This is a genomic window from Pseudomonas sp. FSL L8-0168, assembly GCF_037976155.1.
Taxonomy (GTDB): Bacteria; Pseudomonadota; Gammaproteobacteria; order Pseudomonadales; family Pseudomonadaceae; genus Aquipseudomonas; species Aquipseudomonas paracarnis.
Genome location: NZ_CP150262.1, coordinates 4,091,378 through 4,149,048 on the forward strand (window position 1 = coordinate 4,091,378; position 57,671 = coordinate 4,149,048).

At 60.5% G+C, this 57,671-nt stretch carries 47 protein-coding genes, 2 tRNA genes and 2 pseudogenes (2 of these 51 running past the window's edge); 23 read left to right on the forward strand and 28 right to left on the reverse strand.

Annotated elements, in window-relative coordinates; genetic code table 11:
* Positions 1-877 carry the start of a phosphogluconate dehydratase gene (gene edd / locus MHH62_RS18720; RefSeq protein ID WP_014719752.1) on the reverse strand. It extends 950 nt beyond the left edge of the window, so the window shows 877 of its 1,827 coding nt (coding positions 1-877); the start codon lies at positions 875-877; its stop codon lies off the left edge, out of view.
* Positions 878-1,098: 221 nt separating this feature from the next.
* Here edd and gap point away from each other — a divergent pair, with 221 nt between their 5' ends.
* From gap to MHH62_RS18755, 7 genes are all read left to right on the forward strand, one after another.
* Entirely contained in the window at positions 1,099-2,100 is a 1,002-nt protein-coding gene (gap, locus tag MHH62_RS18725) for a type I glyceraldehyde-3-phosphate dehydrogenase (RefSeq protein WP_003193921.1), read from the forward strand.
* Between the two features lie 221 nt (positions 2,101-2,321).
* Entirely contained in the window at positions 2,322-2,840 is a 519-nt protein-coding gene (locus tag MHH62_RS18730; RefSeq protein WP_003193922.1) for a sigma-70 family RNA polymerase sigma factor, read from the forward strand.
* A gap of 74 nt (positions 2,841-2,914) precedes the next feature.
* Positions 2,915-3,883: a FecR domain-containing protein gene (locus MHH62_RS18735; RefSeq protein WP_014719754.1), complete on the forward strand. Its 969-nt coding sequence runs from the start codon at positions 2,915-2,917 to the stop codon at positions 3,881-3,883.
* Between the two features lie 115 nt (positions 3,884-3,998).
* Positions 3,999-6,563, forward strand: a complete 2,565-nt coding sequence (locus tag MHH62_RS18740; RefSeq protein ID WP_339231621.1) for a TonB-dependent receptor — start codon at positions 3,999-4,001, stop codon at positions 6,561-6,563.
* 137 nt (positions 6,564-6,700) lie between these two features.
* Positions 6,701-7,309: a biliverdin-producing heme oxygenase gene (locus MHH62_RS18745; RefSeq protein ID WP_133634358.1), complete on the forward strand. Its 609-nt coding sequence runs from the start codon at positions 6,701-6,703 to the stop codon at positions 7,307-7,309.
* Between the two features lie 169 nt (positions 7,310-7,478).
* Positions 7,479-7,880, forward strand: a complete 402-nt coding sequence (locus MHH62_RS18750) for a YbaN family protein (RefSeq protein ID WP_014719757.1) — start codon at positions 7,479-7,481, stop codon at positions 7,878-7,880.
* A gap of 138 nt (positions 7,881-8,018) precedes the next feature.
* Entirely contained in the window at positions 8,019-10,157 is a 2,139-nt protein-coding gene (locus MHH62_RS18755) for a methyl-accepting chemotaxis protein (RefSeq protein WP_058409966.1), read from the forward strand.
* 135 nt (positions 10,158-10,292) lie between these two features.
* On the opposite strand, the gene MHH62_RS18760 is transcribed toward MHH62_RS18755, so the two are convergent.
* On the reverse strand, positions 10,293-10,856 hold the full coding sequence (locus MHH62_RS18760; RefSeq protein ID WP_003193928.1) for an NAD(P)H nitroreductase: 564 nt from the start codon (positions 10,854-10,856) through the stop codon (positions 10,293-10,295).
* 140 nt (positions 10,857-10,996) lie between these two features.
* Between MHH62_RS18760 and MHH62_RS18765 the strand changes: the two genes are divergently transcribed.
* Genes MHH62_RS18765 through MHH62_RS18775 form a run of 3 tightly spaced genes read left to right on the forward strand, consistent with a single transcriptional unit; the run spans position 10,997 to position 14,632 of the window.
* The gene (locus MHH62_RS18765; RefSeq protein ID WP_020301347.1) at positions 10,997-12,436 is read left to right on the forward strand and encodes a di-heme oxidoredictase family protein; all 1,440 of its coding nucleotides are present in this window, start codon (positions 10,997-10,999) and stop codon (positions 12,434-12,436) included.
* A gap of 31 nt (positions 12,437-12,467) precedes the next feature.
* On the forward strand, positions 12,468-13,532 hold the full coding sequence (locus tag MHH62_RS18770; RefSeq protein ID WP_054918348.1) for an imelysin family protein: 1,065 nt from the start codon (positions 12,468-12,470) through the stop codon (positions 13,530-13,532).
* Between the two features lie 2 nt (positions 13,533-13,534).
* Entirely contained in the window at positions 13,535-14,632 is a 1,098-nt protein-coding gene (locus MHH62_RS18775; protein WP_034128709.1) for a DUF1513 domain-containing protein, read from the forward strand.
* 211 nt (positions 14,633-14,843) lie between these two features.
* On the opposite strand, the gene MHH62_RS18780 is transcribed toward MHH62_RS18775, so the two are convergent.
* The 5 genes from MHH62_RS18780 to colR form a co-directional block, all read right to left on the reverse strand.
* Entirely contained in the window at positions 14,844-15,071 is a 228-nt protein-coding gene (locus tag MHH62_RS18780; protein WP_003193932.1) for a hypothetical protein, read from the reverse strand.
* Positions 15,068-15,787, reverse strand: coding sequence for a lipopolysaccharide kinase InaA family protein (locus tag MHH62_RS18785; protein ID WP_019817333.1), 720 nt, complete (start codon positions 15,785-15,787; stop codon positions 15,068-15,070). Before MHH62_RS18785 ends, MHH62_RS18780 begins: the two co-directional genes overlap by 4 nt.
* A gap of 4 nt (positions 15,788-15,791) precedes the next feature.
* Positions 15,792-16,472, reverse strand: a complete 681-nt coding sequence (locus MHH62_RS18790; RefSeq protein WP_019817332.1) for a class I SAM-dependent methyltransferase — start codon at positions 16,470-16,472, stop codon at positions 15,792-15,794.
* A 188-nt stretch (positions 16,473-16,660) separates the two neighbouring features.
* Positions 16,661-17,941 carry a HAMP domain-containing sensor histidine kinase gene (locus MHH62_RS18795; RefSeq protein ID WP_019817331.1) on the reverse strand — a complete coding sequence of 427 codons (1,281 nt, stop codon included), beginning with the start codon at positions 17,939-17,941 and terminating at the stop codon, positions 16,661-16,663.
* Positions 17,931-18,614, reverse strand: a complete 684-nt coding sequence (gene colR / locus MHH62_RS18800) for a two-component system response regulator ColR (protein WP_003193936.1) — start codon at positions 18,612-18,614, stop codon at positions 17,931-17,933. The genes MHH62_RS18795 and colR overlap by 11 nt, the downstream gene beginning before the upstream one ends.
* Before the next feature lie 201 nt (positions 18,615-18,815).
* On the opposite strand from colR, the gene MHH62_RS18805 reads away from it, so the two are divergent.
* Positions 18,816-20,765: an LTA synthase family protein gene (locus MHH62_RS18805; protein ID WP_339231624.1), complete on the forward strand. Its 1,950-nt coding sequence runs from the start codon at positions 18,816-18,818 to the stop codon at positions 20,763-20,765.
* Positions 20,766-20,815: 50 nt separating this feature from the next.
* A complete protein-coding gene (locus MHH62_RS18810) occupies positions 20,816-21,541 on the forward strand; it encodes a phosphatase PAP2 family protein (protein WP_339231625.1) in 726 nt (241 codons plus the stop codon).
* Between the two features lie 381 nt (positions 21,542-21,922).
* On the opposite strand, the gene groL is transcribed toward MHH62_RS18810, so the two are convergent.
* The 5 genes from groL to MHH62_RS18835 all read right to left on the reverse strand — a co-directional run bounded on the left by groL (position 21,923) and on the right by MHH62_RS18835 (position 26,545).
* Positions 21,923-23,569, reverse strand: coding sequence for a chaperonin GroEL (gene groL / locus MHH62_RS18815; protein ID WP_014719767.1), 1,647 nt, complete (start codon positions 23,567-23,569; stop codon positions 21,923-21,925).
* Between the two features lie 50 nt (positions 23,570-23,619).
* The gene (locus MHH62_RS18820; RefSeq protein WP_003193940.1) at positions 23,620-23,913 is read right to left on the reverse strand and encodes a co-chaperone GroES; all 294 of its coding nucleotides are present in this window, start codon (positions 23,911-23,913) and stop codon (positions 23,620-23,622) included.
* A 247-nt stretch (positions 23,914-24,160) separates the two neighbouring features.
* Positions 24,161-24,637 carry an FxsA family protein gene (locus MHH62_RS18825; RefSeq protein ID WP_003193941.1) on the reverse strand — a complete coding sequence of 159 codons (477 nt, stop codon included), beginning with the start codon at positions 24,635-24,637 and terminating at the stop codon, positions 24,161-24,163.
* Positions 24,638-24,703: 66 nt separating this feature from the next.
* Positions 24,704-25,435, reverse strand: coding sequence for a HugZ family protein (locus tag MHH62_RS18830; RefSeq protein ID WP_339231627.1), 732 nt, complete (start codon positions 25,433-25,435; stop codon positions 24,704-24,706).
* Between the two features lie 102 nt (positions 25,436-25,537).
* Complete coding sequence (locus tag MHH62_RS18835; RefSeq protein WP_014719769.1) at positions 25,538-26,545, reverse strand: DUF481 domain-containing protein; 1,008 nt, start codon at positions 26,543-26,545, stop codon at positions 25,538-25,540.
* 154 nt (positions 26,546-26,699) lie between these two features.
* On the opposite strand from MHH62_RS18835, the gene MHH62_RS18840 reads away from it, so the two are divergent.
* The 4 genes and pseudogenes from MHH62_RS18840 (at position 26,700) to MHH62_RS18855 (ending at position 31,511) form a co-directional block, all read left to right on the forward strand.
* Positions 26,700-27,053, forward strand: a complete 354-nt coding sequence (locus tag MHH62_RS18840; RefSeq protein WP_014719770.1) for an MGMT family protein — start codon at positions 26,700-26,702, stop codon at positions 27,051-27,053.
* A 43-nt stretch (positions 27,054-27,096) separates the two neighbouring features.
* Positions 27,097-28,629: an AmpG family muropeptide MFS transporter gene (locus MHH62_RS18845; RefSeq protein ID WP_014719771.1), complete on the forward strand. Its 1,533-nt coding sequence runs from the start codon at positions 27,097-27,099 to the stop codon at positions 28,627-28,629.
* Between the two features lie 197 nt (positions 28,630-28,826).
* A pseudogene (locus MHH62_RS18850) lies at positions 28,827-30,538 on the forward strand (proline--tRNA ligase).
* 20 nt (positions 30,539-30,558) lie between these two features.
* A pseudogene (locus MHH62_RS18855) lies at positions 30,559-31,511 on the forward strand (hypothetical protein).
* Between the two features lie 129 nt (positions 31,512-31,640).
* Here the strand turns inward: MHH62_RS18855 and dinB are convergent.
* A complete protein-coding gene (gene dinB / locus MHH62_RS18860) occupies positions 31,641-32,699 on the reverse strand; it encodes a DNA polymerase IV (RefSeq protein WP_003193948.1) in 1,059 nt (352 codons plus the stop codon).
* A 278-nt stretch (positions 32,700-32,977) separates the two neighbouring features.
* Between dinB and MHH62_RS18865 the strand changes: the two genes are divergently transcribed.
* The 4 genes from MHH62_RS18865 (at position 32,978) to MHH62_RS18880 (ending at position 37,500) form a co-directional block, all read left to right on the forward strand.
* Positions 32,978-33,054, forward strand: a tRNA-Met gene (locus tag MHH62_RS18865).
* Between the two features lie 166 nt (positions 33,055-33,220).
* Positions 33,221-33,297: transfer RNA gene (locus MHH62_RS18870), tRNA-Met, on the forward strand.
* A 280-nt stretch (positions 33,298-33,577) separates the two neighbouring features.
* A complete protein-coding gene (mprF, locus tag MHH62_RS18875; protein ID WP_014719775.1) occupies positions 33,578-36,220 on the forward strand; it encodes a bifunctional lysylphosphatidylglycerol flippase/synthetase MprF in 2,643 nt (880 codons plus the stop codon).
* The gene (locus MHH62_RS18880) at positions 36,220-37,500 is read left to right on the forward strand and encodes an AcvB/VirJ family lysyl-phosphatidylglycerol hydrolase (RefSeq protein ID WP_339231630.1); all 1,281 of its coding nucleotides are present in this window, start codon (positions 36,220-36,222) and stop codon (positions 37,498-37,500) included. Before mprF ends, MHH62_RS18880 begins: the two co-directional genes overlap by 1 nt.
* A gap of 135 nt (positions 37,501-37,635) precedes the next feature.
* On the opposite strand, the gene recJ is transcribed toward MHH62_RS18880, so the two are convergent.
* Both recJ and MHH62_RS18890 read right to left on the reverse strand, forming a co-directional pair.
* A complete protein-coding gene (gene recJ, locus MHH62_RS18885) occupies positions 37,636-39,345 on the reverse strand; it encodes a single-stranded-DNA-specific exonuclease RecJ (protein ID WP_014719777.1) in 1,710 nt (569 codons plus the stop codon).
* A gap of 157 nt (positions 39,346-39,502) precedes the next feature.
* The gene (locus MHH62_RS18890; protein WP_003193952.1) at positions 39,503-40,045 is read right to left on the reverse strand and encodes a YaeQ family protein; all 543 of its coding nucleotides are present in this window, start codon (positions 40,043-40,045) and stop codon (positions 39,503-39,505) included.
* A 137-nt stretch (positions 40,046-40,182) separates the two neighbouring features.
* On the opposite strand from MHH62_RS18890, the gene MHH62_RS18895 reads away from it, so the two are divergent.
* Positions 40,183-41,382, forward strand: a complete 1,200-nt coding sequence (locus MHH62_RS18895) for a CaiB/BaiF CoA-transferase family protein (RefSeq protein ID WP_019817243.1) — start codon at positions 40,183-40,185, stop codon at positions 41,380-41,382.
* A 172-nt stretch (positions 41,383-41,554) separates the two neighbouring features.
* Here MHH62_RS18895 and MHH62_RS18900 read toward each other — a convergent pair whose 3' ends face one another.
* Positions 41,555-41,839: a DUF3509 domain-containing protein gene (locus MHH62_RS18900; protein WP_020301357.1), complete on the reverse strand. Its 285-nt coding sequence runs from the start codon at positions 41,837-41,839 to the stop codon at positions 41,555-41,557.
* 207 nt (positions 41,840-42,046) lie between these two features.
* On the opposite strand from MHH62_RS18900, the gene MHH62_RS18905 reads away from it, so the two are divergent.
* Positions 42,047-42,709 carry a response regulator transcription factor gene (locus MHH62_RS18905; protein ID WP_003193955.1) on the forward strand — a complete coding sequence of 221 codons (663 nt, stop codon included), beginning with the start codon at positions 42,047-42,049 and terminating at the stop codon, positions 42,707-42,709.
* On the opposite strand, the gene MHH62_RS18910 is transcribed toward MHH62_RS18905, so the two are convergent.
* From MHH62_RS18910 to xerD, 6 genes are all read right to left on the reverse strand, one after another.
* Positions 42,678-43,922: an EAL domain-containing response regulator gene (locus tag MHH62_RS18910; RefSeq protein ID WP_014719780.1), complete on the reverse strand. Its 1,245-nt coding sequence runs from the start codon at positions 43,920-43,922 to the stop codon at positions 42,678-42,680. The genes MHH62_RS18905 and MHH62_RS18910 overlap by 32 nt on opposite strands.
* A gap of 273 nt (positions 43,923-44,195) precedes the next feature.
* Positions 44,196-47,768, reverse strand: a complete 3,573-nt coding sequence (locus tag MHH62_RS18915) for a transporter substrate-binding domain-containing protein (protein WP_339233038.1) — start codon at positions 47,766-47,768, stop codon at positions 44,196-44,198.
* Positions 47,769-48,032: 264 nt separating this feature from the next.
* A complete protein-coding gene (gene thrC, locus MHH62_RS18920; RefSeq protein WP_032902709.1) occupies positions 48,033-49,442 on the reverse strand; it encodes a threonine synthase in 1,410 nt (469 codons plus the stop codon).
* Between the two features lie 67 nt (positions 49,443-49,509).
* Complete coding sequence (locus MHH62_RS18925; protein ID WP_003193959.1) at positions 49,510-50,814, reverse strand: homoserine dehydrogenase; 1,305 nt, start codon at positions 50,812-50,814, stop codon at positions 49,510-49,512.
* A 128-nt stretch (positions 50,815-50,942) separates the two neighbouring features.
* A complete protein-coding gene (locus MHH62_RS18930; RefSeq protein WP_005791088.1) occupies positions 50,943-51,674 on the reverse strand; it encodes a thioredoxin fold domain-containing protein in 732 nt (243 codons plus the stop codon).
* A gap of 148 nt (positions 51,675-51,822) precedes the next feature.
* Positions 51,823-52,719 carry a site-specific tyrosine recombinase XerD gene (gene xerD, locus MHH62_RS18935; protein WP_020301360.1) on the reverse strand — a complete coding sequence of 299 codons (897 nt, stop codon included), beginning with the start codon at positions 52,717-52,719 and terminating at the stop codon, positions 51,823-51,825.
* A 107-nt stretch (positions 52,720-52,826) separates the two neighbouring features.
* Between xerD and MHH62_RS18940 the strand changes: the two genes are divergently transcribed.
* The gene (locus tag MHH62_RS18940; RefSeq protein ID WP_020301361.1) at positions 52,827-54,635 is read left to right on the forward strand and encodes a sodium:proton antiporter; all 1,809 of its coding nucleotides are present in this window, start codon (positions 52,827-52,829) and stop codon (positions 54,633-54,635) included.
* Here MHH62_RS18940 and MHH62_RS18945 read toward each other — a convergent pair whose 3' ends face one another.
* From MHH62_RS18945 to ffh, 6 genes are all read right to left on the reverse strand, one after another.
* Positions 54,636-55,049, reverse strand: a complete 414-nt coding sequence (locus MHH62_RS18945) for an acyl-CoA thioesterase (RefSeq protein ID WP_003193963.1) — start codon at positions 55,047-55,049, stop codon at positions 54,636-54,638. It lies immediately after the preceding gene.
* An 82-nt stretch (positions 55,050-55,131) separates the two neighbouring features.
* Entirely contained in the window at positions 55,132-55,482 is a 351-nt protein-coding gene (gene rplS / locus MHH62_RS18950) for a 50S ribosomal protein L19 (protein WP_003175895.1), read from the reverse strand.
* 45 nt (positions 55,483-55,527) lie between these two features.
* Positions 55,528-56,301: a tRNA (guanosine(37)-N1)-methyltransferase TrmD gene (gene trmD / locus MHH62_RS18955; protein ID WP_153475158.1), complete on the reverse strand. Its 774-nt coding sequence runs from the start codon at positions 56,299-56,301 to the stop codon at positions 55,528-55,530.
* Entirely contained in the window at positions 56,283-56,819 is a 537-nt protein-coding gene (rimM, locus tag MHH62_RS18960) for a ribosome maturation factor RimM (protein WP_003175898.1), read from the reverse strand. The genes trmD and rimM overlap by 19 nt, the downstream gene beginning before the upstream one ends.
* A 5-nt stretch (positions 56,820-56,824) precedes the next feature.
* On the reverse strand, positions 56,825-57,076 hold the full coding sequence (gene rpsP, locus MHH62_RS18965; RefSeq protein WP_003175899.1) for a 30S ribosomal protein S16: 252 nt from the start codon (positions 57,074-57,076) through the stop codon (positions 56,825-56,827).
* A gap of 251 nt (positions 57,077-57,327) precedes the next feature.
* Positions 57,328-57,671 carry the final stretch of a signal recognition particle protein gene (gene ffh, locus MHH62_RS18970; RefSeq protein WP_003193965.1) on the reverse strand. It continues 1,033 nt past the right edge of the window, so the window shows 344 of its 1,377 coding nt (coding positions 1,034-1,377); its start codon lies beyond the right edge, outside the window; it ends in the stop codon at positions 57,328-57,330.

Consider the following 57,671-nt stretch of genomic DNA (forward strand, 5'->3'; position numbering starts at 1 on the left):
CAACGATGGAGTTGACGATGGACTTCTCGTCGACAATCTCGCCAATCGGCGTGAAGTTGCCATTGGCCTTGGTCAAACGCGTGACCTGGTGCGCAGCTTCACGGGTCAACGCATCCCGCAGGGGCGTGTACGGGTTGACGAACGAAGCGCCAGGCAAGTGCAGGCCCATGACTTCCATCAGCAACTGGTTGGTGTTGGCGGTGCCGTAGAAAGTGCAGGTGCCGGGGCTGTGGTAGGACTTCATCTCCGATTCCAGCAGTTCTTCGCGGCTGGCCTTGCCTTCGGCATAGCGCTGGCGCACATCGGCCTTCTGCTTGTTGGAGATACCCGAGGGCATCGGCCCGCCTGGCACGAAAATCATCGGCAGGTGGCCGTAGCGCAGCGCGCCCATCATCAGGCCAGGAACAATCTTGTCGCAGATGCCCAGCATCAGCGCGGCGTCGAACATGTTGTGGGACAGCGCTACCGCCGTGGACATGGCAATGACTTCACGGCTGAGCAGGCTCAGTTCCATGCCCGGCTCGCCCTGGGTCACGCCGTCGCACATGGCGGGGGTGCCGCCGGCGAACTGACCGACCGAGCCGACTTCGCGCAGCGCCTTTTTGATCTGTTCGGGGAAATGCTCGTAGGGCTGATGCGCCGAGAGCATGTCGTTATAAGAAGAAACAATTGCAACGTTGGCGGCATTCATCATGCGCAGGCTGTTTTTGTCTTCGGTGCCGCAACCGGCCACGCCGTGGGCGAAGTTGGCGCATTGCAGCTTGCCGCGCATCGGACCGTCGCTGGCTGCGCCGCGAATGAGCGCAAGGTAAGCCTCGCGGGTGGCGCGGCTGCGGGCGATAAGCCGTTCGGTGACCTCAAGAACGCGGGGATGCATGTATAGAACTCCAGGCTAACGGATGTGGCGACCTGAGAGTCTATGCTGATCAAACGCCCACGGCTCATGGGATGGCAGGGGGTCGTTTGGATCATCGGACCAGTTGATTCAGGTCACTCGTTGTAGATTGAACAAAATATTGCCACTAAAAAGGCTTGTTTTCTATTTTTATGCGAATAATCTTGTAATTCTTACAACAAATCGACGACAGGCACTTTCCGATGACTCTTCGAATCGCAATCAATGGTTTTGGCCGTATCGGCCGTAATGTCCTGCGCGCACTGTATACCCAAGGCTATCGCCAGGATCTGCAGATCGTCGCCATCAACGATTTGGGCGACAGTTCGATCAATGCCCATCTGCTCAAGTACGACACCGTACACGGCACTTTCGACGCAGAGGTTGCCCACGATCAGGAAAGCCTGACCGTCAATGGTGACCGGATTGCCGTGAGTGCCATTCGCAACCCCGCCGACCTGCCGTGGGCTGCGCACAAGATTGACGTGGTGTTCGAATGCACCGGCCTGTTCACCGACCGTGACAAAGCTGCCGCGCATATTAGCGCTGGCGCGCGCAAGGTGATCATCTCCGCCCCGGCCAAAGGCGCGGACGCGACTGTGGTCTACGGGGTAAACCATGACATTTTGCGTCAATCCCACCAGATCATTTCCAACGCATCGTGCACCACCAACTGCCTGGCGCCGGTGGCCCAGGTGCTGCATCGCGAGCTGGGCATCGAAAGCGGGCTGATGACCACTATTCACGCCTACACCAACGACCAGAACCTCACCGACGTGTACCACACCGACCCGTACCGCGCGCGTTCGGCCACCCAGAACATGATCCCGAGCAAGACCGGCGCCGCTGAAGCGGTGGGCCTGGTGCTGCCGGAACTGGCAGGCAAGCTGACCGGCATGGCGGTGCGTGTACCGGTGATCAACGTGTCGCTGGTGGACCTCACCGTGCAGTTGAAGAAAGAAGCCACGGCCGATGAAGTCAACGCCCTGCTTAAACACGCCAGCCAGCATTCGAAGATCCTCGGCTACAACACCCTGCCGCTGGTTTCCAGCGACTTCAACCATAACCCGCTGTCGTCGATCTTCGACGCTAATCACACCAAGGTCAGCGGCAAATTGCTCAAAGTGCTCGCGTGGTATGACAACGAGTGGGGCTTCTCCAACCGTATGCTGGATAACTGCCTGGCGTTGTGTAACGCCGAATAAGCCCCGGGCTGGATTGTGTGAACTGGCTTGTGTGGGAGCCGGGCTTGCCCGCGATGCAGGCGACTCGGTCGTTCAGTCAAACCGAGGTGATGCTATCGCAGGCAAGCCAGCTCCCACATAAGCCTGGCTCCCACACAATCTCCAAGGCATCTCAAAGTGCCACTTGCCATTTCAGTTGATGATAAGCATTATCATTCACTGCAAATCGGTCTGGTATCACTGTGAGCCAATCTCGCTTCAACCACGTCTTCCTCACCCAACGGGTGATCCTGCTACGAACTCTGCAACGCATGGTGCATAACCACAGCACTGCCGAGGACCTGTTGCAGGAAACCTACCTGCGCGTGACTCGGGCCCTGAGCGAGCGGCCAATCGACCACCTTGAACCCTTTGTCTACCAGACAGCCCGCAACCTGGCGCTGGATCACTTGCGTTCGCGCAGGATTCAGGCGCGTACCCTGCAGGAGGATGTCCCGCTGGATGTCCTGCAAAGCGTCGCCGCGCCGGCCAGCACGCCGGAGGAAGCTACCCAGGCAGAGCAGCTGCTGGAGCACCTGAGTGTCAGCCTCGGCCAGTTGAGCGCCCGCCAGCAGCGGATTTTCATCCTCAGCCGCCTGCACGGTTGCAGCTACCAAGAGATTGCCGATCAATTGGGCGTGTCCTTGAGCACGGTGCAAAAGGAACTCAAATTGATCATGGCTATCTGTGTGGGTGTGGCCGAACGGCTGGATCAGCCTTAAGCTTCACCCGACAGAGGTATCGATCCAAGCTGTAGGAAAAATGAATAAAACGTGGCGAAGACCCGAGGAACACCGTGACGGACCCGAATAAACTGCGCCCCCATGCGTTGGCTCATGAGGTGTTGCAAGACGCGGCCATGGACCAAGCCCTCGATTGGCTGATCGCCTTGCAGTGCCCGCAACCTGGGCAGCAGGCCGCGTTCGACGCCTGGCTGGCCCAGGACCCGGCGCATGTCCACGCCTTCAGCAAGGCCCAGGCCGCTTGGGGTGGCGCGCCGGTACACAGCGCCGCCGTGGCCCTCGCCGCACCGCGCAAGCCCAGCGGCTGGCGCCGGATCAGACCGCACTGGAAACCCCTGGCCACCGCCGCCGTGCTACTGGTCGGCCTGTTCAGTTTCAGCAACCTGCCGGTGCGTTTGCAGGCCGACCATCTGACGGTGGTGGGCGAGCGCCAGCGCCTGCAACTGGACGATGGCTCCAAGGTGCTGCTGAACACCAATTCGGCGTTTTCCAGCACCATCAAGGACCATCAGCGCATTGCCCGCCTCTACCAGGGCGAAGCGTACTTTGAAATAGCGCCCACCCGTGGCCTGCCGCTGGAGATCGACGCGGGCCCGGTGCGCGCCAGCGTGCGCGACACCGCCTTTGCCGTGCGCTACCTCAATGGCGAAGCCCAGGTTCAAGTGCAGCGCGGCGATGTCGACCTGAGCAACACGTTCGACGATGCCCGCGTGCGCCTGAGCGCCGGTGAAAGCATCCGCATCGGCCCCAAGGGTTTCGGCCAACCGGCCAAGCTCGACCCCAGCAAGGATCTGGCCTGGGTGCAGGGCCGGCTGGTATTCGAAAACTGCCCGCTGAGCGAAGTGCTGGCTGAGCTGCGCCGCTATTACCCCGGCTGGATCGTCAACAACAACGAGCAGTTGGCCAGCGTCGCCGTCACCGGCAACTACCGCCTCGACCAGCCCCTGGACGTGGTGCGCTCTCTGGCTCACATCACCTCGGCCAAGCTGTCGGAGTACCCGGCGCTGGTGATCCTGAACTAAATGAGAATTATTTTTACTCGATATTAACCGGCGATACGTCTCGTTATAGCCAATGCAACTGATTCCTATTTGGTTCGGTTCGCAACTATAAGATTCGTATCCCGGAGCGCTCTCGATGTCCTCTCGTTTCAACCGCCGGTCTGCTTCGCCCGTTTTGTCCTTGCTGACCGCCGCGATCCTGCTGGCTGGTGCGCCCGTCATGAGCGCCACCGCCGCGGAACCTGCCGCTCGCAGCCACGCCAACTACACGTTCAGCATCGAACAGCAGCCACTGGTGTCGGCACTCAACGCCTTCACCGCAGTGACCGGCTGGCAAGTGGGCCTGCCGGCCGAACTGGGCCAGGGCGTGTCGTCCCCTGGCGTGCTCGGCCCGCTGCCAGCGGAAAAAGCCTTGGAGCGGCTGTTGGTGGGGACCAACCTGAGCTATCGCAAACTGGGCACCAACAACATCGTGCTGGAAAAACGTAGCGCCGGCAGCGCCCTCGCCCTGCAACAGGTGACCATCAGCGCCACCCGCAATGAACAGGATGTGAACAGTGTACCGAGCACCGTCAGCGTGCACGACCGCGCAGAACTGGACCGCCAGCACGTCAACAACATCCGTGAACTGGTGCGCTACGAACCCGGCGTCTCCGTCGGCGGCGCCGGTACGCGCTCGGGTAACGCGGGCTACAACATTCGCGGTATCGATGGCGACCGCGTCCTCACCCAGGTGGATGGCGTCGAAGTGCCGGACAATTTCTTCAACGGCCCTTACGCCAAGACCCGCCGCAATTACGTCGACCCGGAAATCGTCAAGCGCGTGGAGATCCTGCGTGGCCCGGCCTCGGCCCTGTACGGCAGCAGCGCCATCGGCGGCGCGGTGAGTTATTTCACCCTCGACCCGGATGACATCATCAAACCAGGCCAGGACGTCGGCGCCCGCCTGAAGACCGGCTACAGCTCCGCCGACGAGAGCTGGCTGACCTCCGGCACCTTCGCCGGGCGTGTGCAAGACCTCGACGGTTTGCTGCACCTGAGCCAGCGCAATGGCCATGAAACCGAGTCCTACGATGGCAACAACGCCACCGGCCTGGCCCGTACCGGCGCCAACCCGGAAGATGCGCGCACCACCAACGTGCTGGCCAAGCTGGGCTGGAACTATGGCGATGACAACCGCCTGGGCCTGACCTATGAGAAGTTCAAGGATGACCGCGACGTCAATCTGAAAAACGCAGTGGGCGGTCCGTTCATCGGTGGTCGGGGCATGAACCTGTACCGCGACCGTCGCGGTAACGACACCATTACCCGCGAGCGCTTCGGCCTGGAAAACACCTTCGCCCTGGAGTCGCCGATTGCCGACCGCATCAAGACCAGCCTCAACTACCAGATCGCCAAGACCGACCAGACCACCGCCGAAATCTACCAGGCCGGCCGTCGCGTCTTGCGTACCCGCGACACCCTTTACGAAGAAAAACAGTGGGTCTTCGACGCGCAACTGGACAAAGCATTCAGCCTCGGCGAAACCGACCACCAGGTGACCTACGGCACCACCCTCAAGCAGCAGAAAGTCACCGGCTCACGCGAAGGCTCGGCCTCGTGCCTGGCCATTGGCGCCGGCTGCACCGCCATCGGCGCGCCCAGCCCATCAGCCAGCGACAGCGTGAAAAAGGCCAGCGACTTCCCCGACCCGACCATCAACACCTACTCGCTGTTCGCCCAGGACCAGATCACCTGGGACAAATGGACCTTCCTGCCCGCCGTGCGTTATGACTACACCCGGCTCAAGCCCAAGCTGACCCAGGAATTCCTCAACACCGTCAACCCGACCGGCGCCTATGCCGTCGATGGCAAAGACAAGACCTGGAACCGCGTCACACCCAAGTTCGGCCTCACCTATGCCCTGACCGACAACTACACCTGGTTCGGCCAATACGCCGAGGGCTTCCGCACGCCGTCTGCCAAAGCACTGTACGGTCGCTTCGAAAACCTCAACCTGGGCTACACCGTCGAACCCAACCCCGACCTCAAGCCGGAAACCAGCAAAGGCATCGAAACCGGGATTCGCGGCAAATTCGACGAAGGCTCTTTCGATATTGCGGTGTACTACAACAAGTACCGCGACTTTATCGACGAAGACAACGCCGTGGTCGGCGGCACCGTGGAGCAGTTCCAGGCGGTCAACATCAAGCGCGCCACCATCAAGGGCGTGGAAGCCAAGGGCCGCCTGAACCTGGATACCTTCGGCGCGCCGAAGGGTCTGTATACCCAAGGCTCGGTTGCCTACACCTACGGTCGCAACGACGACAATGGCGAGCCGTTGAACAGCGTCAACCCGCTCAAGGGCGTGTTTGGCCTGGGCTACGACCAGGACAACTACGGTGGCCTGGTGAGCTGGACCGTGGTGAAAAAACAGAACCGCGTCGACAGCACCACCTTCCACGCGCCCGACGGCGGCACCGACGGCCCGTTCAAGACCCCGGGCTTCGGCATCCTCGACCTGACCGCTTACTACAAGGTGAGCAAAGACGTGACCGTCAACGGCGGTCTCTACAACCTCACCGACAAGAAGTACTGGAACTGGGATGACGTGCGCAGCTACGACAGCGTCGGCGAAGCCGGTGTGACCGGCCCGGCCAACCTCGACCGCCTGACCCAGCCCGGTCGCAACTTTGCGATCAACGTGATCTGGGACATCTGACCCATCCGCCTCACCTCGCCGCCCTTGCAGCCGCGGCGAGGTGAGGATTTTTTACTGTGCCGCGTCTTCTTGTTCGTCTAGTTGATAACAGCTCTCTTCAGGGCGCCCAGGCGCTTCTCTTCTCAAGGACTTTTTCCATGACCGCTTCTTCCACCGCAGAACGCCCAAGCCTGCGCTCCCAACGCCTGAACCAGATCACCAACGAGCCGCACACCAAGCTCGACGCCTTGGTGAAAGCTCACGCGCCGTTCGAAACCCAAGCCAACTTCGCCCGTTTCGTGGTGGCCCAGTACCTGTTCCAATCGGAACTGGTGGCCATGTACAACGATGCCGAGTTGAACCAGATCATCCCTGACCTGGCCGCCCGCTGCCGCGCCGAAGCGGCCAAGCTCGACCTGGCAGACCTGGACACCGAAATCCCGGCCCCGGTTGCCGGTGCGGTGAATAACCCCAGCAAAGCCGAAGCTTTGGGCTGGCTGTTCGTCTCCGAAGGCTCCAAGCTGGGCGCTGCGTTCCTGATCAAGCGCGCCGTGGGCCTGGGCCTGAGCGAAACCTTCGGTGCCCGCCACCTGGGCGAGCCGGCCGGTGGTCGCGCCGAAGGCTGGAAAAGCTTCACCCGCACCCTCGACGGCCTGGCATTCAGTGCCGAAGAAGAAGCTGCCGTGGAAAAAGGCGCGATTGATGCGTTTGTGCGCTTCACCGTGTTGCTGGAACAGGCGTACGCTAGCGCCCCAGAACTGGCGTAAGCGTTCTGGTAATCAGCGGTTCAATGTGGGAGCTGGCTTGCCTGCGATGGCGGTGGGTCAGCTCCAGATATTTAACCTGATACACCGCCATCGCAGGCAAGCCAGCTCCCACACTTGGGTGCATTTCATGGCTGATAATGTGTAAACCTTCCCACCAGAAAACTGCAGCATGACCGGCAAACCCCAATCCTCCTCCAAAATCGCCCAAGTCCTCTTTGGCCTGCTGGCCTACGTGAGCCTGGGGATCGGCTTGGTGGCGATTGTCATACCGGGGTTGCCCACCACCGAATTCATCTTGCTCGCCGCCTGGGCCGCCACCAAAAGCTCGCCGCGCCTCAGCGCCTGGCTGGAAAACCATCGCCTGTTCGGGCCGATCCTGTCCAACTGGCGCAATGGCAAGATCATCGCCCGCCGCGCCAAGGTCAGCGCCACGGTGAGCATGTTGCTGTGCGCCGTGCTGATGCTGGTGATGCTCGATCACGGCTGGCCGGTGTACCTGGCGATTGCCGGGATGAGCCTGGGCAACCTGTGGATCTGGTCCCGCCCCGAGCAGCTCGCACGCCCCGTATAACGGCCGGTGTAGGCATTTTCCTACCGCTCATCGCCTATTTCTCATGAATTGATTTGTGACGCCGATGTTTCAGGTACGGCGCCGAATGGACTTGGCTCTTCTGCGTGCATTCCAACAAGTCCATTCGTGAGTGAACCTATGTTCGACACCCTCTCCATCCGCTTGAAAATCGTGTTGCTGTCCGGCCTGTGCCTGCTGGGTGTGATTGCACTGGTGGTCGGCATCAATATCTACAACACCAACCAGAACGATCGGTTGGTCAGTGATTCAAGCTCACGAATGCTCACCGCCAGCGTTGAGCAGTTGCTGCAATCCAAAGCGGCCGAACAGGCCGGCCACTTGCAGCAGACCTTCGGCGAAAACCTGCTGGTGGTCACCGCCCTGGCCGACCAGATCAAAGACCTGCGTCAGTTGGGCACCCAACGCGCCCTTGAAGCCGGGGCCCTGCGTGAAGAGCTCAACCGCAGCGTCAAAACCGCGTTCGAGCGCAACACCAAAGTGCTGGGCATCTGGTTGTCGTTCGAACCCAACGGGCTGGATGGCAAGGACAGCGAATTCATCGACGACAAGGCACGCGTCTCCAATGAAAAAGGCCGGTTTTCCAGCTACTGGAGTCGTGCTGGCGGCGAAGGCCAGAACACCATCATGGTCGAAGATGACCTGACCAAGACCACCCTCAACCTCAGCGGCACGCCTTACAACATCTGGTACACCTGCCCACGGGACACGCGCAGCACTTGCCTGCTGGACCCGTACGAAGACACGGTGGCCGGTAAACCGGTACTGATGACCACCATTTCCCTGCCGCTGATCGTCGACGGCAAAGTCATCGGCGTCGTCGGCGTGGACATCGCCCTCACCTCCCTGCAAGCGACCACCGATGCTGCGCAGAAAGACCTGTTCAACGGTGCCGCCCACCTGGAGATTCTGTCCAGCACCGGCCTGATCGCCGCCTACAGTGGTGAACCGGCCAAAGTCGGCAAGAACCTGATCGACAGCATCGGCGCCGAAGGCAAGGAGATCGTGCAACTGTTGGCCAATGACCGTCCGGTGATCCGTGAGCAGGACGACACCATTCGTGCCGTGTACCCGCTCAAGCCGATTGCCGGTGCCAAATCCTGGGGCGTGGTGATCAAGCTGCCCAAAGCGGTGATGCTGGCCGACAACGAAAAACTGCAAGCCGTACTCGACGAGGCCCAGGCAACAGGCACGCTAAAAGCCCTGCTGGTGGCCGCCGCCGCTGGCCTGCTGGGCTTGCTGTTGATCTGGCTGACCGCTACTGGCGTGACCCGCCCTATCAATAGCGTGGCCGCCATGCTCAAGGACATCGCCAGCGGTGACGGCGACCTCACCCAGCGCCTGGCCTACGCCAAGAAGGACGAACTGGGCGAGCTGGTGAACTGGTTCAACCGCTTCCTCGACAAACTGCAGCCGACCATTGCGCAGATCAAGCAAAGCATCACCGAAGCTCGTGGGACGGCCGATCAGTCGTCCGCCATTGCGCGCCAGACCAGCGAAGGCATGCAGGTGCAGTTCCGTGAAATCGACCAGGTCGCCACCGCGTCGAACGAAATGAGCGCCACCGCCCACGACGTGGCCAACAGCGCCTCCAATGCCGCCAGCGCGGCACGCGGCGCCGACCAGTCGGCTCGCGAAGGCATGTCGATCATCGAGCAGAGCACCCGCGATATCACCACCCTGGCCGACGAAGTCAGCAAAGCCGTGGGCGAAGTCGAAGCCCTGGCGGTCAACAGCGAGCAAATCGGTTCAGTGCTGGAGGTGATCCGCAGCATTGCCGAACAGACCAACCTGTTGGCGTTGAATGCGGCGATTGAAGCGGCGCGCGCTGGGGAAAGCGGACGTGGCTTTGCGGTGGTGGCCGACGAAGTGCGCAACCTGGCCAAACGCACCCAGGACTCGGTGGAAGAAATCCGCCTGGTGATCGAGCGTATCCAGAGCGGTACTCGTGGCGTAGTGGCGACCATGCACTCCAGCCAGCACCAGGCGCAGAGCAATGCCGGGCAGATCCATCAAGCCGTGCAAGCCCTGGGCAAGATCAGCGACGCGGTCACCGTGATCAGCGACATGAACCTGCAAATCGCCAGCGCGGCCGAACAGCAGAGCGCGGTGGCCGAAGAGGTCAACCGCAACGTCTCGGCGATTCGCACCGTGACCGAAACCCTCACGGGCCAGGCCACCGAGTCGGCGGCGATCAGCAGCCAGCTCAATGCGCTGGCCAGCCAGCAGATGAAGTTGATGGATCAGTTCAGGGTCTGACTCGGTTCTGAAAACACTAAACATCTGGGTGGGAGCCGGGCTCGCCCGCGATGCAGACAACTCGGTGTATCTGTGAAACCGAGTCGATGCCATCGCAGGCAAGCCAGCTCCCACATAGAGCAGAACAGCGGTGAATTACCGACCGGGCCAAGCCTGGACGAACGGCGTCAGGTCTTCCTTCGGCGCCGTACGCGGTGGGTTCTGCGGTGTGCCCAGGTAGAGAAAGCCAATCACTTCTTCATTCGCCGCCAACCCCAGGCCTTTGGCGACATGGGCCGAGTAGGACAATTCGCCAGTACGCCACACCGCGCCAATACCCTGGGCATACGCCGCCAGCAGAATGCCGTGGGCCGCACAGGCGGCGGCCAGCAATTGCTCGGACTTGGGCACTTTGAAATGCTCTTGCAAGCGTGCAATCACCACCACCACCAGCGGCGCACGCAGCGGGCCGTTCTGGGCTTTATCGATGGCGGCTTGCGGTGCGTCGGCGTCTTGCAGGCGGGCGGCTTCAGCCAACAGCGTGCCCATCTGTTCACGGGCTGCGCCTTCGACGGTGAGGAAACGCCACGGGCGCAGTTGACCATGGTCGGGCGCGCGCATGGCGGCGGCGAACAGCAGGTCGCGCTGCTCCTGGGTCGGTGCCGGGTCGAGCAAACGGGGCACGGAAACACGGTTGAGCAAAGCGTCGAGAGCCTGCATTGGCCACCTCCATAAAAAAATGTGCAGCCATTCTAGCGGGAAAGAATCGGGATGCCACCAAACGATAATTGCTCTTATTCAATCTGCCCTGCCCTGTTAGACTTTGCGCCTTAATTTTCTGCCCTCGTCCAGGAATCTCGATGTTCCGTGCGCTTTTGTACCTGCCTGCAGCGTTGATGGCTTTAAGCCTGACTGCTTGCGATGACGCCCCTCGCTTCACGAAAGCAGAGCCGGGTGAATCGCGGGCCGGTGGCGCGGCGACGGTAAACAAGCGCGACCAGAACGCCTTTTCCCTGCCATCGGCCAACCTGGCGCCGACGCGGCGCCTGGACTTCAGCGTCGGCAACAGTTTCTTTCGCAACCCGTGGGTGATTGCGCCGTCCACCACCACGGCGCGCGATGGCCTGGGCCCACTGTTCAATACCAACGCCTGTCAGAACTGCCATATCAAGGATGGCCGTGGCCACCCGCCGCTGCCCGACGCGCCCAATGCCGTGTCGATGCTGGTGCGCCTGTCCATCCATCCCTCTATTACAGAGCAGCCAGCCTACGCCAAGCTCATCGAACAGATCGGCGTGGTACCCGAGCCGGTCTACGGCGGGCAACTCCAGGACATGGCGGTGCCCGGCGTTGCGCCGGAAGGCAAGGTGCGGGTCGACTACACACCGGTCAACGTCAGGTTCAAGGACGGCACGCTCGTTGAATTACGCAAGCCCGACCTGCAGATCACCCAACTCGGCTACGGCCCGATGCACCCTGACACACGCTTCTCGGCGCGTATCGCCCCGCCGATGATCGGCCTGGGCCTGCTCGAAGCGATCAGCGACGCCGATATCCTGCGCAACACCGACCCCAAGACCGCCGACAAAGAGGCTATTGTCGGCCGCGCCAATTGGGTCTGGGATGACGCTCAGGCCAAAACTGTCCTCGGGCGTTTTGGCTGGAAAGCCGGGCAGCCCAACCTCAACCAACAAAACGTTCACGCGTTTTCTGGTGATATGGGCCTCACCACGTCCCTGAGACCCTTCGATGACTGCACCGACGCCCAAGTGGCCTGCAAACAGGCGCCCAACGGCAATGGCCCGCAGGGTGAACCGGAAGTCAGCGATAACATCCTGCGCCTGGTGCTGTTCTACACCCGCAACCTCGCGGTGCCCGCACGTCGGGACGTTGATACGCCGCAAGTGCTGGCCGGCAAGAACCTGTTCTACCAGGCCGGTTGCCAAGGCTGTCACAAGCCCAGCTTCACCACCGCCGCCAATGCCGCCGAACCTGAACTGGCCAACCAGGTGATTCGCCCCTACAGCGACCTGCTGCTGCACGATATGGGCGAAGGCCTGGCCGACAACCGTAGCGAATTCAAAGCCACTGGCCGCGACTGGCGCACCCCGCCGCTGTGGGGTATCGGCCTGACGCAAACCGTGAGTGGTCACACCCAGTTCCTGCATGACGGCCGCGCCCGCAACCTGCTTGAAGCCGTGCTGTGGCATGGCGGTGAAGCCCAAGCGGCGCAGCAACATGTGTTGTCGTTCAATGCCGAGCAGCGTGCCGCGTTGCTGGCGTTCCTGAATTCTTTATAAGCTTTGCCCCACTTACAGAAGGGAGCTCGACATGTTTCGTCCCAAGTTGTTGTTCACCAGCCTCGCCGCCCTGGCCTTGGGCGCCTGCTCGCCCCAAGACCCGCAAGCAGTGACCTCGGCAGCCATCGCCAAGCAAGTGATCCTGCCGACCTACAGCCGTTGGGTTGAGGCCGACCGTCAGTTGGCCGTCAGCGCCCTGGCCTATTGCCAAGGCAAGGAAAGCCTGGACACCGCCCGCGCTGACTTCCTGCACGCACAAAAAGCCTGGGCCGAGCTGCAACCGCTGCTGATCGGCCCGCTGGCCGAAGGCAACCGGGCGTGGCAGGTGCAGTTCTGGCCAGACAAGAAGAACCTGGTCGGCCGCCAGGTCGAGCAACTGGTCAGTGCCCAGCCGCAGATCGACGCCGCGGCCCTGGCGAAATCCAGCGTGGTGGTGCAGGGCCTGTCGGCCTACGAATACATCCTCTACGACGCCAAGCCCGACGTCGCCGACGAAGCCCAGAAAGCCCGCTATTGCCCGTTACTGATGGCCATCGGCGAGCGCCAGAAACTCCTGGCCGAAGAGATCCTGGCCAGCTGGAACAGCACCGACGGCATGCTCGCGCAGATGACCAAGTTTCCGAACCAGCGCTACGCTGATTCCCACGAAGCCATCGCCGACCTGCTGCGCGTGCAAGTGACCGCCCTGGACACCCTGAAGAAAAAACTCGGCACCCCAATGGGCCGCCAGACCAAGGGCATCCCGCAACCGTTCCAGGCCGATGCCTGGCGCAGCCAGTCGTCCCTGCAGAGCCTGGAAGCCAGCCTCGCCGCAGCGCAGACCGTGTGGGTGGGCGTCGATAACAAAGGCCTGCGTGGCCTGCTGCCGGCGGACCAGAAGCCCCTGGCCGAGAAAATCGACGCCGCCTACGCAGCGTCGCTGAAACTGTTCGCCAGCAACCAGCGCACCCTCAACGAACTGTTGAACGACGACGCCGGGCGCCAGCAACTCAACGACATCTACGACAGCCTCAACGTAGTCCACCGCCTGCATGAAGGTGAACTGGCCAAGGCGCTGGGCGTCCAACTGGGCTTTAACGCCAACGACGGTGACTGATGATGCTCAGGCGACAGGCTTTGGCGGTGGGCAGCGTGCTGCTCAGCGCTATCACCTTGGGTGGCTGGACGCTGTTCAAGCACAAAGACAAAGGCCCGCTGCTGCTGTCGGCGCGCGATGATGCCGACGGCAAGCACTACGCTGTCGGCTATCGCCTGGACGGCAAGCCGGTATTTGCTACTCAGGTCAGCCAGCGCTGCCATGACATCATCAACCACCCGACGTTGCCGATTGCGTTGTTCGTCGCCCGTCGCCCAGGCACCGAGAGCTACCTGATCGACCTGCGCGATGGCAGGCTGCTGCAAACCATCACCTCCAACGCCAACCGCCATTTCTATGGGCATGCGGTGATCCACAAGAGCGGTGACTGGCTGTACGCCACCGAGAACGACACTTCCGACCCTGGCCGCGGCCTGTTGGGTGTATATAAGTTCGAAGGTGAGCGGCTGGTGCACAGCGGCGAGATATCCACTCACGGCATCGGCCCGCATCAGGTCTCGTGGATGCCCGACGGCGAGACGCTGATCGTGGCCAACGGTGGCATTCGCACCGAAGCCGAAAGCCGGGTAGAGATGAACCTCAATGCCATGGAGCCGAGCCTGGTGCTGATGCGCCGTGACGGCAGCCTGATCAGCAAGGAAACCCTGGCCCAGCAGATGAACAGCGTGCGGCACATGGGCATCGCCAGCGATGGCACCATCCTCACCGGGCAACAGTTCATGGGCCCGTCCCAGGAGCGTTCCGAGTTGCTGGCGATCAAGCGCCCGGGGCAGCCGTTCGTGGCGTTCCCAGTGGCGGATGAACAGTTGCAGGCGATGGGGCATTACACCGCCAGCGTGGCGGTGCACAGCGAACTGCGCCTGGTGGCGTTGACGGCACCTCGTGGCAATCGCTTTTTTATCTGGGACATGGACACCGCCGAACTGCGCCTGGATGGGCCCTTGCCGGACTGTGCGGGGGTGGGTGCGGTGGCGGATGGGTTTGTCGTGACATCAGGACAGGGGCGGTGCCGCTTCTATGATTGCCGCCAGGAAAAGTTACTGGCAACACCACTGGAGTTACCGGCGGGGTTCTGGGATAACCACCTGCACTTGGTCTAAAGACCGACGACATCAAAATGTGGGAGCGGGCTTGATCGTTCCCACGCTCTGCGTGGGAATGCAACCCGTGACGCTCTGCGTCACTGGCGCTAACGGACGAGACGCAGAGCGTCTCAAGAGGCATTCCCACGCAGAGCGTGGGAATGATCATGCCTGGCGCACCATAAAAAAAGGGCCTCGCATGGCAAGGCCCTTTTCGGGGTCAATCGTTTCAACTTTGCGGCCTCATCGCTTGAGACATGCCGAACATGAATAACAGCAATTCATGGTCGGGCTTGGCCGCCACACTCGTCTTGGCAATGCGTGGCAGCAGGCATTGCCCGCCACCGTCTACCGCACTCAACACTTGTGTACGAGGTTGTTCCCATACCGCCAGGGCCAGGGCTGCAACACCCAATGCCCCGACCAGAAACAAACCTCGTGCGATTTCTAGCTTCATCTGGTTAAACCCTTGATAGCGCTGCCAAACGCCGTCTCGTAAAAGTAGCTGAGTTTTTTCCAGTCGGTATCATTCCACGACGAATGGCGACGCAATTGCAGCATGTCGTGGGACGCGGCCCGATAAGCGGTCAGGCGCTGGCGGCATTTCTCAAAGTCCAGCAGGGCCACTTCCACCGTCGCCGCATCAGGCTCACCGGTCACCCGCACGAAAATGTGCTTGATATACAGGCAACCGTGTTGCCAGCGGCCTTTGTGCATACGGGCCAAGGTGCCGGCCAACTCTTGCAGCAGGCGCTCGTGGACCGCCTCGCCATACTGTTCGCGGCCACCGGCGGCGTACCAGTTTTCAATCTCGTCGAAACCGTCCAGAGACGCGGTGACCAACAGGGCTTTCCACTGGTGCTCTGGGTCGCGACGTGCTTCGCAAAACACCAGTTCCGGCACACGCACATCCAGCAAACGCAGGCCTTTGAGGGCATCACGCTCACGCAGCACGGTCGGACGCCCAAAGGGGTGCAGCCAGCTGCGGTAAATGTGGCCGGTCTGGCGCTTGCAATAGAGCAAACGGCCATTAGGGCTTATGACCCGTTGCACGCCACTTTCACCACCACGTCGGCGGTTGGGTTCTTCCACCCATTCACCCTGTTGACGCCAGAAAAAATCAAATCGTTCTTCGGGAGCTACATGACTGCCTACTACGCACTCAACTGCCATCCTGTTACCTCTTGCGCAATACATACACTCGCCACATGGCGTAGAGCGGTATGAAATCCAGGGATTCCTGAACACGGAAACCGGCCTGCTCGAATTCTGCCTCGACAGTAGCAGCCGGTAACACAAACCGGTTTTGGTAACCTTCCTGCTCACCTTTTTTGCGACGACGCACTTCGCTGCGCTTGCGCTTCCAGGCCTTGAAATTACCGTCTACCCACAGCGAAATAATCACGCTGTCGCGGGTAACACGTTGAAACTCGCGCAATATCGTCAATCTGTGCTCTGGATCACCGATGTGGTGCATCAAGCGCATGCAGAAAATACTGTCGACGGAGTTATCTGGCAAATCGATATCAAAGGCAGACGTCTGCAAAGGGCGTACCCGTTTCACCACCTCTGCCGGTTGGGCAGCGGTGGCGATCTTCAACATCGACGCCGAATTGTCAGCTCCGATAATCACACGGTTGGGTTTTTCGGCCAGCAACGGCCAGAAACGTCCAGCGCCACACGGCAGGTCCAACACCAGGCCCGGCTCACCGGCCATGGCCAAGGCGCCGCGCGCCAACTGCTCGTCGCGTTTGTGGGACAACCGGCGAGCCAGATTGTCCTGATGCTTGAGCAAATATTTCTGCGCGTGTTGATCGTCGTACTTGTCAGAAAATTCCAGCTTGATCGGGGAAGGCATCTTACGTCTCCAGTAACTGATGCCTACGACCTTAAGCAGCGAACTGTGATCAACAGGTCAACTCGTTGTGAAAATCTTGTCCTGTCCAATTGCATACATTTCAAGACTTTACAGAAACATTCAGTAGCACCGGGCCATCTTCGCCGAAAAGCGGGCAGTCTGCATCAGCAAAACGACAGACTGAAGGGTCAGGTTTTGACTGGACTGAGCTCCACGTGAAAACGGCAGCCATTGGGCTCCATAGTGCTCAGGCTTACGCTCCAGCCCTGGCTTTCGCAGATCCGTTGCACCAGTGAGAGCCCAAGGCCAAGGCCCTCGCCACGCTTCTCGCTACCGCGCACGAACGGCTCGAACATCGCTTCGCGCTTCTCTTCGGGGATCCCGACACCGGAGTCCTCCACCGTGAAACCACTGGGCTCCAGGGTCAGGCGGATAAACCCGTGCTCGGTGTAATGCAGTGCGTTGCGCAGCAGGTTGCCCATCACCGCGTGCAAGAAGGTGGTGTTGTAGCGGGTGTCCAGGGGGTTACCCGGCAGGTAGATCAACGCCAGGCCTTTTTTCTCGATGGGCTCGCGCCAGATACCGAGCAGGTCTTCGGCCACCTGGGTGAGGTTGCCTTGGGGTGAACTGGCAGCGTCGTCGTGTTTGGCGCGGGCCAGCATCAGGAAGGTTTGCACCAGCTCGCGCATTTCTTCACAGGCACGGGCTATGCGCTCTACCTGGTTGCGACCACGTTGATCGATGGCCGGGTTTTCGCGCAACAGTTCGCAGGAGCTGGCCAGGACCATCAAGGGCGTGCGCAACTCATGGCTCACATCGCTGGTAAACAATTGCTCACGTGACAGCGCCTGGCGTAAACGCCCCAAGGTGGCGTCGAACGCCACCGCCAGTTCGCCCACTTCATCGGCGGCGTAATCCGGCGCCAGAGGCGGTGCCAGGCCCAACAGTTGGTCACGATGACGGACCTGGCGGGCCAGGCGTACCACCGGCGCCATCACCTTGCGAGCCAGCACCCAGCCGAGGAACGCCGCCAGCGCCAGGCTGAGTACGAACCCCACCAGCACCACCGCAAACAGCACGCGCTCACGTTCTTCGAAATCGCTCTGGTCTTGCAGCAACACATAACGTCGGCCATCGACCACTTCAACCATGGCGTGGTACGACAGCGCCTCGCGAAACACCTCATGGAACCCCGGGTCCAGATGGCGCAGGTCCTTGGGCAGTTCAAAATCGCCACGCCCGCCGCTGAAATAGAACAGCTGGTCCGGCTCCGGCCGATGGTTCCAGTCTTCGACGCTGTCCATCAACAGCAGGCGTTGCAAGTCGCCGCCCAAGCCCGCCGAGATCAACTTCTCTTCCACCAGGTGCACGGTCGCAATGATGCCGATGGCGAAGGCCCCCGCCACCAACGCACTCATCAAGGCGAAGGCGATGATGATCCGTTGGGCAAGGCTTTGCTTAAACTCCATCACGCCCCTCGGCCAAGCGATAACCCACACCATGCACCGTTTGCAGCAATGGCTTGGCGAAGGGTTTGTCGATCACTTGGCGCAATTGGTGAACATGGCTGCGCAGGCTGTCGCTGTCCGGGCAGTCGTCTCCCCACAGAGCTTCTTCGAGAACTTCCCGACGCAGAACGTGCGGGCTTTTCTGCATCAGCACGGCGAGCAGTTTCAGACCCACGGGGTTGAGCTTGAGCAGGCGCCCTTCGCGGGTGACTTCCAGCGTATCGAGGTCGTAGTTCAGGTCACCCACTTGCAGGGCACGACGCCCGCCGCCCTGGGCACGGCGCAACACCGCTTCGATACGGGCGGCCAGTTCCGACAAGGCGAAGGGTTTGAGCAGGTAGTCATCGGCGCCGGACTTGAAGCCCTGCAGCCGGTCGTCCAGTTGATCGCGAGCGGTAAGCATGATTACCGGAGTGTCACGGCGCGCGTCTTCGCGCAGGCGCTTGCACAGGGTGTAGCCATCGATGCCGGGCAACATGATGTCGAGCACGATCAGGTCGTAATGCTCGGTGGCCGCCAGGTGCAGGCCCGACAAACCGTCCTGCGCACAGTCCACTGTGTAGCCTTTGAGCCCCAGGTAATCGGCCAGGTTGGCGAGGATATCGCGGTTGTCTTCAACCAATAGAATTCGCATGGGCAGTGTCTCCGTACGCGGTAACGGCCGTGTTGGCTCGCGCAGCTTAAGGCCAAGCGGGGCTCAGGGATAGAGCGCAGAGCCCCGCTGATAAAGGTTTTCAACTGTTTGCAGAGCCGAACAAGTTTTTCACTATAGCTTCACAAACTGACTACAGCCTCAGGAAGAAGATCGCCCCCCATTGATCTAAGGAACATAGACATGGGTTTTTTCAAAACTGCACCAATGCGCTATTTGTTGTTGATTACCGGTACCTGGTTACTGGTTTTCCTGCTTACGCGCAGTGTGCTGCTCATCACTCACCTAGATGAAGTCGGCGGCAACCTGCTGCCGGTGTTTGGCGTAGGTGTGCTCTACGACCTGGCCTTCCTCGCCTACGCAGCCTTGCCGCTTGGCCTGTATTTGCTGCTCTGCCCGCCAGCCCTGTGGCGCCGCCGTGGCCATCGCTGGTTCCTGCAAGCGGTGCTGACCGTCAGCCTGTTCGCCATGCTGTTCACCTCGGTGGCCGAATGGTTGTTCTGGGATGAGTTTGGCGTGCGCTTCAACTTTATCGCTGTCGATTACTTGGTGTACTCCGATGAGGTACTGAACAACCTGCTGGAGTCTTACCCGATCGGCAAGCTGCTGAGCCTGCTGGCGATGCTTGCACTGATTCTGAGCGTGGCTCTGCGCAAGCCCTTCAATGCCGCGATGGCAGCGCCCGTGCCTGCGCTGCGTGGCCGTTTGGTCAACGCCCTGGGCCTGCTGGTGCTCGCCGGCCTCAGCCTGCAACTGGTCAGCCAGGACAGCCCACGCACCCAAGGCGGTAACGCGTACAACAACGAATTGGCCAGCAACGGGCCTTATCAGTTCTTCGCCGCCTTCCGTAACAACGAACTGGATTACACCCAGTTCTACAAAAGCCTGCCGACCGACGTCGTCGCCAAGCAGTTGCGCGCCGAACTGAGTGAGCCCAACGCCCGCTTTATCGGCCCGGACCCGCTGGATATTCGCCGTGCCATCACCAACCCCGGCACACTGCGCAAGCCCAACATCGTACTGGTGACCATCGAGAGCTTCAGCGCCAAGTACATGGGCAGCAATGGCGATGCGCGCAACCTCACGCCCAATCTGGATGCATTGCGCCAACAGAGCCTGTACTTCAATAACTTCTACGCCACCGGTACGCGCACCGACCGAGGCCTGGAAGCCATTACCCTGGCAGTCCCGCCGACGCCGGGACGTTCGATCGTCAAGCGCATCGGCCGCGAAAGCGGGTTCGCCAGCCTGGGGCAACAGCTCTCGGCCATCGGTTATGACAGCGTATTTGTCTACGGCGGGCGCGGTTACTTCGACAATATGAACGCGTTCTTCAGCGGCAACGGTTATCGGGTCGTGGACCAGAGCAGCGTGCCAGAGTCGGAGATCTCGTTCAAAAACGCCTGGGGCATGGCCGACGAAGACCTGTTCAAACAGACCTTGAAACTGGCCGACGCCGATTACGCCAAGCAGCAGCCGTTCTTGCTGCAACTGATGACCACCTCCAACCATCGCCCTTATACCTACCCGGACGGGCGTATCGATATCAAGTCCGGCAAGGGCCGCGACGGCGCGGTGAAATACACCGACTACGCCATCGGCCAGTTCCTTGAGGCAGCGCGCCAGAAGCCGTGGTTCGATAACACGATCTTCGTGTTCGTCGCCGACCACACCGCCGGCAGCGCAGGCAAGGAAGACCTGCCGATCACCAACTACCAGATTCCGCTGTTTATCTACGCGCCCAAGCTGATCGACGCACGGGAATCCGCTCAACTGTCCAGCCAGATCGACCTGGCGCCGACCTTGCTGGGCCTGCTCAACCTGAGCTACGAATCGACATTCTTTGGCCGCAACCTGCTGCAAGACAACCCATTGCCTCCACGGGTGGTAGTGGGCAATTACCAGCACCTGGGTCTGTTTGATGGCAAGGACCTGGCGATCCTCAGCCCGCGCCAAGGTTTGCGTCGCCACGACCAGGCTCTGGGCGAGAGCCAGGAACTGCGCGTCGGTAGCGATGACCCCTTGATCCAACGGGCGATCACCTACTACCAGGCCGCCAGTTACGACTACAAACAGCAACTGCTGAGCTGGAAAGCGCCCAAGGAAGAGGCTCCAGTCTTAAGCAAACGCTAATCAAAAAGCCCCGTGCAGGTGAGCGCGGGGCTTTTTTACCAAGGTTCGAGATGAAATCCCCCTCCTCTTTACCGGTTTCCAAACCGCTTGATTTCTGGCTGTGCCTGGGCCTGCCTGCCGGCGCTGCAGTAGCCTTGCTGTTGCTTGAACTGACGTCACTGGACATGGACCTGGCCAGGCATTTCTATAGCGCAGAGGCTGGCGGCTTCATTGGCCGCTATAGCTTTTTCCTTGAAGACATCCTGCATGACCGTGCCAAGCAACTGGTGATCCTGTTTTCGGTGCTGGCGATTCTGGGCTTGGTCGGCAGCTTCATCCTGCAGCGACTCAAGCCGTACCGCCGTGAACTGGTGTGCCTGGTGCTGTCGCTGGGAATGGCGACGGCGTTCGTGTCGCCGTTGAAAACCATCACAGCCGTGCAATGCCCCTGGAGCCTCAAGGAGTTCGGCGGCCAGGAAACCTACAGCGAACTGCTCAGCCCGCGCCCGCCTACCGATAAACCAGGCCGTTGCTGGCCCGGCGGACATGCCGCCACCGGGTTTGCCTTGTTCGCCTGGTTCTTCGCCTTGCGGGATCGACGGCCGCGGCTGGCCCGATATGCGTTCATCTTTGCCGTCAGCCTGGGCAGCGTGTTTTCAGTCAGCCGTATGCTGCAAGGGGCGCATTTCTTTTCCCACAATGTGTGGACAGCGATCTTTTGCTGGCTGATCTGCCTGGGGCTGTATTGCTTGTTGCTGTACCGGCCTTCACGGCAAGCCGTGATGCCGGTCAGTTAAGCGAATGCAACGAAGATCAAATGTGGGAGCTGGCTTGCCTGCGATTGGCCATAAGTATCGACACAACTTTGCAGCGGTCGACGGCAACTACAATCTCGATAACCACGCTGGCCGAACGCAGGCTTGAACTCCTGGGTAACCCGGCAGGGCGGCCCCTAGATGGCCGTTGCCTGACTAACGGATATGAACGCGCTCTGATCCAACATTCCTGCAGGCTGGCAGGCCGTCTTCGCAGGCAAGCCAGCTCCCACATTTTGACCGCCGTGCATCAGTTAGATAAGCGTGGCTGTCAGGCCGCCGTCGGGTGGGTACAGCCGTGCATAAAAAAGCCCCGCCTGCATCACTGCAGGCGGGGCTTTTTATAGCGCCGGGTAGGCTGGCTTACATCATGCCGCCCATGCCACCCATGCCGCCCATGTCTGGCATACCGCCGCCAGCCGAGCCTTCTTTCTTCGGTGCTTCAGCGATCGCAGCTTCGGTGGTCAGGATCAGACCGCCGATGGAGGATGCTGCTTGCAGCGCGGAACGAGTCACCTTGGTTGGATCCAGGATGCCCATTTCGATCATGTCGCCGTACACGCCAGTCGCAGCGTTGTAACCGTAGTTACCTTTGCCGTTCTTGACTTCGTTGACCACAACGCTTGGCTCGTCGCCGGAGTTGGCAGCGATCTGGCGCAGCGGTGCTTCAACGGCACGACGCAGTACAGCGATACCTACGTTCTGGTCAGCGTTGTCGCCGGTCAGCTCAGTCAGGGCTTCCAGAGCACGGATCAGCGCAACGCCACCGCCAGGTACCACGCCTTCTTCAACGGCTGCACGGGTTGCGTGCAGGGCGTCTTCAACGCGGGCCTTCTTCTCTTTCATTTCAACTTCGGAGCCAGCGCCAACCTTGATCACTGCAACGCCGCCAGACAGCTTGGCCAGGCGCTCTTGCAGTTTTTCACGGTCGTAGTCCGAGGAAGTCTCGGCAACCTGTGCACGGATCTGAGCGATACGGGACTCGATGTCGCCTTCAACGCCAGCACCGTCAACGATGATGGTGTTTTCCTTGGACAGGGTCACGCGCTTGGCGCTACCCAGGTTTTCCAGGGTGGCGCTTTCCAGGCTCAGGCCGATCTCTTCGGAGATAACGGTACCGCCGGTCAGAACGGCGATGTCCTGCAGCATGGCCTTGCGACGGTCGCCGAAGCCTGGCGCCTTGACGGCTGCAACCTTGACGATGCCACGCATGTTGTTCACAACCAGAGTCGCCAGGGCTTCGCCTTCAACGTCTTCAGCCACGATCAGCAGTGGGCGGCCGGCTTTGGCAACGGCTTCCAGCACTGGCAGCATTTCGCGGATGTTGGAGATCTTTTTGTCGACCAGCAGGATCAGCGGGCTGTCCAGCTCGGCAACCATGGTGTCCGGCTTGTTGACGAAGTACGGGGACAGGTAGCCACGGTCGAACTGCATGCCTTCTACAACCGACAGTTCGTTTTCCAGGCCCGAGCCTTCTTCAACGGTGATCACGCCTTCTTTACCGACTTTTTCCATGGCTTCGGCAATGATGTCGCCGATGGAGCTGTCGGAGTTGGCGGAGATGGTGCCTACCTGAGCGATGGCCTTGGTGTCGGCGCATGGCTTGGACAGGTTCTTCAGCTCTTTGACGATGGCGATGGTCGCCTTGTCGATGCCGCGCTTGAGGTCCATCGGGTTCATGCCGGCAGCAACGGCCTTCAGGCCTTCGTTGACGATCGACTGAGCCAGTACGGTTGCGGTGGTAGTACCGTCACCTGCGTCATCGTTGGCACGGGAGGCAACGTCTTTGACCAGCTGCGCGCCCATGTTTTCGAAACGGTCTTCCAGTTCGATTTCTTTGGCGACGGAAACGCCGTCCTTGGTGATGGTCGGAGCGCCGAAGCTCTTCTCGATGATCACGTTACGGCCTTTCGGGCCCAAGGTCGCTTTTACTGCGTCAGCCAGTACGTTGACGCCAGTGAGCATTTTCTTGCGGGCGGAGTCGCCGAATTTAACTTCTTTAGCAGCCATGATCGATATTCCTTAAATACTTTGTAGTAACGGGAAAATGAGCGAGGAAATCAGTCTTCCAGAACGGCGAGAATTTCGTTCTCAGCCATTACCAGCAGGTCTTCGCCGTCTACTTTCACAGTGTTGCTGCCGGAGTAAGGGCCGAAAACAACCTTGTCACCCACTTTCACGGCCAGTGCGCGTACATCACCGTTCTCCAGGGTTTTGCCTGGGCCAGCAGCGACGATTACACCGTGGTTGGCTTTTTCAGCAGCCGAACCTGGCAGAACGATCCCGCCAGCGGTTTTCTTTTCTTCTTCGCTGCGACGGATTACGACGCGGTCGTGCAGAGGACGAAGCTTCATTGTCGATCTCTCCTAATTGTGTTTTTCATCGGCCGGTATCAATTCCGGCGGGTTAAATTCCGGCGGTGCCGGTCGCGGCTCGCGGGGCGAGACGCGGAAGTCTGTCTGATGTCACCACCAGAAACCTTGCGGTGACCGTTACATAAGGGCGCCCAGGCTTATTACAAGGGGCCGAGGATGAAATTTTTTGTGTCGACTCAAGGGTAAATGCAACACGGCACCCGAAGGTGCCGTGCCAGTGAAGCGGTTACTTAGGGTCGCGGTGTTCGAATTCGCCTTCGATCACATCACCTTCACGCCCCAGGGGTTGGCGTGGAGCCGGACCACCACGGGGTTGCAGGTCGTCGGCGAACGCACGCTGGCGCATCGCGGCCTCTTCAGCACGCTGGCGCATTTTGCCGGCCAGCAGCTTGCGGGTGAACGGCAGCAAGAGCACCAGGCCAAGCACGTCGCTGATAAAACCCGGCAGGATCAGCAGGCCACCGGCCAGGGCCATCATCAAGCCCTCAAGCATGGTCTGGGCCGGCAGTTCGCCGCGGTTCAGGCTTTCACGGGCACGCAGCGCGGTCGCCAGGCCGGCGACACGCAGCACCAGCACGCCGAGCATGGAGCCTACGATGATCAGCAGCAGCGCCGGGAAGAAACCGATCGCACCGCTGACTTTAACGAATACGAACAGCTCCAACACCGGAAACAGCAGAAAGAGCAATAAAAAAGGGCGCATCAAATGGTTCCTCAACGCAAGAATGCCTTGCCAGTTCACCTTAGATGACGTCGCCATTGCGTGAATTCAAGCAGTAGCCACGGTTTTTTTCGGCCAGACCTCGGCGTTCGCCAATGAAACCAGGGCTTCGCGTACTTGTGTCGGCGTATTGCAGGGCTCGGCAAACCCTAGCCAATGTAACGATTGGCCAATGCGCAGGTGCATGCCTTCGCTGTCGATACCGGCCAACTGCGCAGGCTCGGTGGTTGGCAAACCGCCCAACTCAACGTAATGGGCGATGGCCTTGGTGTGATCGCTGTTCATGTGCTCGATCATGCTGCGCTCGGCCTTGCCCGCAAACGGGTTGGCCAAGGTCAACTGGTCGACCCAATGGATCGCGCCAAACCCACCGATATAACGGTGGCGCACCGGCTTGAGCACCCAGAAATCAAAATCGTGGGCCCTGTGGTAGTTGGCCGAATCAGGGAAGTAGCGGTAGTAGCGCTCTGCAGCCGCTTCGATGGCGGCGGGGTCTTCCAGCTTCTCGGCTTCGGCCAGGTAGGTCAGGCGCCCGACGGCTTGCACATCATCGGCCTCGCGCTCACCCACCAGCAGCGAACACTTGGGGTCTTTTTGCAGGTTATGGGTGTGCTGGGCAATGCGGCTGATCAGGATCAGCGGGCGGCCCTGCTCGTCCAGGCAGTAGGGCACCACCGAGCCGAAGGGAAAGCCGGGCATGGCTTTGGACTGTGTGGCGAGCGCCCCACGGTATTCCTTGAGCAACAGCTCTCGGGCGTTCTTGGCAACCTGCGTGCTCAATATAGGATTCCTCGGATGTTCCGCGACCCATGGCATATGGGAATGGATCTCAACACAAGGTAATCAATATCTGCGCAGGTTGCCAGAGGGGCCGACGCCGGTTTACCAGGCCACGCCAAAGCCTGCGGTGTAGCGGGTCTTGCTCAAGCTGCTGTCGGAGTCGCCGCTGATGACGTCACGCTCAGCCTTGAGGTTGAGGGACGCCCACTCGGTGACTTTGTAGCGCAGGCCCATCTCGGCATCCAGGGAGTAATCGGCCGGACCGTCCAGAGGCTTGCCCAATTCGCCGTTGGTGAAGAACTCTACGGTCTTGCCCACCAAGTAGCGGTTGTAGTTCCACTTCATGGCCAGAGAGTAGAAGTTGTCCTTGCCGCCGTCGGCATATTCGTAATCGGTACGGTTGACCAGCGACCCGAGGGAGAACGCGCCCAACTCATCGTCCCAGAACTGGTAGCCCGGGCCGGTACCCACGGTGCGCTGGCGCGCCAGGTCTTCGACCTTGTCGCGCTTGTAGGTCAGGCGCCCCTGCCAGAACCAGTGCTCGGTGATAAAGCGGTCCAGGTCGTATTCCAGGGCCCAGTTGTCGGTGGTGGTGACGTCGTCCTGGAACTCGCGGTTGTACTCGCCCTTGCCCGTATGGCGCCACTGGCCGTGACGGGCCGAGGTCTTGAAGTCGATGTCGTAGTCGTTGGTGTCTTTGTCCGCGCGCTTGTAGTCCAGCGCCAGGTCGACGTTACCCTTCCACACCAGGTCTTCGATCACGGGCTTGGGCTTCATGATCTGTTGGATACTTGCCAGTTCCACCGTCTTGGGCGCCTCGCCATTGGCCAGCACCACCTTGCCGTCATCCGATGCCTGCAAGGACTTGGCCTTTTCACCGCTGTAGGCGTCTTGCTTGACCAGCAGCTCCTGGTCACTTTCCAGGGTTTTGACCTGCTTCCAGTCCACCGGAATGGAGCCTGCGTAGGTGGTTTGGATCAGCAACTTGCCACCGTCGAAGACTTTTATCTTGCCAGTGAGCCGGTCACCGTTTTTCAACCAGACGGTATCGGCGAGCAAGGGCGTGGAAGCACTGAAAACAGCAAGGCACAACAGGGTTCTGGACAACATAAGCAGGTACGGGGCTCAGGATAGGCGAAAAAAGGGGCGTTATAGTGTTACATGGCTAGAACTGACTCAAGGATTTATATTGAGTTCAATACTCATCGTCATGTTTACAGACGTTTCTGACAAAACAACGACGATCTCAACGGATATCTCCACAGTGATCCCACCTGCAGATGCACCACAAAGCCCCGCCGAGATGCGCCGCACCGCCTTGTACCTGACGTTATCGCAGGTGCCCGAAGGCTGCGTGGTGAGTTATGGCGAGCTGGCCCACCTGGCGGGTCTGGGGCGTGCTGCCCGCTGGGTCGGGCGCACCCTGAGCCAGTTGCCGCAAGACACGCGGTTGCCCTGGCATCGGGTGCTGGGTGCCGGTGGTCGGATAAGCCTGCCGGTGGGCAGTGCCTCGGGCGACGAACAACGTGCGCGTTTACGTAGCGAAGGCGTCACTATCCTGAACAATCGTGTTGATATTCAGCGTCATGGCTGGCGCCCGGTAGAGCACAGCGGTTAGAGTGCGCGCTTTGTTTCCGCAAATCTGAGGCAGACTCCAGCCCATGCCCCGTAAAACCTGGCGCGCCGCGCTCGCCGCCTATGCCAGCCCTTCGACGTTAGTGCTGTTGTTGCTCGGTTTCGCCGCCGGCATGCCTTACATGTTGGTGTTTTCGACGCTTTCGGTGTGGCTGCGTGAAGCCGGTGTGGCTCGCGAGACCATTGGCTATGCGAGCCTGATCGGCCTGGCCTACGCCTTTAAATGGGTCTGGTCGCCGCTGCTCGATCAATGGCGCTTGCCGTTGCTCGGTAAACTGGGGCGTCGTCGCTCCTGGCTGGTGCTGGCCCAATCGCTGGTGATCCTCGGATTGATCGGCATGGGTTTTTGTGACCCGCAAAAACACCTGTCCTGGTTGATCGCCATCGCGGTGATCGTCGCCTTCGCGTCGGCCACCCAAGATATCGCCGTGGATGCCTACCGCCTGGAAATCGCCGACGACAGCCGTCAGGCCGCCCTGGCGGCAAGCTACATGTCCGGCTATCGCATTGCCGCCCTGCTGGCCACCGCCGGTGCGCTGTTCTTTGCCGAAGGCTTTGGCTCCACCGGCTTCAACTATAAACACTCGGCCTGGACCGGCACCTATGTGTTGTTCGGCGTGTTGATGGTGCCGGCGTTGCTCACCACCTTCCTCATGCGTGAACCTGATGTGCCGCTGCGCACCCAGTTGCAGGCCGGCCGCTACAGTTTCATGCACCAGTTGGTGTCGGTGTTTGTGCTGATCGTGCTGTTGGTCTCGGTGCCGGCGATGTTCACTCAGTTGTACAACACCGACTTCGCCAGCGTGCTGTTCCAGGGCGTGAGTTTGTGGGAACTGCTGATGGAAGACCGCGCGTTCCTGCGCGCCATCCTCTATATCATCCTCACTACCCTGTGCCTTTCAGCCATGGGCCGCCGGGGCCTCGCGCCCGTGCTCACGCCGGTCAACGACTTTATCCTGCGCTACCGTTGGCAGGCGCTGCTGCTGCTCGGGCTGATTGCCACCTATCGCATGTCCGACACGGTGATGGGCGTCATGGCCAACGTGTTCTATATCGACCAGGGTTTCACCAAGGACCAGATCGCCGGAGTGAGCAAGATCTTCGGCCTGATCATGACCCTGCTCGGCGCCGGCATGGGCGGCCTGTTGATCGTGCGGTTCGGCATATTGCCGATCCTGTTCATCGGCGGCGTGGCCTCGGCCGGTACCAACCTGCTGTTCGTGATGCTCGCCGACATGGGCCCCGACCTGCAGATGTTGATCGTGACCATCTCCCTGGACAACTTCAGTTCGGGCATGGCCACCTCGGCATTCGTGGCTTACCTGTCGAGCCTCACCAACCTCAAGTTCTCCGCCACCCAATATGCGCTACTCAGTTCGATCATGCTGTTGCTGCCACGTTTGATCGGCGGCTATTCAGGCGTGATGGTGGAGAAGTTCGGTTACCACAACTTCTTTATGATCACCTGCCTGTTGGGCGTGCCGACGCTGCTCCTGATTGCGTTGCATTGGTTCCAGGAGAACCGCCGCGCCCGGCTGAATCCCCCGCCGGAAGACTGACACGACTCAGTCAATGTGGGAGCTGGCTTGCCTGCGATAGCGGTGGTGAACCCAGCGCCGCTATCGCAGGCAAGCCAGCTCCCACACAAGCGACCGTTACGACAGATACGCCCCGCCACCTCACGCCTGTACTCCGGCGACAAGCGCCCGTACAATCCCAAGTCATTTCAAGTCCAAGCAACCGACAACGGCCTACCATGCGTACCAGTCAATATTTGCTCGCCACACAGAAAGAAACGCCTTCCGACGCGGTTGTAATCAGCCATCAGTTGATGCTGCGCGCCGGTATGATCCGCAAACTGGCCTCGGGCCTGTACACCTGGTTGCCCATGGGCTTGAAGGTGATGCGCAAGGTCGAAGCCATCGTTCGTGAAGAAATGAACGCTGCCGGCTCTCTGGAAGTGTTGATGCCGAGCACCCAACCGGCTGAGTTGTGGCAGGAATCCGGGCGCTGGGAAGAGTACGGCCCTGAGTTGCTGCGCTTCAAAGACCGTCATGGCCGCGATTTCTGCGCCGGCCCGACGCACGAAGAAGTCATCACCGACCTGATGCGCAACGAGTTGAGCAGCTATAAGCAGTTGCCGCTCAACCTGTATCAGATCCAGACCAAGTTCCGTGATGAGATCCGCCCACGCTTCGGCTTGATGCGTGGCCGCGAATTCATCATGAAGGACGCCTATTCGTTCCACGCCGACCAGGCTTCCTGCAAGCGACCTACGACCGCATGCACCAGGCCTACTGCAACGTGTTCACGCGCCTGGGCCTGAAGTTCCGCCCGGTTGAAGCGGACAACGGCTCCATCGGCGGTGCCGGCTCCCACGAATTCCACGTGCTGGCCGAGTCTGGCGAAGACGATATCGTGTTCAGCAACGGTTCCGACTACGCGGCGAACATCGAGAAGGCCGAAGCCATACCACGTGAAACCTCGCGCCCTGCTCCCACCGAGGAGCTGCGCCTGGTCGACACGCCAGACACCAAGACCATCGCGGCCCTGGTGGAGAAATTCAATCTGCCGATTGAAAAGACCATCAAGACCCTGATCGTGCGCGCCGAAGAAGAAGGCAAGCTGATCGCCCTGGTGATCCGTGGTGACCACGAGCTCAACGAAATCAAGGCCGCTAACCAGCCTGGCGTAGCCAGCCCGCTGGTCATGGCCACCGATGCCGAACTGCGCGACGCCATTGGCGCCGGTGCCGGTTCCCTCGGCCCGCTGAACCTGCCACTGCCGATCATCATCGACCGTTCCGTTGAGCTGATCGACTTCGGTATCGGCGCCAACATCGACGACAAGCACTACTTCGGCGTGAACTGGGAGCGTGACCTGCCGGTTCCGACCGTGGCCGACCTGCGCAACGTCGTGGCCGGCGACCCGAGCCCGGATGGCAAGGGCACTCTGGAGATCAAGCGCGGCATCGAAGTCGGGCACATCTTCCAGCTGGGCAACAAGTACAGCAAGGCGATGAAGTGCGAAGTACTGGGTGAGAACGGCAAGCCGATCACCCTGGACATGGGCTGCTACGGCATTGGCGTATCCCGCGTGGTGGCCGCTGCCATCGAGCAGAACAACGACGAGAAAGGCATCATCTGGAGTGACGCGCTGGCGCCGTTCCAGGTGGCCCTGGTGCCATTGCGCTATGAAACCGAGCAAGTACGCGAAGCCACCGACAAACTGTACGCGCAACTCACCGCCGCCGGTTTTGAAGTGCTGCTCGATGATCGGGACAAGAAAACCAGCCCGGGCATCAAGTTCGCCGACATGGAACTGATTGGCATCCCGCACCGGATCGTGGTCAGTGACCGCGGCCTGGCGGATGGCAATCTGGAATACAAGAGCCGGACCGAAGCCGAAGCCCAACCGTTGCCGGTGGCTGAGGTGCTGTCTTTCCTCCAGGCGCGTATTCGTCGCTGAAAACCAGATCAAGAGAAGTCATGTTCAAGCGAAACACCAGAGCCCTGGGGGCGCCGCCTTGTGCGGCGCCCTGCTGGTCAGCGGCTGCGCCAATCAGATGTCGCAACGCAGTGAACACGAGGAGCGGGTCGAGCGTAAGTTGCTCGACCACAGCCTGCAGATCGATGTAGGCGAGCCTAAAGTGCTGGAGCTACCGCAACGCCGGGTTCGCATTCATGAGCAGAAGACCTTCGAGGTCACCGAATTCGAAGTCACCCGTCGTTACGACCGCTACACACCCTACCAGCCCTGGCGCAAACTCTATGAGATGCCCCTGGGTGCCGTGGCGCTGGTGGCGGGCGTGGGTGCTAACGTGGTGAATATCTTCGCCCTCGGCAACCTGCCCACGAGTGTGACCCATGACTGGTTGAGCTATGGCGTGGACGGCATCAACCCGTTCATGAACGTGCAATCCCACGGCCGTGCGCAACAGAACCTGGCGGCTATCGATGAAGTCCAGCGTGACAAGCGCCTGGAGTATTCGAGCCTGCCCTGGAGCGAGCGCCCGGTGCAAGTCACCGCCGGCAAGCAGACCCACGAGCTGACCACCGACCGTAACGGCATACTGCGCCTTAACCTGTTGGACAGCCCCTTTGCCGAGCAGGACCTGAACCGCGTCACCACGCTGAAAATCACTGTGGCGGATGGCCAGGACGACGTGCATACCGACTCGACCCTGGCGGTCAGCAACACGCTGCGCAGCAAGCTGCTCGAAGCCCATGCCCTGATCTATGACGACCTGGAAGATGACGAAGTGAACCAGTGGGTACACCGGGTCAAACGCTTGTCGGAGCTGGGCCTGGAAGAAGAAGCCAGCGAGCTGGAACAAAGCCTGATTGAACTGACGCGCAATGATCCGGAGTTGCAGCAGGAGTTTGTGCAGGCGTTGACCAAGGATGGGGGGCGGTTAGTCGCCGATCCTGGCGCACGCTGATCGTGCAATACCTGTGAAGATCAAACTGTGGGAGCTGGCTTGCCTGCGATAGCGGTGTATCAGTTAAAGCATTCTTGACTGACACACGGCTATCGCAAGCAAGCCAGCTCCCACATTTGTTTCGGGTTTTTACCAGGAAAACTCGAGCTGTTCGTTGCCGCCGCTCAGGTCCAGCAACCGTACGCCTATCCCCAGCAACCGCACCGGCTTGCCCCCGCGATTGAACGCCTGGGTCATCAACTGTTCATAACTCTCCAGATCCCGTCCTGCCCCGGCCTGCTCCAGCGTCGTCTGGGTAAAGTCATGAAACTTCACTTTCACGAACGGCTTGCCCGCCCGGTAGCTGCTGTCGATACGCGCCATGCGCCCGGCCAGGGTCTCCATCAGCTCCGGCAGTTTCGCCAGGCAGCTTGAAAGATCCGGCAAGTCCACATCGAAGGTGTTTTCCACGCTAATCGATTGCCGACGGCTGTCGTTTTGCACCACACGGTCATCAATTCCACGGGCCAGGCTCCAGAGGCGCTCGCCAAAACTGCCGAATTCGCGCACCAGCGCCAGTTTGTTCCAGTCGCGCAATTGCAGGCAGTCTTCGATGCCCAGGCGCGCCAGCTTGTCAGCGGTGACCTTGCCCACGCCATGCAGCTTGCTGACACGCAACTGCGAGACAAAGTCTTCAACCTGATCCGGCGTGATCACAAACAGGCCGTTGGGCTTTTTCCAGTCGCTGGCGATCTTGGCCAAAAACTTGTTGGGCGCCACGCCGGCAGACACAGTGATATGCAACTGGTTGGAGACCCGGCGCCGAATGTCCTGGGCAATACGCGTGGCGCTGCCGCCAAAATGCGGGCTGTCAGACACATCAAGGTAAGCCTCATCCAGCGACAACGGCTCGATCAAGTCGGTGTAGTCGCGGAAGATCAGTTGGATTTCTTTCGACGCTTCTTTATAGGCATCCATGCGCGGCTTAACAATGGTCAAGTCCGGGCAGAGCTTCAAGGCATGACGTGACGACATCGCCGAACGCACCCCATACGCTCGCGCCTCGTAGTTGCAGGTAGCGATCACCCCCCGCCGGTCCGCCGAACCGCCCACCGCCAAGGGCTTTTGCGCCAGGCTCGGGTCGTCACGCATCTCGATGGCGGCGTAGAAGCAATCACAGTCAACGTGGATGATTTTGCGCTGCGTCATATAAACGGGGTGTGAACCAACGGGTGGCCAGTATCGCATTCACACCTGTATATAGCACCAGTAGTTTGATTCTTCCTTCCAAGTGGTAGGAAGTTTCCTTGATGAATTTATTTTTTCAATCGAATTCGGGCTTCCGATAGAGCTGAAAGCCATGGCCTGACTGGCCCAGAGCACTTCACGCCCCCTCTTTGGAGAGCTAACCGATTGAACCACAAGCGCTTTTGTTTGATTCACAGGTTGACACACTCGCGTTCCTCTGTAGAATGCCGACACACAGACGCGGGATGGAGCAGTCTGGTAGCTCGTCGGGCTCATAACCCGAAGGTCGTCGGTTCAAATCCGGCTCCCGCAACCAAACATCAAAAAAGGCTACTCGAAAGAGTGGCCTTTTTTGTGCGCGCTTGTTTTTGCCTGCACAATGCAGCCAACACCTTGATTTCAGAATAATTAGCGCTTATTTCAGCGATCAGCTCATTAACGGTTGACACCCCGCCGCTGGGCTGTAGAATGCCGCCCACAGACGCGGGATGGAGCAGTCTGGTAGCTCGTCGGGCTCATAACCCGAAGGTCGTCGGTTCAAATCCGGCTCCCGCAACCAAACATCAAAAAAGGCTACTCGAAAGAGTGGCCTTTTTTGTATCTGACGAAAAAGTTCTTCTGAAACAATGACATGGCATCTTTCATGAAACCGTAGACGGTTTGCAGAGTCCATCTCATTGCACGCTATGCTCAATGCTCAAGCGCTACCCCTCTACGACCAATGGCCGCAGTCGCCGCGCCCGGTGATCCGCGTTAATATTTGTAATTATTTTGTCCATAGGGATTGGTAACTTGGCTGGATACCTCCATCCTGTCGCGCACAATCCACGAGGTGATTGATGCGCGCCAACTCGTCTGAACCACAAGACACCGTTACAGCAGAACAACCGATCACTCCCACCCGTTTGCGGTGGCTGGACCTGTTGAGCAAATACCGCCAGCCCATCGGCCTGGCCGTGACGCTTCTGCTGTTTGCAATCGCCCTGATCGCCTGCCGGCACCTGCTGCTGGAGCTGGACCTCTACGCCCTGCACGATTCGATCCTGGAAGTGCCCAAGCCGGCCCTATTGGGGGCCTTCGCGGCGGCGGTCGCCGGTTTTGTAATCCTGCTCGGCTATGAGTTCTCCGGCGCGCGTTATGCCGGCGTGCAATTGCCCGCCAAGACCCTGGCCCTGGGTGGTTTCACCGCCTTTGCTATCGGCAACGCCATTGGCTTGTCGATGCTCTCGGGGGGGTCGGTGCGTTACCGTTTATATGCACGCCATGGCATCGGCGCCTCGGAAGTGGCGCACATGACCGTATTCGCCAGCCTGGCCCTGGGCTGTGCCCTGCCACCGCTGGCCGCGCTGGCCACGTTGAGCAACTTGCCGGCCGCCTCCACTTACCTGCATTTATCGCAAAGCCTGCTCGGCGGCATTGCCGGCGCCGTGCTGCTGTTGTCGGCCCTGCTGTGCATCGGCATCTATCGCCGCCGCCTGCCGGAACAGCCCTACCCCGACAACCTGCTGGTCAAGGCCGGGCGCCGTACCCTGCGCCTGCCTGGCCGACGCCTGACTTTCCTGCAACTGATCATCACCGCACTGGACGTCGCCGCAGCCGCCACCGTGCTGTATCTGCTGTTGCCGGAAGCTCCGCCCTTCGGCCCGTTCCTGTTGGTGTACCTGCTGGCCCTGGCCGCCGGTGTGCTCAGCCATGTTCCGGGCGGGGTGGGGGTATTCGAAGCGATCCTGCTGGCGGCCTTTGCCGACAAACTTGGTGCCGCGCCCCTGGCTGCTGCCTTGCTGCTGTACCGCATGATCTACGTGGTGCTGCCGCTGCTGATCGCCTGTGTATTCCTGCTGGTCAACGAGGCCCAGCGCCTGTTCCAGACCCAGCAAAGTCTGCGGGTAGCGTCGGGGCTGGCAGCGCCAGTATTGGCCGTCCTGGTTTTTTTGTCCGGCGTGGTCCTGCTGTTTTCCGGCGCCACGCCAGAGATCGACTCACGCCTGGAAAACATCGGCTTCCTGATTCCCCATCGTCTGATTGACGCGTCGCACTTCGGTGCCAGCCTGATCGGTGTGTTGTGCCTGTTGCTCGCCCAGGGCCTGCGCCGGCGGTTGTCGGCCGCCTGGATGCTGACCATGGTGTTGCTGCTGGTTGGCGCCCTGCTTTCGCTGCTTAAAGGCTTCGACTGGGAAGAAGCCAGCCTGATGACCATGACCGCAGTGCTGCTGGCCATCTTCCGGCGCTCGTTCTACCGCGCCAGTCGCCTGACCGAGTTGCCGTTTTCGCCGCTGTACCTGGTGGCCAGTGTCTGTGTGCTCGGCGCTTCGATCTGGCTGTTGCTGTTTGCCTACCAGGACGTGCCCTACAGCCACCAACTCTGGTGGCAGTTCACCCTCGACGCCAACGCCCCACGTGGTTTGCGTTCGCTGCTCGGCGCCGCCGTGTTGCTGGTGATCGTATCGCTGACCTGGCTGCTGCGCACGGCACGCCCGGTCATCCACCTGCCGACCCCGGAAGAACTGGAGCGCGCCAGCAAGATCCTGATGGCCTCGTCCCAACCCGACGGCGGCCTGGCGCTCACCGGCGACAAGGCGCTGCTGTTTCACCCTAACGATGAAGCCTTCCTGATGTATGCCCGTCGCGGGCGTAGCCTGGTGGCCTTGTACGACCCGATCGGCCCGACCCAACCGCGCGCCGAGATGATCTGGCAGTTCCGCGACCTGTGCGACATCCACCACGCCCGTCCGGTGTTCTATCAGGTACGCGCCGAGAACCTGCCGTATTACATGGACATCGGCCTCACCGCGATCAAACTGGGTGAAGAAGCCCGCGTCGACCTGAAACGCTTTGACCTGGAAGCCAAGGGCAAAGAAATGAAGGATTTGCGCTACACCTGGAACCGTGGCACCCGGGACGGCCTGTCCCTGGAAATCTGCGAACCGGGCAAGGCGCCGATGGATGAATTAAAAGTCATCTCCGACGCCTGGCTTACAGGTAAGAATGTGCGGGAAAAAGGCTTCTCCCTGGGCCGTTTCAGCGATGACTACCTCAAGCACTTTCGTATCGCGATCATTCGCTTCGAAGGGCGCCCGGTGGCCTTCGCCAATCTGCTCGAAACCTATAATCATGACCTGGCCAGCCTCGACCTGATGCGTGCCCACCCGGACGCGCCCAAGTTGACCATGGAGTTCATGATGGTGGGCCTGATTCAACACTATAAGAGCCACGACTACGCGCGCTTCAGCCTCGGCATGGTGCCGTTGTCGGGCTTGCAACCGCGCCGTGGCGCACCGCTGACCCAGCGCCTGGGCTCGATGGTGTTCCGCCGTGGCGAGCAACTGTATAACTTCCAAGGTTTGCGCCGCTTCAAAGACAAGTTCCAGCCCGACTGGGAACCCCGTTACATGGCCGTGCCCGCAGGACTGGATCCGCTGGTGGCATTGGCCGATACCGCCGCCCTGATTGCGGGCGGCTTGACTGGATTGGTGAAACGCTGATGATTCGACGCTCCTGGCGGTATGTATTGGCTTTAGTGGTGCTGCTTGCGCTGATCGCGGCGGGTGGCTTCTGGTACTGGAACCGCCCTGCCCCGCAACCGACCCTGGAGCACTTGCCCCAGGCCGACGGTTCGGTAATGACCCGCGTAACCCCGGCCAGCAACGCAAAAGCCCGCGTGGCCGTGGCGGTGATGGCCGAAGAAATCCTGACCGACAGCCAACTGATTGCCCTGAGCCAGGGCGGTTCAGCGCAACTGGTTCAGGTGGTGCTGCCAAAAGATGACTGCGCACTGCAGGAAAAAGCCCTGCAAGGCGCCCTGGCCCAGCTGAAAGGCCCGGCAACCCTGGTCAGCGGCATCGGCCCTGGCGCCGCACTCGCCTGGCGCTGGCTGGCCACCCAGAACGATGACAAGGCCAACGCCATCTCCGTGGGCTTCGCCCTGAAACAGGAAGGCTGCAACGACCCGCTGCCGAAAACCGCCGCCCATGGCAGCTGGCTGGTGGCGTGGAACGATAACCCCGACGATGAAAGCGCCAGTTTCGTACGTGACACACCGCGCGCTACTACCAGCATCAGCGACTACGACATTCATTACCCACAGGTGCTGAATAACGAACTGCGCAAGCAACTGGTCGGTTCGGACAACGGCGGCCTGGCGATTCCGGTGGTGGAAGTGCCTGCCGGCCAAGCCAAGGACACCGTGACCCTATTCCTCTCCGGTGACGGCGGCTGGCGCGACCTGGACCGCGACGTGGCGGGCGAGATGGCGAAGATCGGCTACCCGGTGGTGGGCATCGACACCCTGCGCTACTACTGGCAGCACAAGACGCCGGAGCAAAGCGCCAAGGACCTCACCGAGCTGATGCAACACTACCGGCAAAAGTGGGGCACCAAGCGCTTCGTGCTGACCGGTTACTCGTTCGGCGCCGACGTATTGCCGGCCATCTACAACCGTATGCCAGAGAACGAACAGCAACGGGTGGACGCGATCATCCTGCTGGCCTTCGCCCGTACCGGCAGCTTTGAAATCGAAGTGGAAGGCTGGCTGGGCAACGCCGGCAAAGAAGCCGCCACCGGCCCGGAAATGGCCAAGCTGCCGCCTGAGAAAGTCGTGTGCATCTACGGCGCCGAAGAAGTCGACGAGAGTGGCTGCACCGACAAGACCGCCGTGGGCGAAGCCATGAAGCTGCCGGGCGGGCATCACTTCGATGAGAACTACCCGGCGCTGGCCAAGCGCTTGGTGGATATTATCGTCAAGCATCAGGCCAAAGCCGAATAACTCCAGCTTAACCTAAGACCCAATGTGGGAGCGGGCTTGCCCGCGATAGCGCTGGCTCAGTCACAGTAGCGTTGACTGACACTCCGTCATCGCGGGCAAGCCCGCTCCCACAGTGGTACGTGGTGTTGATGAAAACTAGCGCGGTTCGATGTGCGCAATCATCAGTTGCACCGTCTCATTGCCACGAAATTCATTCACATCCAGCTTGTAGGCCAATTCCACCCAACGCACCGTCGGGTTTGGCCACACTTCGCGGTCCACACCAAAGGCGATGCCATCGAGCTTCACCGACCCGCACTCGCTCTTGAGCACCACTTTCAAATGCCGCTCGCCCACCACCCGCTGCTCCACCAACTGGAATACCCCGTGAAACAACGGCTCGGGAAAGTGCTGCCCCCACGGGCCGGCATGGCGCAGGGCGCGGGCCAGTTCCAGGTGAAATTCTTCCACCGCCAGGGTGCCGTCTGAAAGCAGGCGGCCGGTGAGGTCTTCTTCGCGCAATTGCCGACGCACTTCGGCATCGAAGGCTTGCGCAAACAACGGGAAGTTGGCCTCGGGCAAGGTCAGCCCCGCCGCCATGGCGTGGCCGCCGTACTTGGTGATCAGGTTGGGGTGCTGGCTGGCGACGACCGCCAGCGCATCGCGGATATGAAAGCCTTGCACCGAGCGTCCAGAGCCCTTGAGCAGGCCATCACCGGCATCGGCGAAGGCGATGGTCGGGCGGAAATAACGCTCCTTCATGCGTGACGCGAGGATCCCGATCACCCCTTGGTGCCACTCCGGGTCAAACAGGCACAGACCGTACGGCATCGACTCCACCGGCAGGTCCTTGAGCTGGGCCAGGGCCTCGCGTTGCATGCCTTGCTCGATGGATTTACGGTCCTGGTTCATGCCGTCCAGTTGCGCGGCCATTTCCCGTGCGGCGGCGAAGTCCGTGGTAAGCAGGCATTCAATGCCCAGGCTCATGTCATCCAGGCGTCCGGCCGCGTTCAGACGCGGGCCGAGGATGAAACCCAGGTCGGTGGAGGTGATGCGCGCATGATCACGCTTGGCCACTTCCAGGATCGCCTTGATCCCCGGCCGCGCCCGACCGGCCCGAATACGCTCCAGCCCCTGATGCACGAGGATGCGGTTGTTGGCGTCCAGCGGCACCACGTCAGCGACGCTGCCCAGGGCCACCAGATCAAGCAGTTCACCGATGTTCGGCTGGGGCTTGTTGTCATACCAACCCAGGCTGCGCAACCGTGCACGCAGGGCCATCAATACATAGAAGATCACGCCGACGCCGGCCAGGGCCTTGCTGGGAAATGTGCAGCCCGGCTGGTTAGGATTGACGATGGCGTCAGCGGCCGGCAGTTCATCGCCGGGCAAGTGGTGGTCGGTCACCAGCACCTGCAACCCCGCCGCTTTCGCCGCCGCCACGCCTTCGACGCTGGAGATACCGTTGTCCACGGTGATCAGCAACTGCGGCTCGCGCTCCAGCGCCACCGCGACGATTTCCGGGGTCAGGCCGTAGCCGTATTCGAAGCGGTTGGGCACCAGGTAATCGACATGGGCCGCGCCAAGCAAACGCAGGCCCAGGGTGCCCACGGTACTCGCCGTGGCGCCATCGGCGTCGAAGTCACCGACGATCAGGATGCGCTGGCGTTGCTCCAGGGCCGTCACCAGCAAGTCCACCGCCGCATCGATGCCCTTGAGCTGCTGATAGGGAATCAACCGCGCCAGGCTCTTGTCCAGCTCGGCCTCCGACTGCACCCCGCGTGCGGCGTAAAGGCGGGTCAACAGCGGCGGCAGTTCACCGAGAAAAGGCAGGACGGCGGGCAATGGGCGGGGATCGATACGCATGGGGTGACGGGAGCTTCTCTTCTAATACATCGGTTAAACACAGATAGTGAACGCAGCAGAGATCAAGTGTGGGAGCTGGCTTGCCTGCGATGCATACGACTCGGTACATCAGACACACCGAGTGGATGCCCTCGCAGGCAAGCCAGCTCCCACCTTTTCAACCGCGCTCGCCGACCAGCCATTGCAGTTGCACTTCATGCTGGCCACGGTCATCGGTCACAAAGATCGTGCCTTCGCTGATCATCACGTCCCACTTGATCACCCGCGGCATGTCCTTGGCCAGGGTCTCCAAGACTTCCTGGGGCACGGCAGCGATGTGCACGTTTTTCAGGTTGTTGGCCACCGGCACCACCTTGCCTTCCCACACGCGCAGGCTGCCATAGGCCAGCAGGCTGGTGCGTTCGGTGCGACGCGAGCACCAGGTCAGGCGGTCGGCATCTGGCTGGCCGACTTCGATCCAGTGCAAAACCCGATCATCCAGGCTTTTTTCCCACAGGGCCGGTTCGTCTACATCCGACAGGCCACGCCCGAACGCCAACTGCTCGTTGTACCAGAGGGCGTAGGCCAGCAGGCGCACGGTCATGCGCTCTTCGGTTTCCGAAGGGTGGCGGGCGATGGTCTGTTTGACGCTCTCGTACACCGAGCGGTCGAGGTCGGTGAGGTTGAGTTCGAATTTGTAGGTCGTGGACGGCTGGGCCATGAACGGGCTTCTAAAGACAAGGAAAGGCGGCCAGTCTAACCGATGGCGAGGGCATTGAACGAATACTGCGCTGCATCCGCGCGGCTCGCCTATGTTAAAAAGCAGGACATCATCGTCCCGCGCTCGTAAGGATCCCCATGTCGCTCACTGCCAAACCACTTGCCGGCCTGAAAGTCATCGAACTGGGCACTTTGATCGCCGGCCCGTTTGCCTCACGCATTTGCGCTGAATTCGGCGCCGAGGTGATCAAGGTCGAATCCCCGGACGGCGGCGACCCGCTGCGCAAATGGCGCAAGCTGTATGAAGGCACCTCGCTGTGGTGGTTCGTGCAGGCCCGTAACAAGCAGTCGCTGACCCTCAACCTCAAGCACCCTGAAGGCCTGGCGATCCTCAAGCAACTGTTGGCCGACGCCGACATCCTGATCGAAAACTTCCGCCCAGGCGTGCTGGAGAAACTCGGCCTGAGCTGGGAAACCCTGCACGCCCTCAACCCCAAGCTGGTGATGGTACGCCTCTCGGGCTTCGGCCAGACGGGACCGATGAAGGACCAGCCGGGGTTTGGCGCGGTGGGCGAGTCCATGGGCGGCTTGCGCTATATCACCGGCTTCGAGGACCGCCCGCCGGTGCGCACCGGGATTTCCATCGGCGACTCGATTGCCGCGTTGTGGGCAGTGATCGGCGCGCTGATGGCGCTGCGTCACCGCGAAGTCAACGGCGGCTTGGGCCAGGTGGTGGATGTGGCGCTGTATGAAGCCATCTTCGCCATGATGGAAAGCATGATCCCCGAGTTCGATGTGTTCGGGTTTATCCGTGAGCGCACCGGCAACATCATGCCCGGTATCACCCCGTCCTCGATCCACACCACCGCAGACGGCAAGCATGTGCAGATCGGCGCCAATGGCGATGCAATCTTCAAGCGCTTCATGCGGGTGATCGGCCGTGACGACTTGGCGGACGACCCTGCACTGGCCAGCAATGACGGGCGTGACGCTCGCCGCGATGAGCTGTACGGCGTGATTGATCGCTGGGTCAATTCGCTGTCTCTCGACCAGGTGATTGAGCATCTGAACAAAGCCGAGGTGCCCGCCAGCCGCATCTACAGCGCCGAAGACATGCTGGGCGACCCGCAATTCCTGGCCCGGGAAATGTTCCTCAAGGCGCAGTTGCCGGGCGGCAAGGACTTCAAGATGCCCGGCATCGTGCCCAAGCTCTCGGACACACCGGGCAGTTGCGAATGGGTGGGGCCGCAACTGGGTGAACACAACAGCCTGGTGCTCAATGCCTTGGGCTACGACGCGGCGGCTATCACTCGCCTGCGCGAGGATGGCGCGATCTGACAAATCCCAGGCAAAAAGAAACCCCGAGCAGTGGGGAGACAACTCGGGGTTAAACGTGGTCTACAAAAAGACCCGCACAGCAAGCGACAAACACCGGAGCACAATGCCTGCTCTTGCTGTTACAAACTCTGACTGACCACCTTGTAGGAAGGTTCCGAAGAAAAATAATGTTTCATGCCAGTGCGCCGCCACGGGTTTGGGAGGCGTTGCGCAAGGCAGCGATGACTGAAGGTTCCAGACGCCCTTCGGCGATTTTCAGGTCGCGGAGCAGGCAATCCACCACATCCACCAGCGCGCGCTTGTCGCTCAATTGCGCACGATCGACTTCACGTTCAACCACGATGGCGCCACCGGGGTTCTTCACGGTTACCAGGCAGTCGTCGCGCATACCGGCAGAGGTCAGCGTAACCTGATAAGGGCTCAGTGCTTGGCTGAGCAATAGGTTGATACTTTCCATCTCGATCACCACTCAATCATTCGAAAAAGGTTCGAAAAACAAAAATGTCACGAAGAGGCTGACATTCAAGTGACCCGTGCTCAAAGCAGAAAGTTCTACCTTTTGTGTAATCCACTGCTTGAGGAAAACGAGCATGCACGGAAAAGATGACAGAGAAAAAACAACGGCGCACAGGCTAGAATCCCTGGATTGTCCCGGGAGCCTGCCTTGAGAGCTGCGTCTGAACCGCCCTTGCGTATCGTGATTGCCGACGATCACCCGATTTTCCTGATTGGCCTGCGCGCCGTGCTCGAGCGTGACACGCACATCAGCATCGTCGGCGAGGCCAATTCCCCCCAGGCCCTCAGTGCGTTGTTGCAACACTGTGCCTGCGATGTGGTGGTGACCGACTTCATGATGCCCGTCGAGCCCCAAGCCGACGGGTTGCGCTTGATCGAGCAACTGCGCCGGCACTATCCGCACCTGCCCATTGTGGTGGTGACCATGCTCAACAATGCCGGGTTGTTTCATTCCATCCTGGCGTTGGGCGTGATGGGCTTGCTGAGCAAGGCCAGCCTGGCCGATGAGCTGCCCCAGGCGATCCGCCAGGTTCGCCAGCAACGTACCTATGTGGCCCAGACCATCCGCCAGGCGCTGAGCCTGGCCGGGGAAGTCGGCGCTGATCGCCTGCACTCCCAGGAGCACCTGTCACCCCGGGAACTGGAGGTGATTCGCCTGTTGGCCAGTGGCATGACGGTGGGCGAGATCGCCGCGCACCTGCACCGCAGCAAGCAGACCGTCAGCGCGCAAAAAGTCAGCGCCATGCGCAAGCTGGGGCTGGTCAACGATGCCGCCCTGTTTATTTACGTGCAGGAACACGGGCTGGCCTAGCCTGGAACGCGATCCATTGCTTGAGCGTCTCGGCCTCCATCGGCCGGGCGATAAAGCAACCTTGCAGCCACGCCGCGCCCAGTTCGCCCACGGCGTGATAATCGGCGGCGGTTTCCACGCCGGTGACCACCACGGCGACATCCAGGCGCGCCGCCATGCTCATGGCGCCCGCCACCACAGCGGCCTTGCGATCATCATTGGCCATCCCACAGGCAAACGCCGGGGGAATTTTCAGCTCGGTAAAAGGCAGTTCCAGCAAATGCTGCAGGCTGGTGCCGCCCATGCCGAAGTCGCCGATGGACAACTGGCAACCCAACATGCGCAAGCGCAGCAACCCAGTGACATGGGCGCTGTCGGTTTTCAGCGTCGAGGTTTCCACCAACTCCAGGGTCAGGCTATGGGCGGGCACACCATGAAGTTGCAGCAAACCTTGCAGCACCTGGGGGAAGTGCTCGCGCTCCAGCATACGCCCGGGAATGTTCACAGCTACCGGCAGCACTCGGCCGCTTTCGCCCATCACCTGGTTCGCCAGGCCAAGCGCCTGCTCCAGCACATGCCAGGTAAACGCCTCTTCCATGCCGGCAAACTCCAGCACTGGCAGGAACTCGTCAGGCAGCAATAGCTCACCGTCCTGCAACTGCCAACGCGCCAGCGCCTCCACCCCTTGCAACACACCGGCCTGACTGACGATGGGCTGGTACCAGACCCTGCCACAGGCTGCGATAGTCGCCTGGCTGACATCCGCCGAGGGCGGCAGTTGTTCCTGCTCGCTCAAGCTCAGCAGTTGACGGACGCGCTCCCAGGACAGCACCGCTGGCCCTGGACGCAAGTGCTCCTGACAATCGCTCAATACTTGCCCGATCAGCTTGGCCGAGGCCGGCTTGGGCAAGCACGCCAAGACCTTGAGCCCCAATTGGCGAGCCATGTTCGCCACGCCTTCCAGCACGTCGGGCTCGGCGTTGCTGAGCAGGATCAACACCTGGGCCAGGCGGCGTTCGGCCAACTCACGGATCAACGCCAGGCCATCGCCCTGCTCCAGGTACAGATCGCAGATGGCGATATCCACCGGGCCTTTGCTGTCCAGGGACTGGCGGGCAATTTCGACCGTTTCCGCGGCCCGCACATTGAACACACCGTTAGCATTGAGCATCTGGTGCAGGGCCATCAGTTGAAACGGGTTGTCTTCGAGGATCAGGACGTTCAGAGATCGCATGGGTAAGGGTGTCGGTACAGAGAAAGTCCTGCACAGTAGCCATACGCTACGCCGTATCCCATAGGACGTGTCCTAAAAGCTTCTTTAAATGTGGGAGGGGCAAGCCTTGTCGGTCAAGCGCAGACCTCCTGTGGGAGCTGGCTTGCCTGCGAAGGCGGTGTGTCAGTCGCTACATCTGTTACTGCACTACCGCTATCGCAGGCAAGCCAGCTCCCACATTTGATCGTCGTTGCCTTGAGCATTGCGTTCGCTTAGCTGATCGGCATTAAGGTGTCAGGCATCCAGATAAGGTTGCAGGTCGCGACGAAACGCCTTGAGCACCTCGGACAAGCGCAACCAGGGTTCTTCAAGCTCGGCGCCGCGCTGTTCACGGGCGCATTGCTCAAGGGCGACACAGGCCTTGGCCAGTGGCAGTGCGTCCACCAGCGAGCAAATGCCCTTGAGCCGGTGCAGCGATGCATTCAAGCGTGCCACGTCGCGCTCGGCCAGGGCACCCGCCAACACCTCGTGTTCGTGGTCCAGGCTCTTGGCCAGTTCCTGCAACATGCTTTGCAGCACCGGGCCATCGGCCTGGGTCATGGTGCGCAGGGCCTGGATATCGAACGAACGCTGGGGTGCCAGGCGTGCCAGCACTTGGGTCCAGTGTTCCAAGGTCACCGGCTTGACCAGCAGTTCATCCATACCGGCGTCCTCGCAGCGGCGTTGTTCATCTTTCATGGCGTTCGCGGTGCAACCCACCAGCGCGCTACGAGGCCGTTGCTCCTCGGCTTCGAGGCGCCGTATCGCCGCACTCAAGGCATAACCGGACATGCCGGGCATCTGGCAATCGGTGACCAACACGTCAAAACGCTGCTCACGCCAGCGTTGCAACGCGGCCTCGGCCGACTCCAGGGCGACCACTTGATGACCGAGGAACTGCAACTGCTGCGCCAGCACCAGGCGGTTGGCCGCCAAATCATCCACCACCAGTATCGACAGGCTGCGCCCCGTCGGTGACAACGTCGCGGTGGGCGTTGCCGGCACATCATCGGTGCTGACCCGGTCCAGGCGCAGGTCAATGCACACTACCGTCCCCTCGCCCACCACGCTGTCGAGGTGAATGCAGCCGCCCATCAACTCCACCAGTTGCTTGCAGATACTCAGGCCCAGCCCGGTGCCACCGTGTTGCGCAGCGGTCAGGGCGCTCACTTGGGTAAACGGCTTGAACACCCGCGGCTGTTGCTCGGCGCTGATGCCTGGGCCGCTGTCCTTGACGCACAGGTGCAGGTATTCGGTATCGGTCTCATCCCGTTGGCAGGTCACGCTGAGGTGAACCCCGCCCCGCTCGGTAAATTTGAGCGCATTGCCCAACAGGTTGTGCATCACCTGGCGTAACCGCAGCGGGTCGAACCAGTAATAACCCTGAGCAGCCGGATCAAACGCCAGGGTCAGGTGCAGGCCCTTCTTTTGCGCTGTGGCTTCGAACAGGCTCTGAATGCCCTCGAAAAAACGCTTCAACTCGGTGGTCTGTGGCGCCAGTTGCAGGTGGCCGGCCTCGATCTTGGCCAAGTCCAGGCTGTCGCCCATCAGCGCAATCAGCTCACGCGCCGAACGATGGGCCACCTGCAGCGCCTCGGAAACCGGCTGGCCGCTTGCCAGGCAACGCTCTTGCTCCAGTTCGAGCAAGCCAATGATGGCAGTCATGGGGGTGCGAATCTCGTGGCTCAAGGCCGAGAGAAATGCACTTTTAGCGTAGTTCGCTTCGTCGGCGGCCTGGCGTGCGTCCATCAACTGGCGCTCCAGGTCTTTGCGTTCGTTGATATCGATCCAACCGCCCAACAACCCCTGCAGGCGGCCCTGGGCGTCAAAAAAAGGCACGGTCCACTGGTAGACGTGATAACTGCCGCCGTTGAGTTCCAATTGCCGGTCGACAAACAACGGCTGCTGCGTGGCCAATTGCTCCATGTGGCCTTCGTGCAGCCGCGCCGCTGTGGCGTCGGGCACGACCTTGCTCTCCATCAGCGTCAGGCCCTGGATCAGCTCCAGCCGGGTCGCCAATTGCTGTTCATAACTTTTATTGCAGGTCACCAGGCGCCCGTCCAGGTCGCGGACGAACAGCGGGTTGGGCATGCCGTCGAGCAGTGCGCGCTTGAACGCCAACTGGTCGTTGAGCCGTTGCTCGGCCTCCAGCCGTTGGCGAATCTGGCGCTTGAGCCGGCTGTTCCACACCAGCGACACCAACACAAACAGCAGCGCCGTGGCCACCGTCCAATAGGCCCATGGCGGTACGCGTTGCCAGGCCGGCAGCGGAATCGCCACGGCACCGATCCAACGCAGGCGCAACGCACTCAGCTCAGCCACCGGCAACGCCTCCAGGGCCTTGTTCAGAATGCTCAGCAGCTCAGGTTGGTCCTTGCGCACCGACAGGCAGTTGGACGACCACTTGCCATCGACACTGCGTCCGATACGCAGACCATCTTCCGGGTAACTCTGCACTTCCACTTCAGTTTGAATGGTAGCGGCCGCCTCGCCCCGTCGTACCAGCTCACGGGCCTGGTTGTAATTGTCTACCAGGCGCAAGGTGATGTTCGGATGCGCATGGCGAATATCATTTTCCAATACATGACGTGCCGGCAGCGCCAGCACCTTGCCGTCCAACTGCTTCAAGCCCGTCAGGGGCGAGGCATCGGCACGTTCGATAAACACCCAGCCGGACCCGCCAAAACCATGACTGAAGTTGAGCAACGCACTGCGCTCCTGATTCACAGCCAGGGTCGTGTTCATCTGTGCCCGGCCGGTTTCCAGCCATTCCAGGGTTTGCGCAGTAGAACCCACCTCTTCATAGACGAACTGCAAACCGGTCATGCGCGAGATGCGATTCAACAGGTCGACATTCAGGCCAACCCACTGGCCGTCCTTGTCCATGAAAATGTAAGGCGACATCTGCTGGGCCACCACCACGACATGGGGATGCTCACGCACCCAGGCCTGTTCCGACGCCGACAACGCAACGCGCTCACCACTGATACCGACGCCGAGCCCGGTGGTCCAGCGCGCAAGAATTTCGCGCTGCACCGACTCGTCGAGGCTTGCCAGCGCGCGATTCATCATGGCCCCCAACAACGGATCTGCCTGGCGGGTGGCGAAGGCAAAACCGATGGGCGCCAGCCGGCTCTGCTCCTTGATCTGCAACCCCAGGTAAGGCCGCAGCGATTTATAGGCGCGCACAATCACTTCGTTGCCGATAAACGCATCGACGTCACCTTGCTTCAAGGCTTCGAGGCCGCTGTAGAGGTTGGGGGCGAGCATGATGTGGCTGTCGGGATACGCCGCGTGCACCTTCTGCACGTTGGCGTAGCCGTCGAGCAACACCAGCTTCTTGCCGGCCAGATCGTCGCCTTGGGTATCGTCGCGACGCAGCACCACCACCGAGCGGTCGGGCATGTAGTCCGGGGTGAATTGCAGGCCAGGTACGTCACGCTCGTAACCATTGGCACTGGTGAGAATGTCGATGGTGCCGTTGCGCAGCGCTTCGACCGCCTGGGCGCGCTCGGAGAAGCCCAGCACTTGCATGGGCACACCCAGCCGCGCGCCAACCAGGCTCAAATAATCGGCGCTGATGCCCTGGTAGCGATTGCGGTCGCGGGTGATATCGATCGGCTGGTAGTCATCTATCGAGATACCCACTTTGAGTGTCCGATGCGCCGCCAACCACTGCTGCTCCGTTGGCGCCAGCGGCATAGGTTCAAGCGGGATAAACGCCGGGACCAGTTTGAACGGCAGGCTGACGGCGGCCAGGCTCATGGGCACCTGGATGAGCCACAACAGGCACACCAGCTTCAACGTCCATTGGATCAACACCTGCACCGGTTGGGTTTCCTTGATTGGGCGACTGGGCAAGTATGGCTCGCCAGAATGAAAAAGCCCGTCACGAGGACGGGCTTGGCCGACTGCAAAAAGCTGAATGCATACCTGTAGCAGCCTGATATCCGCCTCAGGGTCAGCAGGTGAGTTAGCTGAATGTGGGAGCCGGGCTTGCCCGCGATGCAGACGCCTGGGTATTCAGTCGTACCGAGGCGCCTGCATCGCAGGCAAGCCAGCTCCCACACAAACCCGCTACCCCATTCTTGATTAGAGCGGTTTGCCCCGATTGCCATGCTGGCTGACAAACGCCTGCACTGTCTTCAGGTCATTGGCCAATACGGTGCAGCGCTCTTCGCGCTCGAACAGGTCGGTCAAATGCTCCGGCAACTCCAGGGCCTTGCCAATGCCGGCTTTCTCGACCGCTTCCGGGAACTTGACCGGGTGCGCGGTACCGAGGATCACCATTGGAATATCCAGGCTGCGGCGGCATTCGCGGGCGGCTTTCACGCCGATAGCCGTGTGCGGGTCGAGCACTTCGCCGGTTTGGGCATAGACCTGCGCGATGGTTTCGCAGGTCTGCGCATCGTCCACGGCCAGGGAATCGAACAGCTTGCGGGTTTCGGTCCAGCGCTCTTGCTCGACGCTGAAACCGCCACCTTGCTTGAAGCTGTTCATCAACTCGGCCAGGGCTGCGCCGTTGCGACCGTGCATGTCGAACAGCAAGCGTTCGAAGTTCGACGAGACCATGATGTCCATGGACGGCGACAGCGTGGCGTGCAGGGTTTCCTTCACATACTGGTTGCCGCTCATGAAGCGATGCAGGATGTCGTTGCGGTTGGTGGCGACGATCAACTGGTTGATCGGCAGGCCCATGTTGCGTGCCAGGTAACCGGCGAAGATGTCGCCGAAGTTGCCGGTCGGCACCGAGAACGACACCGAACGCGCCGGGCCGCCCAACTGCAGCGATGCATGGAAGTAGTAGACGATCTGGGCCATGATCCGCGCCCAGTTGATCGAGTTCACCGCCACCAGACGCGTGCCCTTGAGGAAGCTCTGGTCAGCGAAGCTGTTCTTGACCATTTCCTGGCAGTCGTCGAAGTTGCCTTCGATGGCGATGTTGTGAATGTTCTCACCGAAGATGGTGGTCATCTGCCGACGTTGCACCTCCGACACGCGCTTGTGCGGGTGCAGGATGAAGATATCGACGTTTTCGCAGTGCTTGCACCCTTCGATGGCCGCCGAGCCGGTGTCGCCGGAGGTGGCGCCGATGATTACCACGCGCTCGCCGCGCTTTTCCAGCACGTAGTCGAGCAGGCGACCGAGCAGTTGCAGGGCGAAGTCCTTGAATGCCAGGGTCGGGCCGTGGAACAGCTCCAGTACCCACTCGTTGCCGTTCAACTGGCGCAGAGGTGCGATGGCGCTATGGGCAAACACGCCGTACGTCTCTTCCAGGATCTTTTTAAAATCCGCATCCGGAATGCTGCCGGTGACGAACGGGCGCATCACTCGGAAAGCCAGCTCGTGATACGGCAGGCCGGCCCAGGAGGCGATTTCTTCCTGGGTGAAGCGCGGCAGGTTTTCCGGCACATACAGGCCGCCGTCGGTGGCAAGGCCTGCCAGCAGAACGTCTTCGAAATTCAGGGCCGGTGCCTGGCCGCGGGTGCTGATGTAACGCATGACTGGCTCCTCTAAAACATTCTCGAACAGGGGCCGCCGAATGGACGGGGCCCCTGGAACAAATCGGTTAGTTCAAGTGTTCGACGCGAATCCGCACCACCGGGCCGACCACGCCTTGCAAGGCTTCCAGGGCATGGATGGCATCGTTGATGTGCTGTTCGAGCACGCGGTGGGTCAGCAGGATCATCGGCACCTGGCCGTTTTGTTCCTCGACTTCCTTCTGCATGATCGACTCGATGTTGATACCGCGCTCCGACAGGATGCTGGCCACCTGGGCCAGCACGCCTGGATGGTCCTGGGCCTGGATACGCAGGTAGTAGGCACTTTCGCAGGCTTCGATCGGCAGGATCGGGTGGGCCGACAGCGAGTCCGGCTGGAAGGCCAGGTGCGGCACACGGTTTTCCGGGTCGCTGGTCATGGCGCGAACCACGTCCACCAGGTCGGCGATCACAGACGACGCGGTCGGCTCCATGCCGGCACCGGCGCCGTAGAACAGGGTGGAACCGGCGGCGTCACCGTTGACCATCACCGCGTTCATCACGCCATTGACGTTGGCGATCAGGCGGTCGGCCGGGATCAGCGTCGGGTGCACCCGCAATTCGATACCGGCCGGGGTGCTGCGCGCTACGCCCAGGTGCTTGATGCGGTAGCCCAGGGCTTCGGCGTAGTTCACGTCGGCGGTGGTCAGCTTGGTGATGCCTTCGGTGTAGGCCTTGTCGAATTGCAGCGGGATACCAAAAGCGATGGACGCCAGGATGGTCAGCTTGTGGGCCGCGTCGATGCCTTCCACGTCGAAGGTCGGGTCGGCTTCGGCGTAACCCAGGGCCTGGGCTTCGGCCAGCACGTCTTCGAAGGTACGGCCCTTCTCGCGCATTTCGGTGAGGATGAAGTTACCGGTGCCGTTGATGATGCCGGCTACCCAGTTGATGCGGTTGGCGGACAGGCCTTCGCGGATTGCCTTGATCACCGGGATACCACCGGCCACCGCGGCTTCGAACGCCACGATCACGCCCTTCTCGCGGGCCTTGGCGAAGATTTCGTTGCCGTGCACGGCGATCAGCGCCTTGTTGGCGGTGACCACGTGCTTGCCGTTCTCGATGGCCTTGAGCACCAGCTCGCGGGCCACGGTGTAGCCGCCAACCAGTTCGATGACGATATCGATCTCAGGGTTGGTGGCCACGGCGAACACATCGTTGGTAATCGCAATACCGGTCGTTTCGAACTGAGGCTTTGGCGAACGCGTGGCAATCTGCGCCACTTCAATCCCGCGACCTGCGCGGCGGGAAATTTCTTCAGCGTTACGCTGAAGTACGTTGAAGGTACCGCCACCGACGGTCCCTAACCCACAGATGCCTACTTTGACCGGTTTCACTGAAGAACTCCCCATGAAACGGCCGACGCTAGGTCGGCCGTGAAAACAGCCGCACAACTGCGGCTCTCAATTAATGACTCGCCGACGGTTCGGCGGGCCATGATCGTCAAAGGCTCAACGATAAATGCTTACTTGGCACCCAGTGCCAGTTTGGCAACTTGCGGCGCCGGCTGGTAGCCCGGAATCACCTGGCCGTCGGCCAAAACGATGGCCGGTGTACCGTTCACACCAATGGACTGGCCCAGGGCGAACTGCTTGGAAACCGGGTTGGCGCATTTGGCCGATTTGATTTCCTTGCCGTCGACCATCTTGTCCATGGCCGCCTTTTTGTCGGCCGAACACCATACGGCTTGCAACTGCTCGTCACCCGGCGAACCCAGGCCCTGGCGCGGGAACGCGACGTAGCGCACTTCCACGCCCAGCTTGTTCAGTGCCGGGATTTCAGCGTGCAGCTTGTGGCAGTACGGGCAGGTGGTGTCGGTGAACACGGTGATGTGGGTCTTGGTCTCGCCGATGGCCGGATACACCACGGTTTCAGCCACCGGGATACCGTTGATCAGCTTGGACACACCCAGGCGCTCGGCCTTCTCGGTCAGGTTGACCGGCTTGCCGTCCTTGAGCTGGAACAGGTAGCCCTGGACGATGTACTGGCCATCGGCACTGGCGTACAGCACACGGCTGCCCTTGAGCTTGACTTCATACAGGCCGGCCATGGGGCTGGCGCTGATGCTTTCGATCGGGGTATCGAGCGCCAGGTTGGCCAGGCTCTTGCGAATGGTCTGCTCGGCCGCATCATCGGCGACCGCAAAGGTGGAAACCAACGCAATGGCTGCGGCGGCAATAATCTGGGTCAAGCGCATGGGAACTCCTGAAGGCAGAGGCAGGGACGGGAGCAGAATACTGATCTGGACCACAATGGATGCCGTCCCCTTTGCGAACCGGCAAAGCCTACCACAGTTGGGCGGGAGGGCAGACCGCGACAGGTAAAATGGGCCATTTCTGACGGTTTTATCCGCGCGGGTGATGCTTGGCGTGCATATCCTGCAAACGTGCGCGCGCCACATGGGTGTAGATCTGGGTTGTGGATAAGTCGCTGTGGCCGAGCAGCATCTGTACCACGCGCAAATCCGCGCCGTGGTTGAGCAAGTGGGTGGCGAAGGCATGGCGCAAGGTGTGGGGTGACAGCGCCTTGCCGATCCCGGCCACTTTGGCCTGGTGCTTGATGCGGTGCCAGAAGGTCTGGCGGGTCATCTGCTCGCCGCGCTGGCTGGGGAACAGCACGTCGCTGGGGCGCCCACCGAGCAGTTCGTGGCGCGCATCGCGCATGTAGCGCTCGACCCACACAATCGCCTCCTCGCCCATGGGCACCAGCCGCTCCTTGCTGCCCTTGCCCATCACGCGCAACACGCCCTGGCGCAGGTTGACCTGCTCCAGCGTCAGGCTGATCAGTTCGGTGACGCGCAAGCCGCAGGCATACAGCACCTCAAGCATGGCGCGGTCGCGCTGGCCGATGGCCTCGCTCAGGTCCGGGGCCGCGAGCAAGGCATCGACGTCGGCTTCCGACAAGGATTTGGGCAACGGCCTGCCGAGTTGCGGCATGTCGATTTGCAGGGTCGGGTCGACGGCAATGAGTTTTTCCCGCAGCAGGTAGCGATAAAAGCCACGCACGCCGGAGAGGAATCGCGCAGTGGAGCGCGGTTTGTAGTTCTGCTCCAGGCGCCAGGCCAGGTGATCGAGGATCAACTCGCGCCCGGCATTGATCAGTTCGAGGTTTTTCTCCTGCAGCCAGCCGTTGAACAGCGCCAGGTCGCTGCGGTACGCCTGGCGTGTGTTGTCCGACAGGCCTTTTTCCAACCAGAGGGCGTCGAGGAAGCGGTCGATCAGGGGATGGTCAATGGCAGGCATGGGCACTCAAGCGACTTAGCACAAGGCAATACGCGTATTATTTAAGGAACTGTGACAAGAGCCATTAGTCTTTCATAGCCCGCTATTTCAAGGAACAGGAAGCTTTAATGAACGAACAACAGATTTTGTTGGCTTTTGGCGGCATTGGCGTGGCCGCACTCGGCTGCCAGTGGCTGGCCTGGCGCCTGAAACTGCCAGCGATTCTGTTTCTTCTGCTGAGCGGGATTCTGGCAGGGCCGATACTCGGATGGCTCGACCCGCAGGAAATGTTCGGCCCTCTGTTGATGCCATTGGTGTCATTGGCAGTGGCGCTGATCCTGTTTGAAGGCAGCCTGACCCTGCACCTGTCGGAGTGGAAGGAAATCGGCAGCGTGGTGCATCGCCTGGTCACGGTTGGCGCCCTGTCAACCTGGGCAGTGATCACCCTGGCCACCCACTGGCTGCTGGGTTTTGACTGGATGCTGGCGCTGCTGTTCGGCACGCTGACTCTGGTGACCGGGCCAACCGTGATCGTGCCCATGCTGCGCGTGGTACGCCCCAAAGCCTCCATCGCCAATATCCTGCGCTGGGAAGGCATCGTCATCGACCCGATTGGCGCGCTGCTGGCGGTAGTGGTGTATAGCTTCATCATCGCCAGCGCATCGGGCGATGGTTTGAGCCACAGCCTGCTGACCTTCGGCGGCGTCATCCTCTGCGGCAGCCTGTTCGGCATCGCCGGTGGCTGGGTACTGGGGCAGATCATGCGCCGCCAGTGGTTGCCGGAATACCTGCATAACCTGGCGACACTGGCGGGCGTGCTGGGTATCTTCATCGCTTCCAACCAGGTGATGCATGAGTCCGGCCTGCTGGCGGTCACGCTGATGGGCATGTGGATGGCGAACATGAAAGGCGTGGATGTACGGCACATCCTGCACTTCAAGGAAAACCTCAGCGTGTTGCTGATTTCCGGGCTGTTTATCCTGCTGGCGGCACGCCTGGACCTGAACGCCATGATCGCCCTGGGGCCGTTCGTGTTGATCCTGCTGTTGATCATCCAATTCATTGCACGCCCGTTGAACGTGGCGCTTTCGACCTTTGGCTCGGGGTTGAACTGGCGCGAGCGCGCACTGCTGGCCTGGATCGCCCCACGGGGCATTGTGGCGGCGGCGGTGTCAGCGATCTTTGCGATCCGCCTGGATGAGGCTGGCCACGAAGGCGCGTTGTTGCTGGTGCCGCTGACCTTCGCGGTGATCATCGGCACCGTGGTGCTGCAAAGCGCCACGGCACGCCCCTTGGCCCGCCTGCTCAAAGTCGCTGAGCCGGCGCCTAGCGGCTTTTTGATCGTGGGTGCGAACGGCCCGGCGCGAGCACTCGGCAAGGCGTTGCAGCAATTGGGCAGCCGCGTGTTGCTAACGGATTCCAGCTGGGAAAACATCCGCGCCAGTCGTATGGAAGGCTTGCCTACGTACTTCGGCAACCCGGCCTCCCAGCATGCCGAATCCCATCTGGACCTGGTCGGCCTGGGGCACCTGCTCGCCCTCTCGCCTTCTGGCGAACTGAATGCCTTGGCCACCATGCGTTTTCGCCATGACTTCGGCCATCGCCTGTTCGCCCTGGCCAGCAGCCAGGAAAACCGTCGCACCGACAAGCACAAGGCCAGCCATGAACACCGTGGCCATTTGCTGGGCAGCCAACCTTTGAGCTACACCAAACTGGCCAGCCTGTTGGGCCAGGGCGCCGAACTGTATAGCACCAACCTCACCGACGGCTTTGGCTGGGAGCAGTACCAGGCGTTGCACGGCGAGCGCGCCACCTTGCTGTTTGCCAGGGACACCAGCGGCTGGGTGCACGTGGTCTCGCCCGAGAGCAATTTGAAGCCCGTAGCGGGCTGGACCTTGCTGGCGGTCATTCAACCGCAGGCCAGCACCGCCGAGTAATCAGTCAACAAAGCCAGGCAGTACTGGGACAGGGCGTTTATCTGCGTCAATCGCGACAAAGCTGAATACGCCCTGGATCGCCTTTTCACGGCCATCAGCGCTCATGCTCTCGACGAACACTTCAACCTCGACCTTGAGGCTGGTGTTGCCGACCTTGATCACCCGACCGATCAGCTCAACGATAGAGCCAGCCGGGATCGCATGGTTGAAGTCGATACGGTCGGTGGAGACCGTCACCAAAGGTAAGCGACAGAAACGCGTGGCGGTGATGAACGACACTTCGTCCATCCAGGCCAGGGCAGTGCCGCCGAACAGGGTGTTGTGATGGTTGGTGGTGGGCGGGAACACGGCCTTGGTCACGTGGGTGACGGACAGGTCGGTGCGGCGCTGGATTTCTTCGAGGCGGGTGGTCATGGGTCAATACCGGCAGATAGGCAAATTTCAGGCACAAAAAAGCAGCCCGTAGGCTGCTTTTTTCTGCATCGGGAAGCTGGACTTAAGCCAGTTTTTCCTTGATGCGAGCTGCTTTACCGGACAGGTCACGCAGGTAGTACAGCTTGGCTTTACGTACGTCACCGCGACGCTTGACGGCCATGCTGTCGATTTGCGGGCTGTAGGTCTGGAAAGTACGCTCTACGCCAACACCGTTGGAGATTTTACGAACAGTGAAAGCACTGTTCACACCACGGTTACGCTTGGCGATTACCACGCCTTCGAACGCTTGCAGACGCGAACGGTCGCCTTCCTTCACTTTCACCTGAACGACAATGGTGTCGCCCGGGGCAAAGGTAGGGATCTCTTTGGTCATCTGCTCTGCTTCGAGTGCAAGGATGATTTTGTTAGTCATGCTGTGCTCCTAAGGTAAGTCAATGGACCTACCATCGATACGTTGTTAACTATCGTCCCGCGCGAGGATGTATTCCTCGAGCAGCTTCTTCTCTTCTCCAGAAAGCGAGCGGCTTTCCAGAAGATCGGCGCGTCGTTCATAGGTCCGACCAAGGGACTGCTGTAAACGCCAACGCCGGATGTGTGCGTGATTGCCACTTAGCAATACGTCGGGAACACGCTGATCCACATACACCTCCGGACGGGTGTAGTGCGGGCAATCCAGCAAACCATCCGTGAAGGAATCTTCCTCCGCGGAGTCCGCATGCCCTAAAGCTCCGGGCAGCAGTCGTGTAACCGCATCTATCAGGACCATCGCCGGCAGCTCGCCGCCAGACAGGACATAGTCCCCAATCGACCACTCTTCATCGACATGAGCTTCAATAAAACGCTCGTCAATGCCTTCATAGCGACCGGCAATCAGGATCAAACTTTCCTCATTCGCCAGTTCGCGTACCGCCGCCTGTTTCAGCTGACGGCCTTGAGGGGACAGGTAAATTACCTTCGCCTTCTCCCCGGCGGCTGCCTTGGCCTGAACCAACGCATCTTCCAGGGGCTTGATCTTCATCACCATGCCCGGGCCACCGCCAAATGGGCGATCGTCCACAGTGTGATGTCGATCCGTCGTGTAGTCTCGCGGGTTCCAACAGGTGAGCTGCAACAGCCCCTGTTTCACCGCCCGACTGGTGATGCCGTACTCGCTGATGGCGGAAAACATCTCGGGAAACAAACTGATCACTTCAATGCGCAAATTAGCCACGCTTAGAAGTCCGCGTCCCATTCCACCTTCATCTCGCCCGCTGCCAGGTCGACGGCCAACACGCATTGCTCGGTATAGGGCAACAGGCGTTCACGGTCATCCAGGCTGCCAGCGCAAGGCTTGACCACCATTACATCATTGGCGCCGGTTTCCAGAAGATGATCGATTTTCCCCAGCAATTGCCCGAGTTGATCAATAACCTTCAGACCTTCGAGCTGGTACCAGTAGTACTCGCCGTCGGTCAATTCAGGGAACAGGTTGCGCGGCACGCAGATCTCATAACCGGCCAGAAGACGAGCTTCTTCACGATCATCAAGACCCTTGAGCTTTGCGACCAGGAACTTGTCGCTCCCGCGTCCACTGACCAGCTCAACCTGCTTCACACTCCCTTCGCGCTTGAGCGTCCAGGTTTTGTACTGCAACAGGTTTTCAGTCGGATCAGTAAAGGAATACACCTTCACTTCGCCGCGAACGCCATGAACAGAGTAAATCTTGCCGATAACGATCAAATCATCAGCAACAGCTGGCGTCGCGTTCATATTGCTCAGGCTGCGGCCTTAGCCGAGTCCTTCAACAGTTTTGCAACGCGCTCGGATGGCTGTGCGCCAACGCTCAGCCAGTAGGCTACGCGCTCTTGGTTCACGGACAGACGAACTTCTTGACCACGAGCAACAGGGTTGAAGAAACCAACCTGTTCCTTGTGCGAACCGTCACGCGGGTTGCGGCTGTCGGTTACGGTCAAGTGGTAAAACGGGCGCTTTTTGGAGCCGCCAAGGGCAAGACGGATTGTTAGCATGTGAACATCGTTCCTGTAGTCGGTGCTGCAAATCTAAATGCACAGCGGGCATAGGTGCCCGAAAGGCCGCATATTCTAAGGAATATCCGGACTTTTGCAAATGTCTTTTTCTGGCGCCTATCAGCGTGCCATTCAGATCTGCTATAGAGCCGTCGGTTAAAACGGCGAGTCAGCGCCCGCCAACGGCGGGTTTGCTGGAGATCCCACATCCCTGTGGGGCGGAGCGCAAGCAAGGCTTGCGCTCGAATACTTTACATTTTAGGCATGCCGCCGCCGGGCAACATACCGCCCATGCCGCGCATCATCTTGGCCATACCGCCCTTGGCGGAGAATTTCTTCATCATCTTCTGCATCTGCTTGTGCTGCTTGATCAAGCGACCGATGTCCTGCACCTGGGTGCCGGAACCCATGGCGATCCGGCGCTTGCGCGAACCGCTGATCAGCTCAGGGTCGCGGCGTTCGGCCGGGGTCATGGAGTTGATGATGGCTTCCATCTGCTTGAACTGTTTCTCTGCCGCGCCCTGGGCGTTGCCCATTTGCGCCAGGTTCACACCGCCGATGTTGGGCAGCTTGTCCATCAGGCCGCCGAGGCCGC

What these genes read in the sequence shown, in the direction of transcription:
- gap (WP_003193921.1), top strand. Translation starts at nt 1,099, where the DNA reads ATGACTCTTCGAATCGCAATCAATGGTTTTGGCCGTATCGGCCGTAAT.
- MHH62_RS18740 (WP_339231621.1), top strand. Translation starts at nt 3,999, where the DNA reads ATGTCCTCTCGTTTCAACCGCCGGTCTGCTTCGCCCGTTTTGTCCTTG.
- MHH62_RS18745 (WP_133634358.1), top strand. Translation starts at nt 6,701, where the DNA reads ATGACCGCTTCTTCCACCGCAGAACGCCCAAGCCTGCGCTCCCAACGC.
- MHH62_RS18750 (WP_014719757.1), top strand. Translation starts at nt 7,479, where the DNA reads ATGACCGGCAAACCCCAATCCTCCTCCAAAATCGCCCAAGTCCTCTTT.
- MHH62_RS18755 (WP_058409966.1), top strand. Translation starts at nt 8,019, where the DNA reads ATGTTCGACACCCTCTCCATCCGCTTGAAAATCGTGTTGCTGTCCGGC.
- MHH62_RS18760 (WP_003193928.1), bottom strand. Translation starts at nt 10,856, where the DNA reads ATGCAGGCTCTCGACGCTTTGCTCAACCGTGTTTCCGTGCCCCGTTTG.
- MHH62_RS18765 (WP_020301347.1), top strand. Translation starts at nt 10,997, where the DNA reads ATGTTCCGTGCGCTTTTGTACCTGCCTGCAGCGTTGATGGCTTTAAGC.
- MHH62_RS18770 (WP_054918348.1), top strand. Translation starts at nt 12,468, where the DNA reads ATGTTTCGTCCCAAGTTGTTGTTCACCAGCCTCGCCGCCCTGGCCTTG.
- MHH62_RS18775 (WP_034128709.1), top strand. Translation starts at nt 13,535, where the DNA reads ATGCTCAGGCGACAGGCTTTGGCGGTGGGCAGCGTGCTGCTCAGCGCT.
- MHH62_RS18780 (WP_003193932.1), bottom strand. Translation starts at nt 15,071, where the DNA reads ATGAAGCTAGAAATCGCACGAGGTTTGTTTCTGGTCGGGGCATTGGGT.
- MHH62_RS18785 (WP_019817333.1), bottom strand. Translation starts at nt 15,787, where the DNA reads ATGGCAGTTGAGTGCGTAGTAGGCAGTCATGTAGCTCCCGAAGAACGA.
- MHH62_RS18790 (WP_019817332.1), bottom strand. Translation starts at nt 16,472, where the DNA reads ATGCCTTCCCCGATCAAGCTGGAATTTTCTGACAAGTACGACGATCAA.
- MHH62_RS18795 (WP_019817331.1), bottom strand. Translation starts at nt 17,941, where the DNA reads ATGGAGTTTAAGCAAAGCCTTGCCCAACGGATCATCATCGCCTTCGCC.
- colR (WP_003193936.1), bottom strand. Translation starts at nt 18,614, where the DNA reads ATGCGAATTCTATTGGTTGAAGACAACCGCGATATCCTCGCCAACCTG.
- MHH62_RS18805 (WP_339231624.1), top strand. Translation starts at nt 18,816, where the DNA reads ATGGGTTTTTTCAAAACTGCACCAATGCGCTATTTGTTGTTGATTACC.
- MHH62_RS18810 (WP_339231625.1), top strand. Translation starts at nt 20,816, where the DNA reads ATGAAATCCCCCTCCTCTTTACCGGTTTCCAAACCGCTTGATTTCTGG.
- groL (WP_014719767.1), bottom strand. Translation starts at nt 23,569, where the DNA reads ATGGCTGCTAAAGAAGTTAAATTCGGCGACTCCGCCCGCAAGAAAATG.
- MHH62_RS18820 (WP_003193940.1), bottom strand. Translation starts at nt 23,913, where the DNA reads ATGAAGCTTCGTCCTCTGCACGACCGCGTCGTAATCCGTCGCAGCGAA.
- MHH62_RS18825 (WP_003193941.1), bottom strand. Translation starts at nt 24,637, where the DNA reads ATGCGCCCTTTTTTATTGCTCTTTCTGCTGTTTCCGGTGTTGGAGCTG.
- MHH62_RS18835 (WP_014719769.1), bottom strand. Translation starts at nt 26,545, where the DNA reads ATGTTGTCCAGAACCCTGTTGTGCCTTGCTGTTTTCAGTGCTTCCACG.
- MHH62_RS18845 (WP_014719771.1), top strand. Translation starts at nt 27,097, where the DNA reads ATGCCCCGTAAAACCTGGCGCGCCGCGCTCGCCGCCTATGCCAGCCCT.
- dinB (WP_003193948.1), bottom strand. Translation starts at nt 32,699, where the DNA reads ATGACGCAGCGCAAAATCATCCACGTTGACTGTGATTGCTTCTACGCC.
- mprF (WP_014719775.1), top strand. Translation starts at nt 33,578, where the DNA reads ATGCGCGCCAACTCGTCTGAACCACAAGACACCGTTACAGCAGAACAA.
- MHH62_RS18880 (WP_339231630.1), top strand. Translation starts at nt 36,220, where the DNA reads ATGATTCGACGCTCCTGGCGGTATGTATTGGCTTTAGTGGTGCTGCTT.
- recJ (WP_014719777.1), bottom strand. Translation starts at nt 39,345, where the DNA reads ATGCGTATCGATCCCCGCCCATTGCCCGCCGTCCTGCCTTTTCTCGGT.
- MHH62_RS18890 (WP_003193952.1), bottom strand. Translation starts at nt 40,045, where the DNA reads ATGGCCCAGCCGTCCACGACCTACAAATTCGAACTCAACCTCACCGAC.
- MHH62_RS18895 (WP_019817243.1), top strand. Translation starts at nt 40,183, where the DNA reads ATGTCGCTCACTGCCAAACCACTTGCCGGCCTGAAAGTCATCGAACTG.
- MHH62_RS18900 (WP_020301357.1), bottom strand. Translation starts at nt 41,839, where the DNA reads ATGGAAAGTATCAACCTATTGCTCAGCCAAGCACTGAGCCCTTATCAG.
- MHH62_RS18910 (WP_014719780.1), bottom strand. Translation starts at nt 43,922, where the DNA reads ATGCGATCTCTGAACGTCCTGATCCTCGAAGACAACCCGTTTCAACTG.
- thrC (WP_032902709.1), bottom strand. Translation starts at nt 49,442, where the DNA reads ATGCGTTACATCAGCACCCGCGGCCAGGCACCGGCCCTGAATTTCGAA.
- MHH62_RS18930 (WP_005791088.1), bottom strand. Translation starts at nt 51,674, where the DNA reads ATGCGCTTGACCCAGATTATTGCCGCCGCAGCCATTGCGTTGGTTTCC.
- xerD (WP_020301360.1), bottom strand. Translation starts at nt 52,719, where the DNA reads ATGCCTGCCATTGACCATCCCCTGATCGACCGCTTCCTCGACGCCCTC.
- MHH62_RS18940 (WP_020301361.1), top strand. Translation starts at nt 52,827, where the DNA reads ATGAACGAACAACAGATTTTGTTGGCTTTTGGCGGCATTGGCGTGGCC.
- MHH62_RS18945 (WP_003193963.1), bottom strand. Translation starts at nt 55,049, where the DNA reads ATGACCACCCGCCTCGAAGAAATCCAGCGCCGCACCGACCTGTCCGTC.
- rplS (WP_003175895.1), bottom strand. Translation starts at nt 55,482, where the DNA reads ATGACTAACAAAATCATCCTTGCACTCGAAGCAGAGCAGATGACCAAA.
- trmD (WP_153475158.1), bottom strand. Translation starts at nt 56,301, where the DNA reads ATGGGACGCGGACTTCTAAGCGTGGCTAATTTGCGCATTGAAGTGATC.
- rimM (WP_003175898.1), bottom strand. Translation starts at nt 56,819, where the DNA reads ATGAACGCGACGCCAGCTGTTGCTGATGATTTGATCGTTATCGGCAAG.
- rpsP (WP_003175899.1), bottom strand. Translation starts at nt 57,076, where the DNA reads ATGCTAACAATCCGTCTTGCCCTTGGCGGCTCCAAAAAGCGCCCGTTT.